Raw genomic sequence first — 57671 nt, 5'->3', positions numbered from 1 at the left:
CGGAAGTTAAAAAGGGCAATTTCGCCATACGAATGCCGGTTGATCAAACCGGAATCGCCGGAAAGATAGCAGATACTCTCAACGACATTATTGAAAAGAATGAGCAGATGACGACGGAGCTGGAACGCATCAGCACCGTTGTGGGTAAAGAGGGAAAAATCAACGAGCGGGCATCGCTGGGTCAAGCGCGGGGTTCCTGGAAAGCTTGTGAGAAATCCATCAACACTCTAATTGTTGACCTTGTTCAACCGATGGCGGAGATTACCCGAGTCATTCGAGCGGTGGCGAACGGGAATTTGACGCAATCTATTCCGACCGAGCTGGAGGGGCGATCGCTTCAGGGGGAATTCCTCCAAACCGCCCAGATCGTTAACACGATGGTGGATCAGCTCCAGTCCTTCGCCTCTGAGGTAACGCGGGTTGCGCGGGAAGTGGGAACGGAAGGAAAGCTGGGTGTGCAAGCGGAAGTCCGCGGGGTGGCGGGTACGTGGAAGGACTTGACGGACTCGGTAAACTCCATGGCGGGCAACTTGACAGCCCAGGTGCGGAACATTGCCGAGGTGACGACGGCGGTGGCGAACGGTGACCTCTCTAAGAAAATTACCGTAGATGTAAAAGGCGAGATCCTAGAGCTGAAGAACACGATCAACGTGATGGTGGACCAGCTCAACTCCTTCGCGTCTGAGGTAACCCGGGTTGCGCGGGAAGTAGGGACGGAAGGAAAACTGGGTGTGCAGGCCCAGGTGCCCGGAGTGGCTGGAACCTGGAAAGACTTGACGGATTCGGTAAACCTGATGGCGGGCAACCTGACCGCCCAGGTGCGGAACATTGCCGAAGTAACGACGGCGGTAGCGAACGGTGACCTCTCCAAGAAAATTACGGTAGACGTAAAAGGCGAAATTCTTGAGCTGAAGAACACGGTCAACATCATGGTGGACCAGCTCAACTCCTTCGCCTCGGAGGTAACGCGGGTTGCGCGGGAAGTAGGGGCAGACGGGAAGCTGGGCGGCCAAGCGGAAGTGCGGGGTGTTGCAGGTACGTGGAAAGACCTCACGGACTCGGTAAACTTCATGGCGGGTTCGTTGACAGCGCAAGTACGAAACATCGCCGAGGTGACGACGGCGGTGGCGAACGGCGACCTCTCCAAGAAGATTACGGTAGATGTAAAAGGTGAAATTCTGGAGCTGAAGAACACGATCAACACGATGGTGGACCAGCTCAACTCCTTTGCGTCTGAGGTAACGCGGGTTGCGCGGGAAGTAGGAACGGAAGGAAAACTGGGGGTACAAGCCGAAGTACCGGGAGTTGCCGGAACCTGGAAGGACTTGACGGATAACGTGAACCTGATGGCCGGTAACCTGACCGGACAGGTGCGAAACATTGCCGAAGTTGCGACGGCGATCGCCAACGGCGACCTCTCCAAGAAGATTACGGTAGACGTAAAAGGCGAGATTTTCGAACTGAAGAACACCATCAACATCATGGTGGACCAGCTCAACTCCTTCGCCTCGGAGGTAACGCGGGTGGCCCGAGAAGTAGGTGCCGAAGGAAAGCTGGGGGGTCAAGCGGAAGTACGCGGGGTGGCCGGTACGTGGAAAGACCTGACGGACTCGGTAAACTTCATGGCCGGTTCGCTGACAGCCCAGGTGCGGAACATCGCGGAAGTAACGACGGCGGTGGCGAACGGCGACCTCTCTAAGAAAATCACCGTAGATGTAAAAGGCGAGATTCTGGAGCTGAAGAACACGATCAACGTGATGGTGGACCAGCTCAACTCCTTCGCCTCTGAGGTAACGCGGGTTGCCCGAGAGGTGGGAACGGAAGGAAAGCTGGGGGTACAAGCGGAGGTACGCGGGGTTGCGGGTACGTGGAAAGACCTCACGGACTCGGTAAACTCCATGGCCGGAAACCTGACGGCCCAGGTGCGGAACATTGCCGAAGTAACGACGGCGGTGGCGAACGGCGACCTCTCCAAGAAAATTACGGTAGATGTAAAAGGCGAGATTCTGGAGCTGAAGAACACGATCAACACGATGGTGGATCAGCTCAGCTCCTTCGCCTCTGAGGTAACCCGAGTCGCTCGTGAGGTAGGAACGGAAGGAAAACTCGGTGTACAAGCGGAAGTACGCGGGGTGGCCGGAACCTGGAAAGACCTCACGGATAACGTGAACTCGATGGCGGGCAACCTGACGGCCCAGGTACGGAACATCGCAGAAGTTGCGACGGCGATCGCCAACGGCGACCTCTCCAAGAAGATTACCGTGCAGGTAAAAGGCGAAATCTTCGAGCTGAAGAACACCATCAACATCATGGTGGACCAGCTCAGCTCCTTTGCTTCTGAGGTAACGCGGGTTGCCCGAGAAGTAGGTGCGGAAGGAAAACTCGGTGTGCAAGCCGATGTACGCGGTGTAGCCGGAACCTGGAAAGACCTCACGGACTCGGTGAACTTCATGGCGGGTTCGCTAACAGCCCAGGTACGAAACATCGCAGCGGTGACGACGGCGGTGGCGAATGGCGACTTATCTAAGAAGATTACGGTCGACGTAAAAGGTGAAATTCTGGAGCTGAAAAACACGGTCAACACGATGGTGGACCAGCTCAACTCCTTTGCTTCTGAGGTGACAAGGGTTGCCCGAGAAGTAGGTGCCGAAGGAAAACTGGGTGTGCAAGCGGAAGTGCGAGGGGTGGCCGGAACGTGGAAAGACCTCACGGACTCGGTGAACTTCATGGCGGGTTCGCTAACAGCCCAGGTGCGGAACATCGCGGAAGTGACGACGGCGGTGGCGAACGGCGACTTGTCCAAGAAGATCACCGTGGATGTAAAAGGGGAGATTTTGGAGCTGAAGAACACCATCAATATCATGGTGGACCAGCTCAACTCCTTCGCCTCCGAGGTAACCCGGGTTGCCCGAGAAGTGGGAACGGAAGGAAAACTGGGGGTACAGGCGCAGGTACCCGGAGTAGCCGGAACCTGGAAAGACCTGACGGACTCGGTAAACTCCATGGCCGGCAACCTGACAGCCCAGGTACGGAACATCGCGGAGGTGGCAACGGCGATCGCCAACGGCGACCTCTCCAAGAAGATTACGGTAGATGTGCGCGGTGAGATTTACGAGCTGAAAAACACCATCAACATCATGGTGGACCAGCTCAGCTCCTTCGCCTCAGAGGTAACGCGGGTTGCGCGGGAAGTAGGTACCGAAGGGAAACTGGGTGGACAGGCGTTAGTGACCGGGGTTGCGGGTATCTGGAAAGACCTCACGGACAACGTGAACTCCATGGCCGGTAACCTCACCGCCCAGGTACGAGGCATCGCGAAAGTGGTAACGGCGGTGGCGAACGGTGACCTGAAGCGGAAGCTGATGCTCGACGCGAAGGGTGAAATCGAAACCCTGGCTGACACGATCAACGAGATGATCGATACGCTGGCGACCTTTGCCGACCAGGTAACCACCGTGGCCCGCGAGGTGGGAATCGAAGGAAAACTGGGAGGTCAGGCGAAGGTACCGGGTGCGTCGGGAACCTGGCGTGACTTGACGGACAACGTAAACGAACTGGCGGCGAATCTAACCACCCAGGTACGAGCGATCGCCGAGGTGGCAACCGCGGTAACCAAGGGTGACCTGACCCGATCCATTGCGGTGGAAGCCCAGGGCGAGGTGGCGATCCTGAAGGACAACGTGAACCTGATGATCGCCAACCTGCGCGAAACAACGCAGAAGAACACCGAGCAGGACTGGCTCAAAACCAACCTGGCGAAGTTCACCCGAATGCTGCAAGGCCAACGGGATTTGGAAACGGTGTCGAAGCTCATCCTGTCGGAACTGGCTCCACTGGTATCCGCTCAGCATGGCGTGTTCTACTTACTGGAAACCAGCGAAATCCATCCTCCCTTCCTGAAGCTGTTGAGCACCTATGCTTACCGCGAACGGAAGAATTTAGCCAACCGCTTCTATCTGGGCGAAGGTTTAGTCGGGCAGTGTGCCCTGGAAAAAGAGCGGATTCTGATTACCGAAGTTCCAGCCGACTACATCAGAATCAGCTCGGGTCTGGGCGAAGCACCGCCGATGAACGTGGTCGTACTGCCTGTACTGTTTGAAGGTCAGGTCACGGCGGTCATAGAGCTAGCTTCCTTCAACCGCTTCAACGAAATCCACCTGACGTTCTTCGACCAACTAACGGAAAGTATCGCCATCGTTCTAAACACGATCGCCGCCAGCATGAGAACGGAGGAGCTGCTGAAGCAATCCCAATCTCTGGCGGAAGAGCTACAAAGTCAGCAGTCAGAGTTAACCGAAACCAACAAGCGACTGGAGCAACAGGCCCAATCCCTGAAGGCGTCGGAAGAACTGCTGAAGAACCAGCAGGAGCAATTGCAACAAACCAACGAAGAGTTGCAAGAAAAAGCCGAACTGCTGGCCCTCCAGAACCGTGAGGTGGAACGGAAGAACAGTGAGATTGAGCAGGCGCGGCGATCGCTCGAAGAGAAAGCCGAACAGCTCGCTCTTACCTCCAAGTACAAGTCCGAGTTTCTGGCCAATATGTCCCACGAACTTCGGACACCGCTCAACAGCTTGCTCATCCTGGCCCGGCTGCTGTCCGATAACAGTGACGGCAACCTCACCATTAAGCAGGTGGAGTACAGCCAGACCATCTACTCCGCCGGTAACGACCTGTTAGGGCTAATCAACGACATCTTAGACCTGGCGAAGATCGAGTCCGGCACCATTTCGGTGGAAGCCGAGCAGATGCTGTTTACCGACCTGCACATTCACCTGGAGCGCACCTTCCGTCAGGTGGCGATCGATCGCAAGCTGGAGTTTCACTTACGCTTCGACGAGTACCTGCCCCGCACCATGCACACCGACGCGAAGCGGCTGCAACAGGTGTTGAAGAATTTGCTGGCGAATGCCTTCAAGTTTACGGAACGAGGCCATGTCGCCTTGGAGATCAGCGCCGTCAAGCAGGGCTGGAGCCCCGAGAACGACATTCTCAACCGGGCAGGCCAGGTGATTGCCTTTGCTGTTACCGATACGGGTATTGGCATCGCCACCGAAAAGCAGCAAATCATTTTCGAGGCCTTCCAGCAGGAGGATGGCACCACCAGCCGTCGCTATGGTGGCACCGGGTTGGGGCTCTCCATCAGCCGAGAAATTGCTCAGTTGCTTGGGGGTGAAATTCGCCTCCATAGCGAACTAGGTCAGGGCAGCACCTTCACCCTTTACCTACCGCTGGTCTACCCTGGAATGCCTGAGCAATCTCATGGAAGCGATAACGGCATGGCCAACGGAAACGGGTCGGGCCGACGGTTAGACGGTGACTCCCGACGGTTCTCATCCATGGGAACTCTGCCGATCGCCCCAGCGCCGACGGCTCCTCCGGAAATACTGCCCCCGTTGCCTACAAATCTCAGCGTCCCCAGTTCAGACCCGTTGATTGATGACGATCGCATTTCCATCGAACCCGAGGATAGCGTTCTGTTAATCATCGAAGACGACCTCAACTTTGCCCGTATCCTTTTGGATCTGTCGCGACAGCAAGGGTTTAAGGGGCTCGTTGCAACCCGAGGGGATGTGGGTCTGGAAATGGCACGGGAATTCCAACCCACGGCCATCATGCTCGACATTCGCCTGCCCATTCTGGATGGCTGGACGGTGTTGAACTACCTCAAGCACGATCCGGCTACCCGCCATATCCCTGTCCACATCATGACGGTGGAGGATGGCTGCGATCGCGGTCTGCGTCAGGGGGCGATCGCCTACCTGCAAAAGCCCATCAGCAGTGATTCTCTACACAATGCCCTGGCGAACCTGAAGGAATTTGTGGAGCGCCCTGTGAAGCAGTTGTTGATTGTCGAGGATGACGACATTCAACGTCAGAGCTTGGTGGATTTGATCGGCCATGGTGACGTTGTAACCACCGCCGTTAGTAATGGGGCCGAAACCCTGGAAGCCCTCCGCTCCCAAGCCTTCGACTGCCTCGTGCTGGATCTGATGCTGCCAGATATGAATGGCTTTGAGCTAATCGAGCAGATCAAGCGAGAACCCATTGCCGGACGGATGCCCATTATTATCTACACCGGCAAAGAGTTAAGCCCTCAGGAGGAAACCGAATTACGTAGACTTTCCGATACTTTAATACTGAAGGGAGTGCGATCGCCTGAACGTTTGCTAGATGAAACCGCACTCTTCCTCCATCGGGTACAGTCCAAACTGCCCGAACCACAACGGCAAATGCTGGAACAGTTGCGTCGTAATGACCCCGTATTGGCCGGTAAGAAAGTGCTGATCGTCGACGACGACGTGCGCAACATCTTCGCCCTCACCAGTATGTTGGAACGCCATCAAATGGAGGTAATCTACGCCGAAAACGGGCGAGATGGTATCGCCGCTCTCCAAAGCAACCCCGATGTGGACGTGGTGTTGATGGACATCATGATGCCGGAAATGGATGGCTACGAAACCATGCGATCCATTCGAGACATGAGCCAGTTTTCAGATCTCCCCATGATTGCCTTGACCGCTAAAGCAATGAAGGGCGATCGCGAAAAATGCATCGAGGCTGGAGCCACGGACTACATCCCCAAACCCGTGGAAATTGAGCAACTGCTCTCTCTCCTCCGCATCTGGCTCTGCCAATCCGTCAAATAACTCCCCGCAGGGGGCAGGGAGTTCCCTCACTCCCGCGCCCCCTTGCGCCCCGGCCCTGACCCATCCGCTGCCAACGACCACTTTATTCCCGCCTATTATGGTTTCTGACTCCAAGGTCAACATTCTCTTAGTGGACGATCACAACGAAAACCTGATCGCCCTGGAGGCCATCCTTTCGGGGATGGGGCAGAATCTGGTGAAAGCTCATTCCGGGGAAGAAGCCTTTCGGTGTCTACTCAAGCAAGACTTTGCGGTGATTCTGCTGGATGTGCAGATGCCGGGGATGGATGGGTTTGAAACAGCGTCGTTGATTCGCCAGCGGGAGCGATCGCAACACACCCCTATCATTTTCATCACTGCGTTTAATACCAACGATATGTGGCAGATGAAGGGCTACTCCCTGGGAGCGGTAGATTACCTTCTGAAGCCCATCGATCCGGTCATTCTGGTTTCCAAAGTGACTGTCTTTGTAGAACTGTTTAAGAAGACTCAGGAAGTAGAACGGCAGGCGGCTGAGCTATCTGCCCAAAAGATTGAAATTATCCGCGAGCAATTAGCGCGACAACAAGCCGAAGCCGCTAACCGCTTGAAAGATGAGTTTTTGGCGATCGTCTCTCACGAACTGCGCACCCCCCTCAATTCCATTCTGGGCTGGGCTAAGCTGTTAGAAACCAAACAGTTTGATCCAGAGACGACTCAGCGGGCTCTGGAAGTTATCAGCCGCAATGCCCAGTCTCAGGCTCAATTGGTGGAAGATATTCTGGATGTGGCTCGGCTGATGCGAGGCAAGCTATGTTTGTCCCGCAAACCCCTCGATCTGAATATCCTGGTTTCTGCGGAAATTGAGTCGATGCGGGTATTGGCCGAAGCTAAAGGCGTTCAGATTAAAAAACAATTTCCTTCCTCCCCTTGCAAGGTGTCGGGTGACATAGAGCGGCTTCAGCAAATTGTGCGCAATCTGGTGTCTAATGCCATTAAGTTCACACCCGAGGGCGGAATTATTGAGGTCGTGCTGTCTGTTCTCCCCAACCAAGCTGGGTCGAACACCCCCTTACTTCTGGGTCCACAGCCCGATCAAGAGGCGATCTCTGCCGTGGCTCAAATTACGGTCAAAGATAATGGTGTGGGCATTCAGCCAGAATTTCTACCCTACATCTTTGAGTACTTCCGGCAGGCTGATTCGTCTTCCACTCGTTCTCACGGTGGTCTGGGATTAGGGTTGGCGATTGTCCGTCAGTTAGTCGACTTGCACAATGGACGGATTGAGGTCGCCAGCGGTGGATCGGGCAAAGGCTCAACCTTTACGGTTTACTTACCGATGGCTGCCTCGGTTCAGGATGTGACTCCAGATTCGCCAGTTCCTACTTACCACTACAATTCGGTTGATGTACCGACCCTCGAACGCGTTTCTGTATTAGTGGTTGATGATAACGGTGACAACCGCGCATTTCTGATAGCGGTACTTGAACAAGCCAAAGCTCAAGTGACGGCCGTTGCTTCCGCTCAGGACGCCATCGACTACCTGCAAGACCATCGCCCCGATATCCTGTTGAGTGACATCGCCATGCCCGAAGAGGATGGCCTCAGCCTGATCCAGCGTATTCGCCAGTGGGAACAGGGTCAGGGGTACAACATCCCAGCGATCGCCCTCAGTGCCTATACCAAACAAGAAGACCAGCGCGAAGCGATCGCTGCCGGATTCCATCACTTTCTTCCCAAACCTGTCGAACCCAAAGATCTGATTCAGGCGATCGGTCAACTAACCACCCTTAAAACCCTGCCGCAACGATAGAAACTATTGAGGGTCTACGCTTCATTGTATGAGGGAGGCGCTGCACACCCCTCTTTTGGAGCATCTATAGCAATGTGCAAGTGCGTTAAGTACAGCAACGGTGGTGTGGGGCACGAAGTGCCCCACACCACCGTACTTAATCAACCCGCACATTGCTGTAGCTAATTGCGCCACTATCTCAACCCACTCATCGGGTTGAGCCAGCTTGTGTAGATGAGCTTCGAATCCAGCAGCCAAAGCCTTTTCCCGATCCTCTCCCAAATATGCTGTAATCGCGGCAGCAGGAATAGGTCTGCCTTGTTTCAACTCCATGGCTCGCACCTGGCGAATCAGCGTGTAGCCATCTCCTCCAGGCATATAGTTTCATGTCCTACGCGGGGAAAATCAAACCATATTTGAAGGTGGAGAGTGCCCAGTAACCCACTTTCGAACCAATCTAAAGTGTTCATTGTAGTGTCCGTAGAGCTAGCTTCCTTCGCTAGCTCCACGGGCACTACTTCACCAAGAAAAGCACCTGTTGAATGAGCAACGAAATTCAACAGGTGTTCTGTACGGTTCTGTTCGTATCACTAAAAATGTTGGCAGATTATATTTTTCGCATGAAGCATACTGAGAAAATGCGTTTCTCCATCACGAACTGGGCATCCTGTAAGACGATCATGTTTGTCCCTGAGCAGGTTGGATACAAGCCATCGTCGGTATTGTGAGGAAACATGTTCAGGCTGCATGTGCTGCTTTGGTACGAAAACGGGAGGTGTGAAATCATCCATGCTGTCGGTTTTGTCCCTAATGGTGATGCATGCCGCTATATCATGCATAACAGCGCGTAAGGGTGTCGTGATATGAGGGAGGGGAGCGGCATGGCTGGACAAAGCCAAGTTCTAGAGATGATCGCCCAGGGGGCGATTCTGCCCGCAGTCCTTGCATCGATTGCTCAGCTTGTTGAATCCCAGGGGCAGGATTTGTATTGTTCCTTTGCGTTGGTCGATGAAGATGGCCAGCGATTACACCTGGGCGCGGCCCCCAGTTTTCCAGAACGTTACTGGGAGGAAATTGGTAGTATATCGGTTGCTCCAGCGACGGGGCCATGCGGTGCTGCTGTCTACTGGAAAGCTTCCATCATCGCAGACGATATTCGTACCGACTTTCGCTGGCCTCACCTGCGTGAGGTTGCCTTGAACTATGGGTTACGAGCCTGCTGGTCTACCCCCATCCTGAGTATGGAAGGGCAGCCTTTGGCAACCTTTGCGATTTACCACCCCTACCCCCGTCGACCAACTCAACATCATGGATACCTCATTTCTCAGGCTACCCATTTGGCCCGTGTTGCCATTGAAAAGCATCGAGCTGAGGTAAAGGCTCAGAGAGCTGCCCAAGCCCTGGAAGACGCAAACAATGTGCTGGAACTGCGGGTGGCTGAGCGTACCCGAGAGTTGTCTGCTCTAGTGGGGCGCTTGCATCAGGAGATTAACGAGCGCAAACAAGCTGAAGCGGCCCTCCGTCAGAGCGAAGCTACAAATCGTGCGTTAATTGCGGCAATTCCCGATATGCTGATTCGTACTCGCAATGATGGGACGTATCTCAATATTCTGGGGCGCGATCGCTTCACCGTTCATAATAATGAACAGTTTTTAGAAAATACGAATGTCTATGATTCTTTGCCTCCCCAGCTAGCCCAGGCCCGGATGCAGCACATTCACAATGCGCTAGAAACGGGTGAAGTTCAACGCTATGAACAACGATTTAACACGAATGGCCAGGTGCAGGACGAAGAAGTGCGGGTGGTCGTAAGTGGTGAAGATGAGGTACTCATTATTGTTCGGGATATTACTAACCTGAAACAAGTGGAGAATGCCTTATACCAGAGTGAAGTACGAAATCGAGCTTTAATCAACGCACTTCCCGATCTGATGATTCGGATGAGCCGAGATGGGGTGTATTTAGATTTTATTCCGGCTAAAAGTTTCAGACACATTCTCGGTGGCTTGGATGTGATCGGCAAAAAAGTCTTTGATGTGCTGCCTCCTGCACTGGCGCAGCAGCGGATGGAATATGTTGAAAAAGCGCTTCAGACGGGAGAAACTCAGGTTTACGAACATCAGTTTTTAGTCGCCGGAGAACTGCAAGCAGAAGAAACGCGGATTGCCGTGTGCGGGGAGGATGAGGTTCTGGTGATTGTGCGAGACATTAGCGATCGCAAACGCGTAGAAGAGAAAGAACGCCAGAAGGCCTTAGCTCTAGAACAAGCCCTGCGAGAGCTTCAGCTGACCCAAACCCAGCTCATCCAAACTGAGAAGATGTCGAGCTTAGGGCAATTGGTGGCAGGGGTTGCCCATGAAATTAATAATCCGGTTAATTTCATCTACGGCAACATCGTTTACATGAATGACTATGTCGACAATTTATTAAAGTTAGTCAGTTATTATCAGCAATCCTACCCTCAGCCTGCGCCTCTCGTGGCGAATTATCTAAAGGATATTGATTTTGGGTTTCTTCAGGAAGACTTACCCAAAACCCTGACATCCATGAAAGTAGGAGCCGATCGCATTCGTCAGATTGTGCTGTCATTGCGTAACTTCTCCCGCCTGGAAGAATCTGCAATGAAGCCTGTCGATATCCATGAAGGGTTGGATAGCACATTGCTGATTTTGCAACATCGATTCCGTCCTCAATTTACCCTTACGGGTATTCAGCTCGTAAAAGAGTATGCTGAGCTACCCAAAGTAGAATGCCTGGCGGGGCAGATCAATCAGGTGTTTATGAATATTTTGGTGAATGCTTTGGATGCTCTGGATGAAGCCTACGAGCGATCGGTTGATCAGCCTGCCATCCACCCCGGTGAAGTGCGCATTCGCACAGAAGTCAGCCGAGATGGATGGGTTGCCATTCGCATTGCCGATAATGGACCGGGGATGAGTGAGGAAATACGATCGCACATCTTCGATCCCTTCTACACCACTAAACCCGTAGGTAAGGGTACTGGGTTAGGCCTCTCCATCAGCTACCAGATTATCGTTGAAAAACATAAGGGAACCCTTCACTGTGTTTCTATTCCTGAGCAGGGCACAGAATTTATCATTGAAATTCCAATCTGTGCGACAGCCTCTTGATCGAAGATGGGAACGGCTATTGAATATTAAAGGTTGCCCTGTACAGCACGAGCAATACTGCACGTATGAGAAAGAATCCGCCCTATTGCATTCACCGTTTCTAAATGAATGGCGCTGGCATCGAGGCTGATAGGAGTGCCAGAAGTCAGATTTTGTAGATGGCGTAGATGAATATCCCGTTTAATTTCGTTGAGGTGCTGTCGATGGGAAAGAACTTCATTGGCGATCGCTACATCCTGGGTAGCCAGCCCGGCTAAGACCTGTTGCAGTAACCCTACCACCTCACGATGGTAAGCCACTACATCGCTCCATTCGGGTTGAGCAAAGGCAATTTGCTTTCGTCGTTTGCGTCGAGCAAGCCGCATAAGTTGGCGATCGATAATATCGCCAATGGCTTCGAGTTCTGTACTGATATGCAGCAGGGATAATTCCCGTTGTGCTTGCTCATCGGTCAACGTCTCATCATTTAATTGAATGAGATAGTTTTTGATTGCAGTTTCTAAGTCGTCGAGTTGATCATCCAGTTTGCCAATGCGTTTGGGTAAATTCTCTGTGCTCTCATCAAAGGCCTGAATGCTGAGTTGCAACATTTCCGTCGCGAGGTCCGCCATCCGTAAGACTTCTCGCATCGCCTGTCCCAAGGCAACTGCAGGCAAGGTTAAGGCATTGGGGTCTAAGTAACGAGGCCCATGCTTTTTGCTTCCTCCGAGTTCTGGTAGTAGTTGAATTGACCAATCGGCCAACTTGTTGGCCAATGGAGCAAAGACAATCGCCAGGATAAGGTTAAAACCCAGATGGGCCAGGGATAGTTGAGCGGCTGGCTGTGGAATGAAATGGGTGAGCAGCGTAGCAATTGGGTGCAGAAGAGGGAGGGCGATCGCCACTCCTATCAATCGAGTTCCGGTATAAATGATCCCCAGTCGTCGTCCTGCAACGTTGCTTTGACTGAGCGCACTCAGTAATGGTGTAAGAGTCGTTCCGATGTTAGCTCCCAGGATAACCGCCAGCGCACCTGTCAGGGGCAGTGCACCTCCTGCCGTTAATACGATGACGATACTAATGGCTGCAATACTCGAAACAAATACCGCTGCCAGCAATATCCCCAGTAATAAGAGCACGATCGGCGATTGCGCCAGGGATTGCATGATGGCATTAGTGATGGCATTATCGGCGATCGGCGTACTGCTTTCGCCAATCATGGCTAGACCGACCAGCACCAGCCCAAAGCTAAACACCCCCCGCCCGACATCTTGCAATTTAGTGCGCCGAGACAATAGGGCCAGGGCAGCCGCCAATCCTAAAAACTCAAGGGCATAGTCTGTAATGTGAAAGGCCAGCAGTTGTACAACAAGCGTTGAACCAACCGCGGCTCCTAACAACATCACGACAGCCGCCGATAACGGAACCAGTTGGGCACTGACCAGCCCAATCATCACGGATGCGGTTGCCGTAGAACTTTGGGTGAGTAGGGTAGCGACAATACCCGATCCAAACGCCGCCAAGGGACGTCTTGCTAAGGCCATCATAGTCAACTGCAACCGTGCACCCAATGCCCGTTCCATGGCATCCGTCACAAGCTTTACTCCATAGAGGAGCAGCATGGACCCACCCACCAATAAAACCAGTAAATGGGTCGGATCGTGCGTTTTGAGCATTGGCATCCCTCCCGTTGCCAGACATCACAATTCCAGCAATTTCATAAAACTACCGCTTATTAAGGATAGGTTAAAAACAGGTTAAGTCAATATTATTGCTCGTTCAGCGACTGGTTTTGTCATCGCTGTTCCATGGCACAATCAGGAGTCTAAAGTTGTAGCGGGATCACTATGATTCATGATTTACCTGGGAGCCATCATGCCTGATGGTGTTCTGGTGGTTGGTATTATTTTCCTGGCGGCGATCGCCCAAAGTATTACCGGTTTTGGTTTTGCATTAATAGCAGTATCACTACTCACGACTGTACTGGGTTTGCAGACCACGGTTCCTCTGGTGTCAGTGATGTCGCTCTTCAGCAATGGGATTCTGTGGTACTTTTACCGCCATGAGTTTGATCGCCCGATGGTTTTGCGGCTTTCTCTGGCAGGTATGGTTGCTATGCCATTAGGGGTTTTGGCTCTCCGCCATGTTCCACAACATCTGGCGATTCAGGTGCTTGGAGTCGTCATTGTTGCCTATGTTCTGTACGACTTCTGCAATCTGGCACTGCCGCCACTGAAAGCGCAGGCGTGGGTTTATGGCATTGGCTTTTTAGCTGGCCTCTTGACAGGGGCCTACAATGTTGGTGGGCCACCTGTAGTGCTTTATGGGAATTGTCAGAAATGGACGCCTCAGATGTTTCGCAGCAACCTGCCTGCTTTCTTTCTGATTAATTCAGCGATGGCGATCGTGGTGCACCTGTTGCAGGGAAACTACACGGCTGAAGTCTGGCGCTATGCGCTCTATTCCACACCGCTTTTTATCTTGGGGCTGGGTATGGGAGCAGCGATCGCTCGCCAGCTAAACCCTGCTCTTTTCCGCAAGGTTGTGCTGGTGCTCCTCTTCTTGACTGGCTTAAATCTTCTTCGGTAATTTTGGTTACTTTAACGTAACGATCAAAATGTGTTCACGTCTTTTACCAAAACCCAGATGTTGTTTTTTGCTGTGAAGCAACGAAAAAACAACAATTCTGGGTTTTGGTTTTAGATAACCTGAGTTTGAGTTAAGGGCATTTTCGAATGCCACGCAGCGCACGCCAAAACGAGTACTTTAGCTTATCCGAAACTGAGTTTAGGTAACCTCAGTTCGGGTTAAGGGTTTTTTCGAGTGCCGCGCGAAGCGCGGCACTCGAAAAAACCCATTATTGCGTGCGCGCCGCGCACGCAATAATGGGCGGTTCGGCTTATCCCGAACTGACGTTAGGTAAGGCACAGAATGTAAACATGAGCTGGAATTAGAAAATCAAGGAATTCAGCTATCTAGCCTTTCTTCCGTAAGTCTTTATGAATAGGAAAAAATTTATACGTCAATACTTAGATAAAGTGCGGCAGATACGGATTTTATAAGTATAAAGTTTTGGTGAAGTCAGTACTATCTCGGGATACTTGGTGAATACTATTTGTTACGAATCAGGATTTATACCTAACTTTTCTTGATTTCGTTTTTTCCTGGTTAGAGAGTGCATCGCCTTCGTTTCCTTCTAAGACGACAGAACGATGAGTTGGAATCCATATAAATGGAAATCCTCTAGGAATTACCCATCTCTTCTCGCTATTGAGCTGTAAGTAGCAAAGCTACTAAGGTTTTGTTGAATTGCAGATCGCCTAACTTGTCCACGCTTGTCCAACGCATTTACTGCACCAAGTTTTCATATCTTCTGACTCCCTGACCCCCGAAAGATCGTCTCTACCGTCGCTTGGTAATAGCCCCCCTAAGAGCTAGAGCTGCATCTAACCAAGGTACTGATATGAATTTGACATTTCTTAAGCTCACCAACTTATCCCTACCCGAAGCGTCTACCCCTCGACGAGTAGATATTGCTGTTGGAGTTCTCATGGCGATCGCCCTAGGTGTTTTGGTCTACCAGGGTGCTAACCTGATCGATCCATATTTTTATGAGAAACGGGTCGATGCCTGGTTTCAAGGAGATTTGCCCTATCGGTTTGAGATGATCACCGATTACACAGGCCATTATGCCCACGACAAAAGCCACCCTGCCTTCTCGCCCCTAGGCTTTGTTCCAACAACACTGCTGCGTCTGCTAGGCCTGGATGCAATTCATGCTGCCAGAACCGTTATGTCGTCCCTCGCTGGGTTATGGGTCGTGACCATGTTCCTGGTACTCCGGGGGCTTGGAGCTCGATTATTGGATGCTGTCCTATTTACTTTGCTGGGCGCTAGCAGTGCATCCTTTATCTTCTGGTATACCGTTCCAGAAACGTATCCCTTTGGTTCCTTAGCTTACTTATTGACCCTGGGGTTGGTATTGCAATCAGAGCAGCACGTTCGTTCCTGGGTTTGGTTTGCTCTGAGTGGAGCTTTCAATGTCGGGATCACATTAACAAACTTTATGGTTGCTATCTTTGCAACCCTGGCTAATTTTTCCTGGCAGAGAGCCATCTTTATTTTAGGTGCTGGCCTGGTGCTGGCAGCTACGGTGGCGGTTATGGTAATTCTCCAACTGCATCCTTTCACTTATATTGGATTTGCGATCGCCCTTTACATTGCGTTTCGTCTCTGCCTACCCAGGATTGAACGGATTGCAGGCCAGTTAGAAGGATCTGCAACCTTTCAAAAATTATTCCGTTTGGCACTAGCCCTGGCCGCTATTCTAGGCATTGCAGCCATCACCGTTATCATGGTAATTCCTTCGATTCGGGGCTATTTAGTCGAAGAACTGGGCCAGGAGCTGCAATACATTTTTCCTGTGTTTGCGGGAGGGCCGTTTATTATTCTCCGGTCTATCTTTGCCCACACGATTGTGATGCCTGCTCCTCAACTCTTGATTAATTCCTGGCATCCAGAAACCGGGCTACTGCTGTTGCTGACGCAGATGTCTGCAGCGGGTTCAGGGAGTAGTTGGGGGGCGATCGCCGTAGGCCTGTGGATGGCATTGCTGGGTTTGGGATTTTGGGGGTTCTTTAGGAGCCGAGAGCATACCAAGTTTCGTCTTGTTCTGGGTTTATCTTTAGCGGGCCAGGTATTGTTGCATCTTATCTATGGAGAGGAAACATTTCTCTATTCCCTCCACTTTTTGCCGTTATTGATCTTGGTAGCGGCATGGAGTGTATTTACCCGGGCTCGTGTTGTAGCGCTTGTGCTCGCTGGTTTGTTGGTTGCCACACTCGCAGCGAATAACATTCAGCAATTCGAATCAGCTGCTGCAACACTCAATTCACTTCCTCAAATCAATCCGTACGTTTCTCCATCCCAGAATCCTCCTCAGGGAAGTTGAGAATAGCTTTCCTTGAATGAACGGTTTCTGAATATCCTAAAACTTGCAGGATAGCGTGCATGTCAAAACCAAACTCACCCTATTTCTGGATGCGTTCACTCAATTTCTGTGTCGTAGTCATTATCAATCTCTATCCGAGGGTTGATTAAAAACTACGTCTATTTGAGTAGAAATACGGTTGATGCAGTGCAAAAATTTAAAGCTTCAGTAAAGCTGATCCTATTCCAATAGCTGTCTGAATTCTCTTGTGCAACAATCCTCGCAGATTAAAGTTTCTCTGATCCTGGTGAGTTTCCGTTTTTGTAATGTACGTGCTGCATACACCTTTAGGAAATCATGGAGACATGGTATTTCGATGAATAACCTGCACTCATCCCCTTTCACCCTTATATGGTGAGTCTCCTAACCCGGAGGGATTCAGGCTTTTGATAACTTTTGCCTTCGAAATCTTTCCCATTGGCTATTCATACAGCTTTTCAGAAAGTAGCTGGAATCTCTGAAAGACTTGTGCCAGTCAATCCATACTTCTCCAATAGTTACTGGAAAAAATGCCACAAGGTTGTTCATAGAATTCTGGAGTACCTTGTTGACCCCGTTTTTGTGAGCCGTTCTTGCCATCTAGCGTTTGCTAATAGCAAGGACATCGTTGACTACTTTTTCCCAAGAGATCAGCGTTTGTCTTCTAGCTGTTGTTTTGATTTGTACTGGGTGTGGCTTTAAGTCTGAAATCTTCGCACCAGTAAACTACTTTTCTTTCAGTTTCTGTAGACGTCTACATAACCTATGAAGTCGTACAAACTGAGGTCTAACCTATGGAAGTTTTTCTCATTCCACCCCCATTTTACCTTCATTACATTCCGAGCTATTTCGTGAGTACCGTTGATACCCGTAGCCGTGAAACCCGTAGCAATCTTGAAGTAGGAGTTAACCCACCATGACGCAATGCAGCTGCCGATTCTGTGAACTTCCTTTGCAACACACGTTTGTTAACCTGGGCATTTCTCCTATTTCTAATGACATTTTGAGCGTAGAACAGTTAAATCGAGCCGAAAAGTTCTACCCTCTGCACACCTACATCTGTGAGAAATGCCTACTGGTTCAGTTGGATGTGTTTGAATCCCACGAGCATATTTTTGGGGATGGCGATTACTCCTACTTTTCTTCCTACTCTGACAGTTGGTTACGCCATGCCAAAGCCTACACGGATCTGATGGTTCAACGTTTTGGCTTTAACGAGAACAGTCAGGTCATTGAGATCGCCAGCAATGATGGCTATTTACTCCAGTATTTTGTAGAAAAGGGTATTCCAGTGCTAGGAATTGAACCTGCCTCGAATGTGGCTCAGGTTGCCCTTGAGAAAGGAGTTCCAAGCCTGGTCAGATTCTTCGGCGTTGAAACCGCTAAAGAGTTGGTATCAAAGGGAAAGCAAGCAGATTTGCTATTGGGCAACAATGTGCTGGCCCACGTACCCGACCTGAATGACTTTGTGGCAGGGATGAAGATCGTCTTGAAGCCAAACGGCACCTTGACGATGGAGTTTCCACATCTGTTACAACTCATTGAACAGAACCAATTTGACACCATTTATCACGAGCATTTCTCCTACTTCTCGTTCCTGGCCGTTGAACAGGTGTTTGCAAAGCATGGCTTAACCCTGTTCGATGTTGAAGAAATTCCCACTCACGGTGGATCGTTACGAATTTATGGGAAGCATAGTGATGCTCCTGGCTTAGAGGTAAGCGATCGCGTCACCCAACTTAAAGCGAAAGAAATTGAGGCAGGGCTAGACAAGGTAGAAACTTACCTGACCTTTGGCGAAAAGGTCAAGGCAACGAAGTGGAAGCTGCAAAAATTCCTGGTTGAAGCTAAGACGGCCGGTAAGACGATTGTGGGCTACGGTGCCCCAGCAAAGGGCAACACGCTGTTAAACTACTGCGGCGTTGGAGCAGACGCCATTGATTACACCGTCGACCGTAACCCCCACAAACAGGGAATGTTCCTTCCCGGCACCCATATTCCCATTTATGCCCCCGATAAGATTAACGAAACAAGACCTGACTACGTGTTGATTCTGCCCTGGAACCTCAAGAAGGAAATCATTACACAGATGTCCGGTATTCGGGACTGGGGTGGAAAATTCGTAGTGCCTATCCCTGAAGTACAGGTTTACGAATAAAAGTTGCTCTGAGCCAATAGATATTCGCGCTAGCGAATATCTATTGGCTCTATTACCTGTTGTTTAAAGCGCCTGGAATTTACTAACATGACCAGTGTTTTCTTTGATTCAACCCTGAATGATGATGCGAGACGATCGCACCTTTTCAAAGGGGAAATTTTTGTCTACGCCCCTTGTGCGAGTGCGATCGCTCTCTGTGAGTTTGCCCGCGAGTTACTCAAGGAAGCTTTCCATCCATACGACCCTCGTACGGCTCAGCATGAACTATCCGTCGAGGAATACGCTGCTATCTTGTCTAAGGTAAAGCCTCTCTTTATTAACCATCCCACTTCCAAGAAGTATGTCCAGGGCGTTCTGAAAGACCTGGGCTGTGATGTCACCAAAACCTATTTCGATGTGCCCCGAATGCGCAGTGCCACCAGCGATGGATACCTGACATCAGGGATTGCCTTTGCGTTTCACCCCCATCGTGATACCTGGTATTCTGCAACCCTTAACCAGTTGAACTGGTGGTTTCCCATTTATGACGTGGAGCCTGATAACGTCATGGCATTTCATCCCCGCTATTGGGATCAGGCCGTGAAGAACAGCTCTAGCTGCTACAACTACTACCAGTGGAATCAGAACAGTCGCCAGAGCGCGGTCAAGCACATCAAAAAAGATACACGGGTTCAGCCCTACCCCGAGGAACCCGTAGAAATTGATCCACAAATCCGCGTGGTCAGTAAGCCTGGTGGTGTCACCATTTTCTCGGCGGCACAACTGCACTCAACGGTACCGAATACCTCGGGTTATACCCGCTTTAGCATTGATTTTAGGACCGTACACCTTGACGATCTGATCGCCAAACAAGGTGCGCCCAATGTTGATTCCTCTTGCACAGGGCATCCATTGCGTGACTTCCTGCGAGCCGATGACCTGTCGAATGTTCCTGATGATGTGATTGCCCTCTATGATGATGGCACTGAGAAGGATGGGGTTTTGGTTTACCAACCCCCTGAATTAACAACAGCCTAAACACAGGTTGAAGGGGTTGGTTTTTGTGGGTTAATTCCATAAAAAATTAACCCCTTCTAACGTTCTTGAAATCTGTATAAAAGTTGATATGAACCATCCTTTGTCGACTACAAACGAAGTTATCGGATTATTACCCGCAGGGGGACAGGCGACGCGCATTAGCCCTCTGCCATGCAGTAAAGAGTTATATCCTATTGGCTTCCGTACTGTGGGAAACCCGCCCACCACGCGGCCCAAAGTAGTTTGCCACTATTTACTGGAAAAGATGCAATTGGCAGGCATCAGCAAAGGTTATGTGATCGTGCGTCCCGGTAAGTGGGATATTCCTGCCTATCTGGGAGATGGCAGTTTGGTGGGGATGAATCTGGGATACCTGACGCAGGGGTTGCCCTATGGTGCACCCTTTACGCTGGATCAGGCCTATCCCTTTGTGAAGCATGCGCGGGTGGCAATTGGTTTTCCCGATATTCTGTTTCAGCCCGATGACGCCTTCTCTCGCTTGCTGGCCCGTCAGTCTGCGACGGAGGCAGATGTCGTAGTTGGCGTTTTACCCTTTGAAAATCCTCGCAAAGGCGGCATGGTGGATTTTGACGAAGCAGGCCGGGTTCGCTCCATTATTGAAAAGCCTGAGCAAAGTGATTCCTGCTATAGCTGGTGCATTGCGGTCTGGACGCCTGCCTTCACGGAGTTTATGCATGAGTATCTGGAAACGCGACTGCTCCAACAACTGGGGGGCGATCGCACCCTCTTAGAACAGGTACGACAGGAAGGCCACCAGACAAAGGCATTACCCAAGTTTGAAATTCCCATGGGGGATGTGATTCATGCAGCGATCGCCCACGATCTCCGCGTTGAAGCTGAAATCCTGCCAGGTCCGGGTTATCTCGATATTGGCACGCCCAATGATTTAATGCGTGCGGTGCGGGATTATGCCCAGCCTGCCCCAGAGCAATCGGCTACTCCTGTCTTGCCACAAACCTCCTCCATACCCTCCAGTTCCAATTAGAATTGCACCATGACGCCAACCAATAGCCTTCCCAGTCTTGATGTTTCCGAGTTGGAGCGACAGCTTAGCTCCTCGGATGTAGGACAAGCCCTGCATCAATTAATGACTCGGCTTTATCCCATCTGCCGCAGCATTACGGGAAACGGGGTACGAGAAACCCTATCCATTCTTCAGGAATCTATTCCACTGACGGTACACGAAGTGCCCAGTGGAACAGAGGTGTTTGACTGGACAGTTCCGAAGGAATGGAACATTCGTGATGCCTATATCAAGAACTCCAAGGGAGAGAAGGTCGTTGATTTTAAGAATTGCAATTTGCACGTCTTAAACTACAGCGTACCCATTCATCAAACCGTCAGTCTGGATGAACTCAGGCCCCACTTATTTACGCTTCCGGATTACCCGGAGTGGATTCCTTATAGAACGTCTTATTACAAGGAAAATTGGGGTTTTTGTTTAAGTCATAATCAGTATTTGTCATTACAAGATGATAGCTATGAGGTCTATATTGATTCATCCTTGGAGGATGGTCATTTAACCTATGGGGAATACTACATCCCTGGGGAAAGCCGCGAAGAGGTGCTGATTTCCTGCCACACCTGCCACCCTTCCCTGGTGAATGATAATCTTTCGGGTATTTCCATTGCGGTATTTCTGGCACAACAGCTGAGCCAGCGACCGCCCCACTATTCCTACCGTTTTCTCTTTATCCCAGGAACCATTGGCTCCATCACCTGGTTAGCGCTCAATGAAGCTAAAGTTGCCAATATCAAACATGGGTTGGTGTTGACCTGTATTGGAGATTCAGGCAAGTTCACCTATAAAAAGAGCCGCCGTGGAGAGACGACGATTGATCAGATTGCAGCTTATGTGCTTGAGCAATCGGGGCATCCTTTCGAAATCACTGATTTCATTCCCTACGGTTATGATGAGCGGCAGTATTGTTCACCTGGGTTCAACTTAGCGGTCGGTTGCATGATGCGATCGCCTCACGCCACTTTCCCTGAATACCATACGTCCGCTGACAATCTACAGTTTGTCACCCCCGAGAATTTGGCCACCTCTTTTTCGGTTTGCGCTACGGTTTTGCAAGTGCTCGATCAGGACCGGATTTATCTGAACCAGAATCCCAAGTGTGAACCTCGGTTGGGTAAACGCGGTCTCTATCGTAATGTCGCAGGGCAGGCAGAAGCCCAACTGAATGAGATGGCGTTGTTGTGGGTACTGAACTTATCCGACGGAAGCTATAGCTTGTTGGATATTGCACAGCGATCGCAACTGCCCTTTGACACCATCAAGCAGGCGGCAGATGCTTTGCTCCAGGTGGGTCTGCTGGTTGAGGTGTAAGAACCCCTGGTAGAAGGTTGAGTTTTCACGCTCGCAGCGCCCAAAAATTCAACCTTTTCATCAAACAGATTCAACGGGTTTTAAGTGGTTAAAAAGGATGCCTCTATGACGAACACATTGGATTCCCTGTCACAACAACGCATTTTGGTGACAGGAGCCAGTGGTTTTTTGGGATCTCACCTGTGCGATCGCCTCAGTCAGTTAGGGGCTGAAGTTCATGCTCTATCCCGCACCCCGAAGCAGGATAGTGGCTCTCTGCGTTGGTGGCAGTCCAACCTGGAAAGCCTGGAGGAGGTCCAGCAACTCTTCCGGACCCTCAAACCCGATCTCGTATTTCACCTATCCGGATATGCAACGGGCGCGGCAGATCTGAAGCAGGTGCTTCCCACGTTCCACAGCCAGCTTGTCAGTAAAATCAATCTTTTAATGGCAGCTACGGAATTGGGGTGCCAGCGGCTCGTTTTTACAGCTTCCTTAGAGGAGCCACAATCCGAAGCAGGGGAGATCACACCCGCTTCTCCCTATGCCGCATCGAAATGGGCTGGGGGTGCTTACTCCCGGATGTTCCATAAGCTCTATCAGACCCCCGTTGTGCTGGCCCGTCCCTTTATGACTTACGGTCCCCGGCAAAACGCCAATAAGATTATCCCCTCAGTCACACTGTCCCTTCTACGAGGCGAAGCACCCCGGCTGGGTAGTGGCTTGCGCCTGGTGGATTGGATTTATGTTGATGACGTGATTGATGGTTTTTTGGCGATCGCCCACACCCCCGGCATCGAAGGCTTAACCTTTGATCTGGGCTCTGGGGATTTAGTCTCCATCCGTGCTGTTGTGGAACAGTTGGTGGCACACGTCGACCCTCGTATCCAGCCACAGTTTGGTGCATTGCCCGATCGCCCCGTCGAAACGGTGCGAACCGCAGATACTGCCTTTGCTTATGCAAAGCTAGATTGGAAACCTGCTACGTCTCTAACAGATGGTTTGGCACAAACGGTTGCCTGGTATCGCGATCATGCAGGATATTAGGGAGGTTTAGCGAGTGATAGTCATACAGCGACTTCTACAGAATTTAGAACAGGTTTCGTATTCCCCTGCTTCTGAGTAGCAATACTCTCTATTCGAACTATCTACTTTGGACGTTTAGCCTCGCTATTACGAAGGTTCTCACCCATAATGCCTTTCTATCTTTTATCAGGATTACTCGTTCTCATTACCGTTGCACTGAATACCCTGGCTCAAGCCTTGTTGAAACTGGGTTCAGGACAAAATCCTGTAAACCCCTACTTATTGGGTGGCATTCTAGCCTATGGGTTGAGTACAGTTTTTTATATCGCTGTTTTAGGCAAATTCAATTTGTCCGTTGCCTATCCCATCATTATCGGATTAACGGTTCTATCAACAACGGTAACTGGGGCTTTCCTGCTGGGCGAAAAGGTTGCAACCGTTCATTGGCTTGGCATTGGATTGATGCTGAGTGGCATATCTGCGATCGCCGCTGGAACAAAATAGGCTAGTACGCTGAGGCGTAAATATATAACCTATTTGTCTGTGGGGATGCTTCGCACCCCCACAGACAAATAGGTCACGGACTAGGCTGTAGCCTACTAGGGTCTGCTCTGAAGGTGAGTTTTTTGGGCGTGAAGCGCCCAAAAAACTCACAGGCAACTTTCAGATATATCCAAAGATGGGAGGTGTGTTGTGCACCTCTCATCTTTTAGCTTGATGCAAAAGTTTGTTGTTTAAAAAGTTTTCAAATGTTTTTTGAAACACTTGTAACAAAATTCAGGTTGTGAGATCGTAATAAGTAGATAAATACGGTAAGCCGACCGAGTTACCGGAAAATACAATTATCCACGAGAGCCTCTATGACATCCCTGCAACTGTTGGCCCAAGACCTGGGGGATATTCATTCACCTGTTAGTCAAAAAACTCGTCGTCCCTTAAAAACTCGCTGGCATTATGGGCGAGGTTATGTCGTCATTGCAGCGATCGCCCCTTTTGTTCTGATAAGTCTTTTGATGGTTCATCTACACTCACTGGGCCAGCAGTGGACTAGCTCCCTGGAGCGCTGGGTTAGTGCCAAGCGGTGAGCGCCTCATCGTCGTAAACACATGGAATAAAGACATGCTGAATGATATTCAGGGACTTCCAGTCTCAACGGATTCTCCTGAAGCGATCGCCGCTGTCAATGCATACATCGAGCAATCGCTTCAGTATGGCCGTGACGCAGAAACGGTTATCCTTAAAGGCATTGAGGCTGATCCGCAGTGTGCGATCGCGCATGCCTATGCAGCCGCTTACTACCTCAGCCAGGAGAATCATCTGGATCGGGTGCAGGCCATTCTCCATATCCGGCAGGCTCAGCGTCATTTACACAAACTTTCCCGACGGGAGCAATTGTTTATTGGAGCAATTACGGCCTGGTCGAACGGTAATATTGAGCAGGCGATCGCCTACCATGAAGCCCTGGCCCAGGCTTTCCCCCAAGATTTGTTGTCAGTGCAACAGGGGCAGTATCACTACTTTTATCAGGGAGATAGCGATCGCCTCCTGCGCATTGCTGAAGCAGCGTTACCCTTTTACGAAACCCAGCCGTTACTGCCCTATCTTTACGGAATGATCGCCTTTGGTTTAGAGCAATGCCACCAGATGGAACAGGCAGAAGCCATGGGGCGGTTTGCAACCCAACTACACGCTCAGAATCCCTGGGCCCACCACGCCGTCGCTCATGTACTCGAAGCCCAGGGTCGCCACTCCGAGGGTGCTGCCTGGATGGAGTCTGTGGCGGAGAGTTGGAAGCATTGCAACTCGATGCTGTACACCCATAATTGGTGGCATGTTGCCCTGTTTTATCTAGCTCAGGGTGATGCTCAAACTGTTCTAAAACTTTACGACCAGCATGTTTGGGGTGGTGCGCGTCAACATTCACCGAAAGATCAGGTAGGTGCTGTTTCCCTCCTGTTGCGGCTGGAATTGCTTGGAGCAGATGTGGGCGATCGCTGGGATGCCCTGGCACAGCATCTCCGCGCCCGTGTCTCGGAGCATGCATTGCCATTTCAAGATTTGCATTACGTTTATGGTCTGGCTCGGGGAAATGAACTTGCTCTGGCAGAAACAATGGTGCAAGATATGGCACGCTATGCTCAAACCCTTAATCCAGCGCATAAACATCTCTGGCTTACCCTGGCCCTTCCTGCCGCTCAAGGAATTCTGTTTTACGCTAAGCGTAATTGGGGACGAGCGATCGCCTATCTTCAACCCGTACTACCCCACCTCTATCAATTGGGTGGCAGTCATACCCAACGGCTTCTTTTCCAGCAGCTTTACCAACATGCTTTAATGCAGCAAAATAGCGGTAATCCAAGAATTCAAGTATCCAATCATTTAATTGCAGCGAAGCGATGAAGGCGATCGTTCTCATCGGCTGATCACTGCAATGGTTAGTCGCTCAACTCAATGAAACATAAAATCCAAAAGGCTACGCCGCTCATATCGTGGGTGGCGTAGCTCATCTGCTGATAGCGTGTATCTGTTGTGAATTAATTTGGTTTCACCTTTCAACAATATTCTGGACAGTTTTTGTGAAACCCTTGATTTTGCGTGCGTGAAGCGCACGCAAAATCAAGGGTTTCACAAAAACTGTCCGAACTAATGCTTTCAAGATACTGATGATTGAATCAGGTAACTTTCCATTTCATGTGCGGTTGTGTATATTTCCAAAATTGGCTTATAGAAATTCGAATCTACGGGCACAAAGCGTTGAATTTTAGCTTGCTCTATCTGTTCTCGGAGAATGACATCGGGTTCTAAAAGAACTGTTTGAATAGCTTGGATGACTTGCTCCCCAAGCCTTTGTGAAACGGCGATCGGTGGCATTGGTGAAGGGCCAAGGGAGGTAATCACACGCAATTGTTTTGCAAGTTCGGGTTTATCTTGAATGGCTTGTTCCAGAACGGTACTATCAATGGCTGCACAATCTGCTTTTCCTTCAACAATCCATTGAAGCGATCGCCCATGAGAACCGGACTGTATTACCTGCCGGAAAAAGCCCTGCACCTGCCCCTGTTTTAGTAACTCATAACGCATCAAGTTATAACCACTGTTCGATCCTAAATCGTTGTAGCAGAAAGTAGTTCCTGCCAGATCTTCCCATGTGTGCAATGCACAGTCGGCTCGCACAACCACATCGGAAAAATAAATTGGATTGTTCTCATACCGTTCTGCTTGCATCACAGGGGCAACCAGAGGTTTTAGTTGATGGGGGGCAGTTTGCCCAAAGCGCATCAGAGGCAGGCCACAAATGAAGAGAAGGTCGTAGCGATCGCTCTCCAAATCGGGATCATCTAACGGATCAAACTCCCCCTGGGCAATGTGTACATCCACCCTCAAGCTACGCTGCAAAGCATCGCTGACAGCCTTATAGAACCAGAATAGATTTGGAGCCAGGTAGGAAACGAGCCGCATTTGTTTACATTCATGCATCACAAACTTCTGTACCGCTAGGGTCTGCTTTAAAGGTCAGTTAGGCATGTGAAATCAAAGATTCGAGTATTACACACAAGAATGTGCAGGAGAGGGTCTTTAGAACCGCTCCTGCACAAGCATCCGATGAAATTCTTAAATCTCGTAGTGCCAGTGCTTCGACTCTTGCGCTAATACTAACTGACGGGATAAACGGTAAATCAAACCTTCCTCTTCAAAGCGCCCTAGTAGGCGGGTAACCGTAACCCGGGTCAAGCCGCAGAGGTCGGCTAAATCTTGATGGGTCAACCGCACATTGATCAAGCAACCCCGCTCGATTTGCTGACCAAAGCGACAGGCCAACCACTTCAAAACTCCTTGTAGCACTGCATCAGCCCGTCGATTGGCACGAATGAGTAGCAATGCTTCAGTTTGCTGCCAATAACTCAGCAGTACATCTGCTGGAGGTTGCCATTCTGTTGCAGTAATGGGTTCTACCTGAACGCTGGAGATTGTTTCGATAATCAACGGTTGCGCCATCGAGAGTGGCTCACCGACTACGTCACCCGCGCCCCAAATACCCAGGGTAACAACGCTGCCATCCTCTAAATAACAGATAGACCGAACGACACCTGACTTGATCAACCAGTACAGATCCTTCTTAAGGGGCAACGATGTTCGGCTAGAGAACATCTTGCTTGGCGCAGCGACGGGCAACGAAAGGATTGGGTTGGCTTGTGTTTCAGTCAATGCGCTCATTCTGGTTAGCCTATATCTGGTTGGGGTAAGCCTATTTCTGCCTATGATGGCATATAACAAAACAAAGTTCAATCAAGATTGTATTCAAATTGAATTGCAATGCAACTGAAATTAAGATGATCGTAAATAAGCGGCCTGGCGCACTTTGTGCGCAAAAACAATACGTTTAGCTAAATAGGCCTGGCGTAAAAGACTTGGATCTCTGGTTTTTCTAAAATGGTCGTAAAACTATTTCTTGCTTTTCTTAAATCAGTGTGATAATTTGCACAGGAATCCTCTAAATACTGAAAGTCAATCGACTTATAGGGGATTCAGGTTTTTCCAGGTTTCTTCTGATAGCTGTAAACTTTCTAGGATGCTCAGTAAAAACCTAAATGACATCTCTTGCTCCAGCCATACTTTTATGCGCAAGCGCGTATTAACGATGGCAATCTAGCTCGCCGCTTACGCTACTCACCATTCTCAAACTGGCTAGAAAGTTGTCTGGTTATAGAAATCTGGTGGAGTAGAACTGCCTGGAATGGTGAGGCTCATGGCGAAGCAGTGATATACGGGGTAAAGCAACTTTTTTCAGAAGTGGAAGTATTGGGTACTCGTTTCTTCGGCTGCAACCTATTGCCTTAATGAGCCAGACCCGCTAGTTAACCAAAACATTTGGTTAATCAGTTTAGCCAGAGTTTGGCTAGCTTTTTCCTTTGGAGGCTGTGTACTTATGAGCTTTTCATCCTTCGATACTAAGCAATTGACCGGTCGTATCGGAGCCGAAATTTTAGGGCTGAATCTGAGCGCTAACCTTAGTGATGAAGTCATTGCTGAAATTCGTGAGGCTCTGGTCCGTTACAAGGTGATTTTCTTTCGTAACCAAACCCTAGATGGGCCAGGGCAAATTGCCTTTGCTCGTCGATTTGGTGAATTGACGAAAGGCCATCCCACTCTGCCCACGGTTACGGATCAACCCGAGATCCTTGACCTTGACTATGGGCGTACCGCAACCCGCGCCAACAATTGGCATACAGACGTGACCTTTGTGGATCGGCCGCCCCTAGGTTCTATCTTGCGTACCCTTGAGCTTCCGTCTACCGGAGGCGATACCTTGTGGGCGAATACTGTTGCCGCTTATCAAGATTTGCCTGCTCCCCTACGGGCACTGGCCGATCAACTTTGGGCTGTTCATACCAATGACTACGACTATATAGAGACTGCCAGTACGCTCTCAGAAGCAGAAGCCAGCGAGTATCACAAAACATTTATTTCAACCCTTTATGAAACCCTTCATCCGGTCGTGCGGGTGCATCCAGAGTCGGGTGAGCGTGGCCTGTTTATTGGTGGGTTTGCCCAGAAAATTCAGGGTTTCTCAAGTAGTGAATCAGCAGACCTGCTTCGGATGTTTCAAAGCTATGTGACGCGCCCTGAAAATACAGTGCGCTGGCATTGGCAACTGGGGGATGTAGCTTTCTGGGATAACCGCTCGACGCAGCATTATGCTACCTATGATTATGACGGGCAATTGCGGCGGGTACAACGGGTGACCATTGCAGGCGACGTTCCGTTTGGCATTGATGGCAAGCGTAGCCATGCTATCAAAGGCAACTCTGCGGCTTATACTCCATCTGTTGCAACATAATTCACCTTGTCCTGGATATTGATGTTCCGTGGGCAAAGCGTACGGAACATCAACTTCTCTAAAAAGTTCTAAGGAGGTTTCCAACAATGAAATTACCCCCAGGATGTTGGTGCTTTGCCCGCGAAGCGGGCAAAGCACCAACATCCTGGGTAGATTCTTATGCAGAAACCTCCTAAAACACATGAGTGCTGTTTTGGGTGTGTAGGTGTTTGTTGTAAGAAGGGTGCTCAGTTCCCCTCTTACAACAAACATCTATCCTCAGTAGATCGCAAATTCTCTCAAAATCCAACAAAAAGGCACGCTTCACACGCCTCTTCTTTGGGTTTTGGGTGCTTTAAGCTGCAAAGCGCTCAAAGCACCCGTTTGTGATCTACTGCTCCTGGGATTTGGAAAAGAACCTCTATGTTAAACTCCGCCTCACTTCAAGAGAGGGAGATGTGAGTAAAGCTTATACCTCCCCCTCCGGATGTTTAGAGTTGTTGACCGAAAGAGCGATCGCTCCGACAACGAACTGAGACTTGCGGACAAAGTCTAGACTCCATCGTAAGATTTCTTGCTTTTGATGCAAATTTCAAATGATTTACAATGCAATTTTGCATAAAATTTAAAGCAATGCAAATCTATATCTGCTCTATTTTGATGCCTGGAATGATAAAATCCGGTAAATACGTCGAGTTGTCGTAGATTTAATGAATGAGTTGCCCAAAATTGGTAAATTAGGCTCAACTGAGCCTAATTCCCTTAGCGTCGGTTATCCTTCCCTGCTAAAACGCTTGCGGGGTAGCTTCTTCTTTGTGGTAGGGTATTTGCTTTCGCCCCTCTCCTGGTGGAATGACATTTTTTTCAATCTGCCGGTCGCTTATGGAGTGGGTTGCTTAGTGAGCATCTTTTTCCCTCATCTATTCTTGCCAGCGGCGATCGCAGGCTACTGGCTCTCCAATGTTTTAGGCATCCTATTAATGCAAATGGGCCTTATCGATGTGGTGCAAGGGGAGGCAAAAGAACGCAATTTTAAGAAGGAATTGCTGACGGGTGTAGCCTCTTCGACGGTCTACACCCTTTTTATTTTGGGCCTCATCCACTTCCACATTTTGGAAACCCCACAGTTCGCTTTTGAGAATGGCGGGTTGGATCTAAAGGCATGGCTACCGTTTTGGGGCGATCGATAACTTCTATCTCTACTTCTTGTTTGTGCCTCTAGCTTTCTCTTCGTAATGTGCCAATTCCTGTAAGCCGTTGAATATCGCGTTAGTAGGAGTTGGTCATCAACCGTTCACCCTTCCCACCCCATGAACTATCTGCTCCTTTCCTCACTCAGTTTTATCGTTGGTATCGTGGTTGGGCTGACCGGTATTGGCGGAGCCTCTCTCATTACACCCATGCTAATTCTGGTGTTTCAGGTACCGCCCTCTGTTGCCATTAGCTCTGACGTGGTAGCTGCAACCTTAATGAAGGTGGTTGGAGGCATCAAGCACTGGCGGCAGCAGACTCTGGATATCCCCTCGGTTAAATGGTTGGCTTTTGGGAGTGTACCTGGTTCTTTGATAGGGGTTGGGCTGTTGCATAGGTTACGGCAGTCAGGCTTTAATCTGGATGCGATTTTACTGCGCTTACTTGGCTTCGCCATTTTAATGATTACTCTGGTGGCCCTGGTGCAGTTAATTCTGAAGATGATAGCTCCGTCTCTACGGCTCCCCACTTTACCCAAGCTAGATTTGCAGACTGGTAAGGGTCGGGTGATCGCTATCTTCATTGGAGCCATCCTCGGCTGTATTGTGGGCATGACCAGTGTTTCATCGGGTTCCATGTTTGCCCTCGTGCTGATTGCCCTGTTCCAGTTGAATGCTCAGAAGTTGGTCGGTACCGATTTGACCCAGGCCGCTATCTTGCTGAGCGTGACCTCTCTGGGGCATCTGACTCTGGGTACTGTGGATTGGAACATTGTCATTCCGATTTGGGTTGGCTCTATCCCCGGTGTGCTTTTAGGAGCAAAGCTATGCCAAATCGCTCCTCAGAGGGTGTTACGATTTGCGATTTACGTCATTTTAGTAATGGTGAGTTGGAAACTGGCCCATACCGCATGACTCGTTTGACAAGTTTCTCCAAATTTCTCAAGCTCTGGTTTCAGGCGAACGGGCGATCGCTCCTCTACCTGATTTTGGGAGTCTACATTCCGCTGCAAATCTTCGCGGTACTGGCCCTTAAAATATGGGGTCTTGAAGGTGGATTATCCTGGGATGTGACATTGATTACGGCTATCCATCAATCCGCTGATGCAAGTCTAGATCGGGCGGCTTCATGGCTCACTCATTTGGGATCGGCAAAAATTGTTGCACCGTTTACCCTAACCCTGGTGCCTATCTTGGTGGTGCAGAAGCGGTGGCGATCGCTCATCTACCTCGTCATGACCTTGGGAGGCGGAGGTGCTTTGAATGTGGTTGCCAAAACGATATGGCGACGTGCCCGCCCGAGTCTCTGGGAAGGAAGCTATCCGATACCCTCTGATTTTTCTTTTCCTAGCGGCCATGCTATGACGAGCTTTCTTCTGGTCACAGCTCTGACAATTTTGACCTGGAAGACTCGTTGGAACCCGTTGGTCATCATTTTAGGGGTGGTTTACGTAGTGACGATTGCGTGGACTCGGGTTTACCTTGGGGTGCATTACCCCAGCGATATTGTGGCGGGTTGGATGCTGGCTCTGGCATGGGCGATCGGTATTAGTGTGCTGGTAAAACCGATGCTGTCTCCTTCTAAAGTCAAGGGGGAGGCACCCCATCATTAATTAGGGATGTTAATGGCTGTATTGGATGAAGCATGACATTTTTTGCCTAGCACGTAGATGCTTTTGATAATGTCAGCAATTCTCAGTATGGAATCAGGTCCAAAAGCCGCTTACCGAAGGCAAGCGGCTTTTGGGCTTCAAAGCCAAGATTGCGCACCCGTCGGGCGCGCAATCTTGGCTTTGAAGCTCATAATGAGAACTGCTGTGATTATGTAAAATATCCTGACACTGAAATTACTTTGTGCACACTTAAGAAATACGTCTAAACTAATAAAAAGAACAGAGCTAAATAAATACAACCGTCTCATCTCGTTGTAAAACGTTTTTCTGGCTCAAAGATTAGCCTTTCAACCGGGTTCTTGGAGATTTGATATTAGCTGTCAAAAGCGATAAGTAGATCAACTCAATTAAGCATAAAATCCTCAAAGGCTGTGCCACCTGTTTTGCAGGCGGCACAGCTTTTGGAGATTTTATGCTTAATTTCGCCCACTTACTGATTAGACCATTTACAGTAATAGAGCTGTGTTCTAGCTATAAGCTCTCTCAATGAGGAGTAGGGGTATGGGTCGCACGATCAACTCAAATAGTAACTACCGTAAATTGATGCGTTGGTTGTTTGAGGAAGATAGGCATACCAAGGAAGGCCCCTACCCCAAAGAGCATTCACATCCAACTCATATTTGGTGGCAGGTCATGTGCCTGACAGGGGTTGATTATTTTTCAACATTGGGCTATCAGCCTGGTATTGCAGCCCTGGCGGCAGGTTCTCTTTCCCCACTAGCGACTTTAATTCTGGTGCTCTTGACCCTATTTGGCGCACTCCCGATCTATCGGCAGATCGCGGCTCAAAGTCCTCGTGGGGAAGGTTCAATTGCCATGCTGGAGCATCTCCTTCCCTGGTGGCAAGGGAAGTTTTTTGTCCTGTGTTTATTGGGGTTTGTTGCGACAGATTTCATTATTACCATGACGCTTTCAGCCGCGGATGCTACCGCTCATATTCTTGAAAATCCTCTGGCACCAAGCTTTCTGGAGGGGCAGGCGATCGCCATCACCCTCGTTCTCATTACCTTACTGGGAGCTGTATTTCTCAAAGGATTTCAGGAGGCGATCGGCTTGGCCGTTTTCCTGGTCGGTGTGTACTTATTGCTCAATCTCATCACAATCGGGGTGGGTGTGTCCCACATCCTGTCACAACCTGCTGTCATTACAGACTGGCAGCATGCTCTGCTGACCAGCCATAGTAATCCGTTAACCATGATAGGGATAGCTGTTCTGCTATTTCCAAAACTGGCTCTTGGCTTGTCGGGTTTCGAAACGGGGGTTGTCGTGATGCCGTTGGTTAGAGGAAGCGGCAGTGATACGGAGGAATACCCAACAGGACGTATCCGCAATACTCGAAAGTTACTGACTACAGCGGCACTCATTATGAGTTTTTTCCTGCTGAGCAGTAGCCTGGTGACTACACTACTGATTCCACCCGCAGAATTTAAAACAGGTGGTGAGGCCAGTGGTCGTGCTCTAGCCTATATTGCCCACCATTACCTGGGAAGCGCTTTTGGTACAATCTATGACTTGAGCACGATCGCCATTCTATGGTTTGCAGGCGCTTCTGCGATGGCGGGATTGTTAAACATTGTGCCCCGCTACTTACCTCGATATGGCATGGCACCAAACTGGACACGAGCAACGCGACCGCTCGTTTTGGTCTACACTACTATTGCTTTTGTTGTCACCATCCTTTTCAAGGCAAACGTAGAAGCACAGGGAGGAGCTTACGCTACAGGAGTATTGGTACTCATGACTTCTGCGGCATTAGCGGTAACGTTATCATCTCGTCGCCAGAATGCACGACGAGCGGCCTTGACTTATAGTGCAATTACCTTAGTTTTTGTTTATACAACGATTACCAATATTATTGAGCGACCTGAAGGGATTAGAATTGCGGGCTTTTTCATTGGAACGATTGTTGTTACCTCTCTGGTTTCACGGGTATGGCGATCAACCGAGTTGCGGGTGGAACAGGTCGATATGGATGAAACGGCTCGCTGCTTTATTGCCGAAGCAAGCCAAAACACAATACGGTTGATTGCTAATCGCCTGAATGCTGGGGATGAGGATGAATATTCCTTTAAGGAGAAGGAAGTACGGGAAGACAATCATATTCCAGCCACAGAGCCTGTTCTATTTCTAGAAATTCAGATTGCTGACGCATCCGATTTTGCAGAGGTTATCCGGGTTAGGGGTGTTACGGTTGGAGAATATCGTATTTTGCGAGCTGAGAGTGCTTCGGTTCCCAATGCGATCGCCGCCATTCTCCTCTATGCTCGCGACCAAACTGGTCAATTGCCTCATGCCTATTTTGGTTGGGTAGAAGGCAATCCCATTCAATACTTGTTGCGCTTCATTTTGTTTGGAGAAGGAGATATTGCGGTTGTGACCCGCGAAGTGCTGCGAAAAGCTGAACCCGATCCTGAATTGCGACCTGCAATTCATGTTGGAGGCTAACAATTGTGCCATGTTAAACGCTATTCAAAACGTTGCCTAAATATATGCCCCTAATAAGCTATAGATGAGGCCACTCATCACTAGAGACGTGATCAGAAGATATTTGAAGTCGCGCTTTGAGATAAAAAATAGCAGTGACAAGACAACGCGAAGAACAGGGGTCGCGATTAGAATGAGTAACCCAAACTGAATCATCCCTCGTCCCCGACCGGATAAAACGGCGTCTACAATGCCGGAAGGGTTGCAAAATGCTGCAGGTTCACCATGAAAAATTTGATAATCAACGGGTTCCATTCCATGGCGGATTAAGTAGAGAATGCCACCCAGGAAGACAGTAATACTGGCGAGCCATACGCCATAGCGCAATAGGTTACTAATCCACAACCCCAATTTTTGGTCGCGCGATCGCCCTTCCACTGGTACGGCTGGGTAATCCTGACAGCTTACTGACAGGTCCGCAATCACGTCGGAGGAGGAAGGCTTGAGTGCTACGGAAATGCTCTGAACTTGATCTAGGGGGGGATTCATCGTCACACTCCTCCGAACGCGTTATAAACCATCTTGAAGGACATCACAACCAAAACAACACTAAAGACGACCCGCAATACACTTACCTTCGTCCCCATCAATACTTTCGCTCCCAACAGGGCTCCCGGAAATACCCCTAGCATGACGGGCATTGCAAGACCCGGATCAATATAGCCCCGAGACAGGTAAACTCCAGCAGATACGGCAGCGGTGACCCCAATGGTGAAGCTACTGGTGGTCGTCGATACCTTGAAGGGGAGCCGCATGACCTGATCCATGGCCAAAACTTTGAGCGCACCGGAGCCGATACCCAGCAGCCCCGATAGTACCCCTGCCACAGACATGAGACTGAAGCCCAGAGGAACAGAATACACTTGATAAGCCATTTGCCCATCTGGCGTTGGATAGGTACTACTAAGCTGCAACTCATCAGTGAGGGGATCCGCAGCCTGATCCGCGATCGCTTCCTCACGCGACTGTTGGGCCAGATAAGCAGAGTACAGCAGCACGATCGCTAACACCAGGGTCAAGAGCTTAACGGATATCATCGTGGCTAGCATGGCCCCAACGATCGCGCCGATGGTTGTTGCGACTTCCAGAAACATGCCCAACCGCAAGTTGGTATACCCTTGCCGAATGTAAGTTGCTGCAGCTCCACAGGAGGTGGCAATGACGGAAACCAAGGATGCACCTATGGCATAGCGAATATCTACCCCAAATACAGAGGTCAACAATGGCACGATTACCACGCCGCCCCCCAATCCGGTGAGGGCTCCCAGAAACCCTGCCAGGAACGACCCCACCCATACTAATAAAGAGAACTCTAGAACGTTCAGATGCCAACTCCTGGGTAATAAATCTAATTTTCTTGGAGGATTGCCGAAATGGGTATGTTTGACAACACTCTTTAACAGTCTGTAGACGGTTTTAGCCACCGGGTGTCTTGCAGACACCCGGTGGCTTCGTTTTTAATCTAACGGTGCTGCAGGAATCGTAGCCAAATCAGCCTGTGCCAGATCGGGAATTTCCCAATTCACATCACCAGCCTTGAAAACACCAGCCGGGGGAACATTCAGTTCAATGACGCCCGTATCAGGATTTTCGTTTAAAACCAGCTGAGTACCACTGAGGACTTTGACGGCGGCAGCACGGCCTGCATCTAAACCATCCACTTTGGCATCGTTAGGCACGTACAGGCCACTGCAAGCCCAATCATCATCCGTTTCTTCGCCTGCGGGCAGGAGATAGAGAACCTGCTCAAATTGGGAGGTGGATTTCTTGCCAGGAGTGCCGTAGACGGCAACGGGTTGGGTCGTATCATTCCGGCAAATGGTATCTTTGCCGGTTTCCATGATGTATTTCTGGTATTGCAAGGTAGTAATTTTTTGATCTGCATCTGCCAGGGTTATGCCTTTGGGAAGGGTATTCGTTTCCTTGGCCTGGAGCAGATTGGTGAGGGCGTTGGTGATCTCAACGTAGTCTGGATTTTCCGTCAGAGGAGGGCGATCGGCGAGGGCCGGACGCACTACCAGTAAGTTGACGAAACAGAGAAGGGCAATCAGTAAAACTTTGAGAACTTTCATCACAGTTTCCTTCACTACAACAGAACAGAATAACTATGCAAAACCGAATAGCCGATAGGTCTGGTTTTCAATCAAAATATACAAGCCCAGACCAATGAGTATGAAGGGAACGAGCCAATGGCTATAACGGGTAAGTACATGGGCGATCGCTGGAAAACGGGCTAGGCGATAAGCAATTCCACACCACACGGCAATTAATGCAAAAAACACGCTCAGGGTTATGCCTAGAGTCACCAGATTTGAACTGGCGAAGAGTGGAACATAAATGCCAATGTTGTCTCCTCCATTGGCTACGGTGACAGCGGCGACACCGTAGGTCTGGGGGTCAATGAGGTTGACTAATCTCCCTAGAAATGAGCGTTTGATAAGGGCCGGTTCTAGCTCACAGGCCACTCCCTGTACATCTGCCTCATCGTCCTCAGAGCTCAGCAACTGCTTGGTGCCAATGATGATGGGGAGAATTCCCAACAGTCCGATCCATTCCTGAGAAATTAACATCCCACCGAAGAATCCGGGGAGGCTTGCCAGGATGAGTGCCACAAATCCGAGATATTGGCCGATGACGATGTGATGGGGGCGAAAGGTTGTATTAGCCTGCGCGAAAAACAACATCAAAATTAGAATGTCATCGATATTTGTGGCAACAAATGCAGCGGCAGCGGTGATGATAGCTTGAGCAATCCAGCCCATGATTAAATCTAACGCGTCATAACATCTCCTTAATTTTCCTTGACTTTGGGTACTGAAAGCGCCAGAGTTCGTCCTGCACTGCGAAACAGGTGCAAAATGCAGAACCCGCTAATAACCAGGGTTAGTACTGCTAAGCCGCGATTTTCCAGGGTGTGGCTATCAAGCAGAATGAGGATGCCCAAGCCAATGAGGACGAAGGGGACGAGCTGATTACCGTAATAGGTGAGAGACTCGGCGATCGCAGGCACTTGGGTTAACCGATAGGCGGTGAAACACCATACACCTACCAGAGTGAAGAAGACTGCCAGAATTACCATGAGGCTAGCTCCCTGGCTACTGGCAAAGAGTGGAACATAAATGCCAATGTTGTCTCCACCATTAGCAAAGGTCACGGCTGCAACGCTGTAGGACTGGGGTGAGAGCAGGCTGCCCATCCACGAGTTTTGGGTGGTGGGAAAAATGTCTTCCTCGTCTTCCTCAACGTCAGCGCATATCAGACGGCTGGCCCCAATCGCGATAGGGACGATGCCTAACATGCCAATCCAGGGACGTGGCAGCAGCATGCTACCAAAAAAACCGGGAAGGCTGATGGCAACCAGAGCCGCGAAGCCGAGATACTGCCCAGCAACGATGTGTCGCCGCCGAAACAGACTGTTTACCTGGGAGAAAAACAGAAGCAGGATTAAGATGTCGTCTAGATTCGTAGCCGTAAAGGCTGTAAAACCTGTTGAGATGGCTTTTAGTAAGTCAGGCATCGTTTCACTTCTCAATCATCGTGCGGTGTTGGAAAAGAGGTGGATTCGCCCATAACGGAGGGTACGGTTACCGCCTCAAAGGCAAATCGCTCGTGGATCTCGTCAATGCGGCTTGCGATTATACCCACCAGCCGTGGGTAACGGATCCGTTGGATCATGAACCATCCACAGGTCACTGCGAGATAGCTCAGAAACAGGTAAGGGAATAAGTTGTAGGGGGCTTCTGGAACGGGGAATAGGCGGCTACCGGGAATGCCAATGCTTCCCAAAATGGGCAATCCCATGAAGGCAATCCCCAACACTGAAAATAGGACATCGCGCGATCGCAACACGTTCAACCGCAGTAGATAAACTGGAGCTGCAATCGAGATCAAGACATAAACGGTGAGGAAGCCGTAGCTGGCGATCGCTCCCAAATATCCCATAGTGGCAAACAAGGGCACATGAGCCATTGCCAACACCGCAGGTACCAAAAACATCAGCACGGAACAAACTGTAACGGCTACATGAGGTGTGCGATTAAAGGTATGGGATTCCCCTAACATGGAGGGAAACAACCCGTGGCGTGCCATCGTAAAACAGATCCGAGCTGCTGGATTAATGCTTCCCAGGACACAGGCAAAGAAGCTGAACAAGGCACTGATGGTGACTAAATCGCCCAGGAAACCCAGGCCGATGTGGTGTGCCAAGAAGCCTAAAGGTTCCTCAGTTGTAGCAATATCCACACCGGCCTTATGAAATCCGAGAACTTCGATATAGGCAGTCGACATGAAGAACAACCCGGCCATAATGGCACTGCCCATGACGGCTCGAGGAATGGTTCGCAATGGATCCTTTGCTTCATCTCCCAAGGAAGTTGGGCTTTCAAAGCCTGAAAAGGCAAAGAGCACGAGTACCAATCCCATAGCGATCCCACCGGGTGTTACGTCATGTAATGCCAACTGGGACCAATCCAGGGCAAACCCGGTGTGTGCCCAAATCAGAAAGCCCAGTCCTAGAATGAGTGCAATGGATAGGCCTTCCATCCATAGCATGGCTATGGCTGAAAGCTGCACATCTTTGTAGGCGGCGTACCAGGCAATAACAGCGCCAATGGTGAGCCAGGTAATGGGAGCTAAGTGGATTCCCAGGTAGCTCAGCAACACATCACTGAAATTGGCAAAGCCGCAGAGCACTGACATTCCCGTAAATAAATAGGCCAGGACCAAACTCCAGCCGCACATCACTCCGGCGGTTGGTCCCAACCCTTTGGCAATATAGGAGTAGAGAGAACCTGGCGAAGCCGAACGGCTAGCAAATTGATTGATATTAATGCTGACAAACAGCAATCCCACTAGCCCTATTAAAAAGCTAAGCCAGGTGCCATTGCCCGCCAGAGCCACAACCAGGCCGATGTTAGAGGCGGGAATTGTGGTGGGTGCAATCACTGCAAACGATTGCGCCAAAACTTCACCAAAGGGAAGGCATTCTGGTTTTAAGCCATGGGCACTGCGAGTTGCTGTTATCGGTAAATCACTAGACATCAGGCAAATCTCAGTTAATGGAACGTCGTGCGGAGCGCGAATGGCTTTACCGCCTTAAATAGGCCGCCCCAAAGCACGCGGGTTAGTTGCTCGGCAAGGATTTTGCAAAGAGCACAATTTCAATCTATGGAGACATACCGATAGAATCAAATACTCTTTCTTGTCGAGATGATAAATTGAATTTATTCAAGCCTTAGAAACCAAAATTTAATGAGCTTTTCAAGTCATGAGGAAATTATCAAAGGCGCACCAGCAAGGCTTCTGAGATTTCCGCATTCTCCCACCGGAAAACTGTATTATTAAATGTGTTTTTTTAATGACAAAGTTAAAGCGCTATTAAATTGTAGTTGTAGAGTCTGAAAAATGGCTTTTCTATGTCTTTCCAAGAAAACTACTTTGGTGTTAAGGAATAGGAGGATGAAACAGAATGTAAAACTATAATCTAAAGTTCTATTTCATACCCTTATTCATTCTGTATGACGTTAATTCTTAGCTTTCAGGAAGTAGAAAAATTACTTCCTGAGTTCTACAACCGCAGCAATTGCTGTTTGAATTTAGCTCCATAGGAATCGTTTATTCAATAATCTGTGCTTCTTTTTGTGGGAGTAGCAGTGAGACCACCACTCCTACAAAAAGAAGCACAGATTGTTTTATGGATACCCTATAGAAATTAACTTAAATGTTTAAAGGGTTTGCCAAAAAACTTGAAATTCATTACAACATTTTTTCGAGTTGATAGATACAAGAAATGGGTGTGTAGCAGAGCTCTATATTTATCTCTTGTGCCTAATTTTAATGTTGGTAGCTACAGAAAAGATTATTTTCTCGTAGGTGAAACACACGAGAAAATAATCTTTTCTGTAGAGCAAGTATAGTGTAATTCAAACAGCAATTCTCAGTATGGGCATCAAAGCCAAGAGTTCACGCCCGTAGGGCGTGAACTCTTGGCTTTGATGCCCGAAAACCGCGCGCCAAAGGCGCGCGGTTTTCGGGCCTAATTTCAAAATGAGAATTGCTGTAATTCAAATTTAAGTTTTGCAAGAGACTGAATGTCCGTCTATAATCTCCTCAATGAAGTTCCAGCGTTAATGGGATGAGCAAAATTATGTTCATCCGGTGAAAGAGGATCAAACCTTGGCCCTGAGTCGCTCCGGGTTGAACCACAAAGATGTGTACAGCTATGGCGGTTTTTTGCTGAGCTTGGTTTGGCAAAGATTTGGCATAGATGTTGTACGTATACAACACCTATAGCGGTCCTCATCACATTTATCCCAGTGGTTAAGGAGCCTTACTCGAAAGGCTTAAGCGTCGTGGAACCGTAACGAATGACCCTTGAACAACTCCGAATTTTTTTGGCGGTGGTTAAACATCGTCACTTTACCCGTGCGGCGGAAGAGCTTTATATTACACAGCCAGCGGTGAGTGCAGCTATCAATACTCTGGAGAAAGAGTATGGAGTCAAGCTCTTTCACCGTATTGGTCGGCATATTGAAATTACCGAAGCTGGGAAGTTTCTGGAACTGGAGGCCCAAAAGATCCTGGATCAAGTGATTTTGACGGAGCGGGGTCTACGGGAACTAAACAACCTGAAGCGAGGAGAAGTGCGCTTAGGCTCCAGCTTGACCATTGGCAATTACTGGCTACCCAATTGGATTAGCCAGTTTAAGCAAAAACATCCTGGTATTGCAGTGACATGTACTTTGGGGAATGCCGAGGAGATTGGTGAGGGTACTGTGTCAGGGAGGTTTGACCTGGGCCTGGTAACGGGTAGTGTCAAAGCGTCGCTACAAAGCACGCTCAAGCAGGATGAGGTAGGGAGCGATCGCATCCAGATTGTCGTAGGCCGTTCTCACCCCTGGTACAAACGCGGCACCATTGTTGTTGATGAGTTGCGCGAAACTTCCTGGGTGATGCGGGAGTCGGGTTCTGGTGTGCAGCAGGTATTTGAGGACATGCTCAGACACCTGGGCATTGAACCTTCTAAACTTCAGGTAGAACTCATCTTGAACAGCAGTGAGATGGTGAAATCTGTCGTAGAGGGAGGCCTGGGTGCTGCTGCTGTGTCTGAGTTGATGCTGCAAAAGGAACTGAAACTGGGTACGTTGCGAGCTATTAAGGTGTTGCATCTACCAGCCGAGCGCGGTAATCGCGTGCTGGATATTATCCAACCCGTACTGATGGTGTGGCATCGGGAACGGTTTCAGAGCCGGGCGGCGATCGCCTTCCAAGAACTTCTGCTACGGGACAACCATCAACGCCGGGGAGAACCGGACACATCTGCGGCTTGCTGAAGTAGCGCGTTGATGTCTAACACTTTGTTGGTGTCATTGCCCATCACCAGAGGGAGGCTGCCATTCCACTTGTCGATGGCCTGCTTTTGTAGTAATTCGGAAGTGAGGGTTTCTTTGAGCAAACGCTGGGCTTCGGCTTCGCCCCGCGCTAAATTGACCTTGGCTTCTGCTTCTTTGGATGCTTTCAGAGCGACAAATTCCGCGCGTTTTGCATCCTGCTCAGCAATTTGTTTGGCTTCAACGGCATCACTAAAGCGGTTCGTAAAATGAACATGGACAAGGGAAATATCATCTACGTCTATGTAATAGGGTTTTAAGCGGGTTGTGAGCAATTCATCCACTCCAGATTTCACTTCTCCGCGCCGGGTAATGATTTCTTCTGCGGTGTATTTTGCCATCACGGCTTTCAGCACTTCCTCAACAGCCGGATTGATGATGCGCAACACGATCGCCTGCTCATCCCCCACCTCTTGAAATACCCGGTTCGCCTGCGGCGGGTTGATATGCCAGTTCAGGGCAACATCGGTGTAGACCTCCTGCAAATCTTTAGAGGATGCTTCTGCAGAGATCTCCTGGCTTTGCACCCGCACGCTAAGCTTCTGCACCGTATCTACGAGTGGGATGATGACATGGATACCTTCATCAAGAACCGGCTCCTGCACCTTCCCGAATCGCATCCAAACGCCACGTTCTCCGGCACTGACGATGACAAAAAAGCTAGAGAGAAACAGCAGCGCTAGTAATGTAAAAAAAATATTTCTGGCAGCATTAAAATCACGTTTTGAACGAGAACTAATGTTGCGTTGGGTGATTTGATCTGGCGTTTCCAGAACCATACTTGCTAAGAACGCGGGTTTCCATATAACCCTGCATCATAACGCACAAGCACCTGTGTTCCCATGCATGGATGTTGTAATCCAGCAATTCTCAGTATGGAATTAGGCCCGAAAACCGCTTGCCTTCGGCAAGCGGTTTTCGGGTTTCAAAGCCAAGATTGCGCGCCCGACGGGCGCGCAATCTTGGCTTTGAAGCTCATAACGAGAACCGCTGGTTGTAATCGCAGCAGTTCTCCTTTTGGTAGGATCCGTTTAGGATCGAGCGCCATCATGAACTGTAGGGGCGGGTCTAGCAGACTATCCTTGCTTGTGTCATTAACTCTTTGGCAAAACCTGCCCTCACAGGCGATGGGCGATCGCACCCTCAGGCAAGAACGCGTTTGCATGATGGGGTAGGTTGTGTGGTTGAAATAACGACAAACCTGTCCCCTACGGAAGACCATCATGGAATAAATATAGGTTGCTAACTGAATTTGATATAACACTAGTAGGCTGCGGCCTAAGTTCACAACCTATGTTTTGTGTGGGGTGCTTCGCACCCCACACAAAACATAGGTGATGGATTTCCGCCTCAGCGTACTAGGATGAATGGAGTTGTGTCTTTGACCTTCCTGTATCCAAGTTCCTTCTGAAAACCAGCGTTATGGCAAAATCCCAGAAGTCTGAAAATGTGCCTAAGGCTATGGAAGAGAAGTTCAACAGCATTGTTGCACTGACCGATGAATTTGCTCGTCAACGCCTCAATGATGAGTATGCTCAGCTCTTTCGTAAGGCCACAGCAGCTCTGTGCCGTAAGCGGCCTTCCCCCCTCGAAAGTGGACAGGCCAAGACCTGGGCGGGAGGTATTGCCCATGCCATTGGCATGGTTAACTTCCTCTATGACAGCTCTCAAAACCCCCACATCACGTCAGCGGACCTCTACAAATGGTTTGGCATTGGGGCCAGTACAGGACAGGGAAAGTCGAAACTGGTGCGAGACACGTTGAAGATGCAGCAGTTTGACCCTGAATGGTGTTTGCCCAGTCGCATTGACGATAATCCTTTGGTTTGGATGCTGTCAGTGAATGGGTTGATTATGGATATTCGGCGTGCTCCGTTGGGGGCACAGGTTGAGGCCTATCGCAAGGGGCTGATTCCTTATATTCCAGGGCATAAGGAGGATAGTGAGGCGATCGCCGCTCAAGTGCTAGGCATCTCTTCCCAGGGTAGCCCTGCATCGCGTAAGACTACCAAGACCAAGGCTACCAAGAAGAAGCAAGCCACTTCTCCAGAAGCGCTTCAGGCTCTCTATGTTATAGATGTCATATTAATTGATGGCCCGGTTACGGATAAGTTTCTCAATAAGAACCCGCAGGTGATTCGCACGATTGAAATTCGGGGTGATCAGACATTGGCAGATCTCCATGCCATTATCTTTAAAGCATTCAACCGAGAAGAAGAACATCTGTATGAGTTTCAGCTCAGGGGAGAGCGACCCAATGACCCCAATGCTGAGCGGTATGGGCTTGTAATGGATGGCGACGATGACATGGGTATCCCCCCTGCGGAGGATGCTTCTAAAGCTCAAATTGGAGCATTAGGTTTGGAAATTGAAGAACCCTTTGGTTATTGGTTTGATTTTGGGGATGACTGGTGGCATCAACTGGAGATTACAGCGATCGCAGAACCTCAACCGAAGGTGAAATATCCGCGCATTACTCAGCGGATTGGAGCCAGCCCTCCACAGTATGCTGACTTTTAAGACTTCTAGTACGCTGAGGCGTAAATAGATAACCTATTTTTCTGTGGGGGTGCGAAGCACCCCCACAGAAAAATAGGTTACGGACTTAGGCCGTAGCCTACTAGAGCTATAACTAACGCTTGCGAAGGTTATGAGCGATCGCATCCCCTATCCATTGCACAACTTGCACCAGCACGATCAACAGCACCACGGTAATGATCATGACCCGTGTATCAAACCGTTGATAGCCGTAGCGAATCGCCAGATCTCCTAAGCCACCGCCACCCACAACTCCGGCCATTGCCGAGTAACCAATTAAGCTGATGACCATGATGGTGAGTCCCAATGCGAGGGAGGGTAACGCCTCAGGAATCAGCACTTTGTAGATGATTTGCCAGTGGTTGCAGCCCATCGACTCTGCTGCTTCCACGAGGCCACGATCAACCTCCAATAAGGATGTCTCCGCGACACGGGCATAGAACGGAATGGCAGAAAGGGTCAGGGGAACCAGGGCGGCTGTGCTGCCAATGGTGGTTCCTACGATGAGGCGGGTCAGGGGAATGATGGCGACTAGCAGGATGATGAAGGGGAGCGATCGCCCTGCATTCACGACCGAGCCCAACGCTTGATTGATCGTCGCGTTTGGCAAAAAACCGCGTGGCGCTGTCATCACCAACAGCAACCCCAGGGGCAAGCCAAAAATTGCCGCCAGCACGGCTGATATGCTCACCATGTAAAGAGTTTCAAGTGTTGCTGTCCACAAGCTGTTCAGAAGCTGAGCGTCCATCTTCTACCTCAACGGCGATATCTAAACGATGCAAATATTCCAGAGCTGAAGCAACATCGGCCCCCGAAAGTTCTAGTTGTAATTGCCCCACCGATTCGCCTCCAATGGTCTCGACGCTACCATTGAGAATGTTGACTTCTATGTCATATTGGCGAATCAATGTATTAATGATGGGTTGATTTGCAGTGGTGCCATTGAAGGCGATGGTCGCGAGCACGGTGCCGGGGTGAGGGTGATATTGCCGGCGTGGAAAAAAGTCTTGAGCGAGCCGTGAACTGGGTTGGGCTGCAAGATCTACAACGCGCCCCTGTTCAACCACTTTGCCGCGTTCTAGGATGGCAACGCGATCGCAAATATGTTTCACGACCCCCATATCGTGAGTAATCAGCAGAATCGTCAACCCCATCTGCTGGTTCAAGTTCTTCAGCAAATCTAAAATCGAACGCGTTGTTTGGGGATCAAGTGCGGAGGTCGCTTCATCGGATAGGAGCACTTTAGGATTCGCGGCTAGCGCACGCGCAATCCCCACCCGTTGCTTTTGTCCACCAGAAAGTTGTGCTGGGTAGTTATCCCCCTTTCCCTCTAAATCCACCAGGGAAAGTAGCTCCTCAACCCGTGCTTTCCGCTTGAGCCGACTGTATCCCATCACCTCCAGCGGCAAAGCAATGTTTTCAGCAGCAGTGCGACTACTCAGCAAATTGAAATGTTGAAAAATCATGCCAATGCGTCGCCGCGCTCGCCGTAAGTCAGGCCCCGAAAGCGCGGTAATATCCTGCCCATCGACCACAATGCTTCCCGAGGTGGGTTTTTCTAAGCGGTTGATGCAGCGAATCAGGGTACTTTTTCCCGCACCACTCTGACCGATCACGCCAAAAATCTCACCCTTAACGATGTCTTCACTGAAACTCTCCAGGGCGACAAAGGAACCATATTGTTTACGCAACTCGCGGATTGAAATCATCGCTTTTTCCACTGGAAAAGACTTGCAAGAGATTGATTTTTCAACGCTTCTTATTTGATGGATATGAGGCTTGTGGGATGGGCATCTTGCCCGTCTACAAACAGGGCAGGTAAGACGCCCAACCCATAAGATTAGAACCCCTGAAGCTAATCACCTATTCATAGAATTAACGGTGAAATGATGATAGTTGTTGATTTTTCGTGTGTGATGCACACGAAAAATCAACTCTTTCAATGCTTGCTTAAGCGGGAATAACAGCCCCTTGATATTTGTCCTGAATAAACTTTTTGGTCTCAGGCGATGTCAACAATGTTGCTAACTTCTGGATATTGGGATCTGTTTCTCGTCCCTTGATTACTGCCAGAATATTCGCATAGGGATTGCCTTCAGCCTTTTCTAACGCAAGGGCATCTTTTGTAGGATTTAAGCCTGTTTCAATGGCATAGTTGCCGTTGATGATGGCTAGTTCAACATCATCGAGGGCGCGGGGTAGCTGCGCGGCTTCTAACTCTACCAGTTTGATGTTTTTAGGGTTAGCTTCAACATCCTGGGAAGTCGCTTCGACGCCAACACCGCTCTTGAGTTGCACGAGTTGGTTGTCTTGAAGGAGTTTGAGCGATCGCCCCAAATTTGTCGCATCATTGGGAACCGCTAACTGTGCCCCGTCACTTACTTCACTCAGGGACTTAATTTTACGAGAGTATAGGCCCAATGGTTCAATGTGAACGGGCACAACAGCTACCAAATCTAATCCCCGTTCCTTCGCAAAGTCTTCCATATAAGGAACATGCTGGAAGAAGTTGGCATCCAATTGTTTGTCATTGAGTGCTAGATTGGGCTGCACATAGTCGGTAAACTCAACAATTTCCAGGTCTAGCCCTTCGTTAGCGGCCAGGTTGTCTTTCACAAAACGAAGGATTTCAGCATGGGGTACGGGCGTCGCTCCCACCGTCAGCTTTGCCGATGCTGAAGAGGCACCTGAAGAGGTTTCGGAGGAGGCAGATTCAGAAGTGTTGGTGCCGCATCCGGCAAACAGAGTCGTTGCAGCGAAGGAACCTGCTGCAACCAGGAAAAAGCGGCGGTTCAGATGAGTCGAAATAGGGCTGTGAGATGGTGGTTTCATAATCCTCAATCTTGTGTTTTTGGGGTTGGCCATTGCGGTGAGGCACGAACTCCTGACAAACCAATCCACTAAAGCGGTGCAGAAACCTGACCTGCCAGTATATGAGGCTGACTTTGATGGCGTATTGTCTGGGGGCGAGAAAGAGTTTTACTGGGAAATGGGGTAGGCGATCGCCGAATCTCCCCTAATCCTACCGGAAAACCATAGTTTATGACCTGATGTCGGTAATCCTGCGTTGCCGCTGTAACAATTCACATTGCTGTGTGTTAAGCAAGGGTGTGCAGCCCACCATACGAGGCAAATACAACCGTTGAAATCCCACTTTTGGGTGAGAAGGAGTAACCGATCGGGTTAATTTAGGCTGTGTTCGGGTAAAGATCGTTTTGGGCGCTGCGCAACACGCAACACTTCGAAAGTCCCATTTTGGCGTATGCTTTGCGCACGCCAAAATGGGCACTTCAGCTTATCCCGAGCCGAGGTTAATTAGACCTGACTGAATGTACATAAGAGCGTACATAAGAAAGCAGCTTTATGGAGGTAATACTGCAAGTCCATAAAGCTGCTTTAGGAACCAGCCTGGTTATTTATTGGGCGTGCAAAAGATGCCCCATCTTCTCAGCCTTGGTAGCTAAGTAAGGTGCATTAAAATCATTGGCGGGGATCACCAGGGGAACACGATCCACAATGTTCAAATCCCAACCATGCAAGCCAATAATTTTTTGAGGATTGTTCGTGAGTAAGCGAATATTTCGCACGTTCAGATCTTTGAGAATTTGTGCACCAACACCATAACTTCGCTGATCAGGTTTGAAGCCTAACTTTTCATTCGCAACGACAGTATCAAAACCCTGATCTTGAAGGGAGTAGGCTTTGAGCTTATTGATCAGCCCGATTCCGCGACCCTCCTGGCGGAGGTACACAACAATGCCTTCGCCTTCTGCCTCAATCATTTGCAATGCGGTTTGTAGTTGTGGGCGACAATCGCACCGGAGAGAACCAAAGGAATCCCCTGTTAGACACTCAGAGTGGATGCGCACCAGAACCGGCTTGTCTGCAAACTGTCTGGGATCACCTTTGACGATCGCCGTAGACTCTGTCCCATCCAGAGCGTTTCGATAACCATAGACCTGGAACTGACCGAATTGACTGGGAAGCGCGGCGATTGCCTCCCGCACGACAAATCGATCAGTCTTCAGCCGATAACGCACCAAATCTGCAATGCTGATTAGCTTTAACCCATGGGTTTTGGCATAACGAACCAACTCCGGTAGCCGCGCCATGGAGCCATTTGGATTCTGAATCTCGCAGATGACTCCGGCTGGATATAATCCCGCTAACCGTGCCAAATCTACAGCGGCTTCTGTATGTCCAACCCGCTTCAATACACCTCCTGCTTGGGCGCGCAAGGGAAAGATGTGTCCAGGGCGGCGCAGATCTTGGGGACGGGTTTGGGGGGCGATCGCTGCCTGAATCGTCTGTGCTCGATCCTGTGCAGAAATCCCTGTACCGCCCCCCGCAGCGTCAATGCTGACGGTGAAAGCTGTCTGATGGGTATCGGTGTTGTGATTGACCATCAGAGGAAGTTGCAGTTGATCCAGTCGATCACCCGTCATTGCCAGACAAATCAATCCCCTTGCATGGGTCGCCATAAAGTTGATCATGGCGGGAGTCGCAAATTCTGCGGCGCAAATCACGTCTCCTTCGTTTTCGCGGTCTTCATCGTCCACAACGACAACGGCTTGGCCTGCTCTGAGGGCGGCGATCGCTTCAGGGATGGGATCAAATACCGGGTTTGTGCCTGGGAGAAAGGAGGACTCAGCCACTGTTGTCGTTAAGTCCGTACTTGGGATGAATTGCTCAAACATAGGTTCAGGGGATTGCAGAAGGAATAAGGGGGTGAGAGAGATTACACGAGGCCGCTCAAAGTGGTGCTCAGGCGATGCAGGAATGGATTTCGTAAAGAACGGTTGAACCCCGAACACTGGTAATCACCCTTCCATGGGGATGCCGTTCATGAGTAGGTTGATGCTAGAGCCAAATGGCATTCACCTTTATGGAGGTATGCTAGGAGCGGCGTTCTTGCCAGAGGCCAATACCGTCATATAACCCTGGAGCCATCAAAAAGACTTGAACCCAGAGAATATTGAACCACCAGTACAATCCTTCAATAATGTTGGCTTCGCCAAATATCGAAAGTGTCAGCACGTAAAAGGCGATGCTAATAAACAAACTAGCCAATGACGTAATGATACCTTTTGCGGGTTGCACGAGTTGCGTAAACGGCCATAAATTAAATTGCCAGAGTAAGCCTAAACCGACCGTTGTCCAGATTGCCGCAAACGTAGGGCCAGTTGTCGTGGTGAATAGATCAATCCCTATTTTCTTCAGGACTAATGCCATGATTAACGTCAACAAAAGTACAGCACCTGTGTGAACAAAGCCTAACTGAGGTTGCTTGAAACTTAGGTTATTCAAAGGCCAGCGTTCAAAGAAGCTACCAAAAACAGTAGAGGTAGGATACCAATACCAGGGAATGTAGAACGGATCTAATCCCCACAGTTGTGGAAGAAATGTAAGGGCTGGTGCAATAAAAAATACAGCCAGAAAGATATTGAGAAAACCACTAACGGGATCCCAATGACGGGTGCGATCGCTCGTCACAATCGTATTATCAAAGAAGAACAAACTGGCAGCAGCGGTAACAATTGCGGTTTGTCCCCATTGCCCCACTTGAGTATCGGCCAGAATAGGAGTACCTGCAATGTATTTCCAGGCTTCGCCAGTCAAATAGGACAACACCAGCAATATGACTAAGTTGATGGTACCGCGACCGAGGCGAGTGGTGGAGAAGCGATCGCCCGGATACCCATTTAATGAAAACCCTAAATGCCACCACCATACAAAAAAGATGGTGATGTAGATTAATTTAGATGTAGTATCCAGTTGAAAAATTTGACCTAAAAGTAATTCAAACAACAAACTAATAACAGCAATGAGCCCAATGAATAGAATCCCTTTGTAAGGTTGGCTTTTCCAAAGGCTTTGCCGAAGGGTTGTGTTTCCAATACTCATGGCTTTCTCCAGGGAAAAGTTATTTGGTTCTAGCGATCGCGCTCAAACCCGCCCTCCCGCCCTTTTTCAGCAGGGGGAGATCACGCAGAAAAACTTTTCTGGTAACCAGTAAGCTGCTTTTCCGTTTCCCCCTCCCCCAGGAGAGGGGGCTAGGGGGTGTGGGTTTGCCTTTGGTGTCTGGAGGAGGCTGGTGTACACCGCAGTTCTCCAAAAGGGGGAAGGCTACTGGTTACTGGTCAGGCTTAATTCAGTTTGTTTGGTGCGAGAGTTACGGATGGCGATCGCCCGATCCAACAATGTCACTGCATAATCCGCAGAAATGACTGGAGCGAAGAAAGTATTAATCCGCCGTAATGCTGCTGGTTCATCTTCCTGAAACTGGCAAGCCGACGCATCTCCAATCACAATTGGATTTAGCCCGTGATCTCGTGCAGAACGGGCATTACCTTCAATGCACCAATCCAAATGAATACCGGTGATGATTAGTGTACGAATTCCCCAACGGTTGAGGTAAAGCGGAAGGGTTGTGCCGATAAAAGAGGACTGATGGGCAGTTTCAAAGAACTCTACATCTTCAGGTTGCTGGAGCGCTTTCAGCTCATCCACCAGAGCCCCATCCCACTGCTTTTTCTCCTCGCTCCAATCTTTGTAGGGCTCATACCAAGTGCGGTATTGTGCCTCATCCAGTGGGGTTTTCGGATAACTTTGCCGAAATATGTCATAACCAATCCAAAAAAACTTTGCCCCTGCACGACGAGCGGCAGTCGCAACTTTAATGGTATTTTCCAGGGTGGGGCGTTCCCACTGTTTTTCTCGAGCTTGCGCTCCCTGAGGGCTGTAAAGGCTGTTGTTCTGGCTAATGGAGAGAAATGCTGTGGGCTGTGCCAACAGTTCTGCCAGGTTAACGTTATGCCATTGGGGATGGAGTTCGGGAACGGGAGTTGCTGTTTTGATGACCGAGCTATTTTCTGTTAGTTGGGTTGCGTTACTCGTTACGGTAGATGAATGCTGGGGGAGTGTCATGCTTAAATACCCTCACCGAATGGATTGTGCTACTAATGCCTATAACCAGGGATGCCGAGGCGGATTGGTGCCGTTGAGGTAGTAGTTGCCGATGGCATAGTATTTCCAACGCACAGGGTCGTGTAGGGTGTGGGCACGGGCATTCCGCCAATGGCGATCGTAGTTGAACTGTTGTAGAGTCGATTTTGTACCAGCCAGTTCAAACAGCTTGTTGGTTGCCAGCAAGGATGCTTCGGTTGCTAGAGCTTTCGCTTCTGCCACCGCAATGGAGGATTCGACCACTTTGGCCTCTTCCAATCCAGACTCATAGGCAGCATCAATCGCCAATCCAGCACGGGTTAGCAAAGCTTCCGCTGCATGGACCTGGATAATAATGTTACCCAGGTTGTAGAGGGTGAGGTGATCTTCGTAGCCATGCTCCTGGTTGCTGTCGACCCAGGGGCGAGTGTGATTGCGGACGAAATAGAGCGTATCGCGCAGTGCTGCTTTCGCAATGCCCACATCAACTGCAGCCTGAATAATTTGAGCGACGGCACCCATTGGCGTCGCCCGCTCAAAGGCAAGGTAGTGGGGAATCACATGGTCTGCCTGCACCTTTACATTTTCGAGAATGGTAGTGCCGCTGGCGGTAGTGCGTTGCCCAAAGCTTGTCCAGTCGTCTAACAGCGTCAATCCTTCAGCACCTCGCTCGACGAAGGCAACGACGGTATTGCCGTCCTCATTGGCTGCAATGGTGGGAATCCAGTGGGCCAGCAGCGCACCAGCAGAGTAATACTTTCGGCCATTCAATACATAGCCGTCGCCTGATGGGGTCAGCTTGGTTTGCACATCGGTTACTGACTTGGTGCCAATTTCTGAAAAGGCATTACCAAACCGCTTGCCCTGAAGAACCAGGTCGAAGAAGAACTGCTTTTGTTCCTCAGTACCATCCAGACGAATAGCTTCCACCATGTAGAGGTGGTTTTGGGGAATTTGACCCAGGCTGGAATCAGCTTCAGCGATAATTTTGATCACCTCGGCCAGGGTGGCATTGGAAACTCCTGCTCCACCATATTCTTTGGGTACGATGATGCCCCAAAGACCGCTCTGAGAAAACTTCTTCACTTCTTCGACGGGAAGGCGGCGATCGCGATCGCGCACCGAATCCTCCTTCGCAAACTCAGCGGCGAGTTCTTTGGCAATGGCGATCGCTTCTTCATCGCTCTGGATTACATGCGCTTTTGGCTCGGCACTGACATCAATAGGCAAAGTTGTTGTCATAGGTGAATTGTCCTTATGTAGAGGATTCGATAGCAAAAGATGGATTAGTTGGGCTTACACAGTTACCAACTCAGGTGCAGGCTGACGGCGATTTTCGAGCTGATGCACCAGCGGAATAACATCGCGACCAAAGGCAGGCAGGTCCTCGGTGTAGTGCAGGAAGCCACCCAGGATCAGGTCTACGCCTGCTTCATGAAACTGCTGGATCTTCTCGGCTACCTGTTCCTTCGTACCGATAAGACCGGAGCGGAAACCGTCGTTGTATTGCACCAAGTCTTCAAAGCTAGAGTTGGCCCACATCCCGGTTTTGTCGCTGGTGGATGCGCCTGCTTCCTTTACGGCTTGTCCAAAGCCTTCAACCGCTTCACGATCGGCCTGAGCGATAATTTCTCGCAGGACATCGTGGGCTTCTTTCTCGGTATCGCGCACAATGATGAAGGCGTTCAATCCAAACTTTGGTGGCACTGCACGGCCTTCCAGTCGGGATAGAGCTTTGATGTCCTCAATCTGCTCCCGTGCGCCTTCCAGCGTGTTGCCATTCATGAAATACCAATCAGAAACGCGGGCAGCCATGCGGCGAGCAGCTTTGGAGTTACCTCCCTGGAAGATTTCGGGGTGGGGATTCTGGTTGACAGGGCGGGGCTTCACCCAACCACCATTAATGCGATAAAAATCGCCTTTGAAGTGGAACTCATCTTCTGTCCACAAGCCTTTCAGCACCCGAATAAATTCTTCGGAACGGCGATAACGCTCGTCATGCTCCAACCATGGCTCACCATAAATGGTAAATTCGCCCTTAAACCAGCCACTCACCACATTCAGGGCGAACCGACCCTTTGACAGGAAATCGATGGAAGCGCCAATTTTAGCGACAACACCGGGGTGCCACAGACCGGGGTGAACGGCGGCAATGAGCTTAAGTTTTTGGGTGACAGGAGCTAGAGCGGAAACGGTAGTGAGTGCTTCCAGTTGATACTCGGCTCCATAGCTGGCGATGAATCGTGCTTGGGCGAGAGCATACTCAAAGCCCACCTCTTCAGCGGTCTGTGCCAACCAGGCATTGTAGTCGTAAGTCCAATCTGTATTTTGTGGAATTTTGCTGACGACTAAGCCGCCACTGACATTGGGAACCCAATATGCAAACTTGACATCTACCATGGTTAAATCCTCCAGGATGCGGTTTCTCCAAAGGACACAGAATCACAGCCACATCAAAACTTGAGTGTGTTTAGCAGTTAAAAGCCTAAGCTCGCCTAAGGCTGAATATCCAAAGCCTTCAGGGCTGCTAGGCAAGCTGATGTGCTTAGAACCGGGCTAGTGAAATGTGTATTACCGAAAGGTCGATAAGCCAATCGGCTTATGTGGGAATGAATTTGTAGAGCTAAAGGTAACGGATTCAGAATTTAAATACAAGTGATCCGGAAAACATTTAGTGGATATTTTTTGAGTTATTTTCTAGCTATTCTTGAAGTTTCACTGAACACTGAGTCTGATAAAATCTAAGTTCATAATAGTTATTCATTTTGCGCTCATTTTGTGTCTATTTCATCAACATTTTGTCGAGGGTTCTAACTAGTTGATTATGTCGTAGAAGACTCAAGAAAAGTCTTCGAGGGATTGCTTATATTTGACTGTCTTGTACCGTAAACAGGTATGTGTATAGAGTTATTCTGGGTGGCATTTATGGAAGTGAAGTCAACAATAGAAGTTTCGCAAATTCCCATCATTGATATAGCTTCTCTGGTTTCAGGACAGGAATCCGGGGAAGTGGCTGAACAAATTCGGCAAGCGTGCTGTGATACAGGATTCTTTTATATTGTTGGGCATGGTATTGATACACAACTGCAACAGCGCCTAGAGGATTTGAGCCATCAATTTTTTGCTCAAGATTTGGATGCAAAAATGCAAATCCGTATGGCTCTTGGAGGGCGTGCATGGCGGGGCTTTTTTCCCGTAGGTGGTGAGCTGACCTCTGGGAAGCCTGACCTTAAAGAGGGGATTTACTTTGGCTCAGAATTGGATACCACACATCCGGCTGTCCAGCAGGATTTACCAATGCATGGGGCTAATTTGTTTCCAGGCATTCCAGGGTTTCGGGAAACGATTTTAGAATACCTGGATGTGATGACAGAATTGGGACATACATTGATGCGGGGAATTGCTCTGAGCCTGGGTTTAGAAGCATCTTATTTTCGCGATCGCTACACCACTGATCCCCTTATCCTTTTCCGCATCTTCAACTACCCTCCTGATGCAGCACAAGGCCAATCTTGGGGCGTTGGGGAGCATACGGACTATGGGTTGCTCACAATTCTCAAGCAGGATGATTCAGGTGGCTTACAGGTCAAATCTAAGCGAGGTTGGATTGATGCCCCTCCCATTTCCAATTCCTTTGTCTGCAACATCGGCGATATGTTGGAACGGTTGACAGGAGGAATCTATCGCTCGACGCCGCATCGAGTGAAAAATGTGTCAGGGCGCGATCGCCTATCTTTCCCCTTTTTCTTTGATCCCAGTTTTGATGCTGAACTCCATGCAATTGAGGTGGACGAGCACCTGATCAACGCGGATAAGGAAGAACGTTGGGATAAGACCAGTGTGCATGAGTTTCATGGCACCTATGGGGATTATGTGTTGAGTAAGGTATCAAAAGTCTTTCCAGAGTTACATCAGGAAGTGTTGTAGGGAGTCTACTTCGAAAGCCCTTGCTGTATTTAGGTAGTCATCTTGTAAGGTAAGCATCTTACCCGCCCTGATTTTAGGCGAGCAAGATGCTCACCCACAGAGGTTGTAGCTAATAAGTTTACTCATTAAAAAATGGTATCGGTTTTCGATAACGAATATCTATACAGTTAAGATTATCCCTGATAATATGCGGTTGAAATTAAAGCACATTCTTGGTTGAAGGATATTTATGGGCGAGATCAAGAAGGTCAGTGATCAGTTTTCCTCAGGCAGTCAGCCAAGTGTTGAGGCTTTGAAACAACTGGCGAATCAGGGATATAAGTCCGTGGTAAATTTGCGATCGCCGGGTGAAACCGGTAGTTTACCCGACGAGCAAGAACAGGCTGAAGCTAACAATTTGCAATATGCCAATATCCCCTTAAATCCAAACGAAGCGGATGAGAGCCTGACCGAAAAAGTACTGTCAGTGGTCGACGAATTACCAACTCCCATCTATTTCCATTGCGGAGCAGGAGCACGGGGCGGAGCTTTAGCGCTGATTGCCCTGGCAACTCAGCAACAATTAGGCCGTGAAGCCGTTATTGAAAAGGCAAAAGAATTGGAGATTAGTCTCGATCAGCCGCATCTCAAACAATTTTTGGAAAGCTTATCCTAACAGGTGATCGCTGCAACTCTGATAGGACATTGCATGCAATGTCCTATCAGAGTTGCAGCATATACGATTTTGATGAATGATACAGATAATTTCATGGTGCATGAAAGGCTAAATTCCAGCACCGTCCAGAAAGTCTTGAATGAGGTGATCAGAGTTGGCGATCGCCCCCTTCCCATCCAAAACTTGATCAGTCATCGCCGTAGATTGTTGTAGCTGGTTAATCTGCTTTTCGAGTTGCTTCACCCGCTCAAACAGTAACCCGATTACTTCTGCTTCTAAGTCACGCTTGTATGGGTAGTCGGAATCTTCGGTGTGCAGGCCGCTATGCCGCACGATGCGGCCGGGTACCCCTACGACTGTGCTGTAGTCGGGTGTGTCGCGCAACACCACTGAGCCAGCACCAATTCGAACATGGCTTCCGATATCGATATTCCCAAGAACTTTTGCACCCGCTCCTACAACAACATGATTGCCTAAAGTTGGATGGCGTTTGCCCCTCTCTTTACCCGTACCACCCAGAGTGGCTCCTTGATAGATCAAGCCGTAGTCACCAATGATGGCAGTTTCGCCAATAACAATGCCCATGCCATGGTCGATGACCATGCCTTTCCCAATAGTTGCGCCGGGATGGATTTCAACCCCTGTCAGCCATCGGCTTAACTGAGAAATAAGGCGAGGCACGAGCGGAATATGAGCTCTATGTAATTTATGAGCAATGCGATGAAAACAGAGGGCATGGAAGCCTGGATAACAAAGAAGGACTTCTAGCCAGTTTCGAGCCACAGGATCTCGTTGGAAAATAGCTCGAAAATCTGCTTGTAGAACGGTGAAAAAAGAATCTTTAGCTCGGTTCCGTGTAGATTTTGCACCGGGTATTTCCCTGGAAGGTTGAATTTGCGAATCAGTCTGAGATCTCTCCAGAGAGGATTGGGCCTTTTCCATAAAGCTTCCTTGTTTTCTACTTATAAGATTGACATGGAAACTTAAAAGTTGGGGAAAGAATGCCTTATGACAGTTAGTGATTAAACTAAATTGGTTATTCAAATCACAAATGTTTTCAGAGGCACAATTGTAATGTTTATTTTATTAACGGCGATCGCCAAAATGTTTCTCTAAAGAACATTCAGACGGATTGAAAATCCAAAGTCTCACAGCTTAAAACGCTGTGATTATAAGCTTTTGTATTTGCAGTCACAATGGTTACATAAAGTTGAAAGTGGGGAGCGATCGCCCTTTTAATGATGAGATAACTCGAATAGTTTTTCTTATTAATTCAATCTATATCTTAGTGCAAGCTTATATTTTATTGAGTCATGATCTAGCCTATTGGAGTTTTTTCACCAGAAAAATTGATGATTTGTATACGGTGTACCAAAACATTCCGGTTCACTAATTGGAGGGAGGGAAGCTCATTAGTTGTATTAATCTTTTGAATTGAAACAGAATTTAAATTAGCGAAGCCTTCTAAACATTTTTTAATAGAAAGAAATGGGTCAGCATTGTAAAAATAGCTTGTGGGGATCAGAAACAAGTTAGACATCACTAATCTCTGCTTTGTTTAATCGTTATTAAGCCTTTTCCCATTCCTTAAAACCTTATTTTCAGAAGTTGGATTAGTACTTCTGGCGATTTGATGTGGAAAGATTCATGGGATTAATAAACCCCTTGTTTCTTAATGGCAGAAAGGCGATCCCCTCCCCTGCAAAAGTATTGGTTTAAATGCACCATTACTAACCAAAAAAACGTTAGGAGATTACAATCATGGTTCAAGATGCGTTTACTAAGGTTATTGCTCAAGCCGATGTTCGTGGCGCATATTTGAGCAACGAGCAGTTAGACGGGCTGATTAACCTGGTACGGGATGGTAACAAGCGGATTGACGCGGTAAACCGTATTTCCAGCAACTCCGCAGCCATTGTTGCGAACGCTGCTCGCAGCCTGTTTGCTGAGCAACCCCAGTTGATTGCACCCGGTGGCAATGCTTACACCAACCGCCGTGCAGCCGCTTGCCTGCGTGACC

44 protein-coding genes and 1 pseudogene (2 of these 45 cut by a window edge) are annotated in these 57671 nt (G+C 49.3%); 25 read left to right on the top strand and 20 right to left on the bottom strand.

Annotation, left to right across the window (positions count from 1 at the left end; all coding sequences use genetic code 11):
• On the top strand, positions 1 to 6650 hold the 3' portion of the coding sequence (locus NDI52_RS15070; protein ID WP_348256463.1) for a HAMP domain-containing protein. The gene continues 70 nt to the left of window position 1, outside the view; the window shows 6650 of its 6720 coding nt (coding positions 71-6720); its start codon lies beyond the left edge, outside the window; the stop codon is at positions 6648 to 6650.
• A 97-nt stretch (positions 6651 to 6747) separates the two neighbouring features.
• Positions 6748 to 8442 (top strand): response regulator, encoded by a 1695-nt coding sequence (locus NDI52_RS15065; protein ID WP_190772328.1) that lies wholly within the window; start codon positions 6748 to 6750, stop codon positions 8440 to 8442.
• A 21-nt stretch (positions 8443 to 8463) separates the two neighbouring features.
• Here the strand turns inward: NDI52_RS15065 and NDI52_RS15060 are convergent, their stop codons facing one another.
• On the bottom strand, positions 8464 to 8799 hold the full coding sequence (locus tag NDI52_RS15060; RefSeq protein WP_348256461.1) for a hypothetical protein: 336 nt from the start codon (positions 8797 to 8799) through the stop codon (positions 8464 to 8466).
• A 503-nt stretch (positions 8800 to 9302) separates the two neighbouring features.
• On the opposite strand from NDI52_RS15060, the gene NDI52_RS15055 reads away from it, so the two are divergent.
• Entirely contained in the window at positions 9303 to 11552 is a 2250-nt protein-coding gene (locus NDI52_RS15055; protein ID WP_190773822.1) for an ATP-binding protein, read from the top strand.
• A gap of 26 nt (positions 11553 to 11578) precedes the next feature.
• On the opposite strand, the gene NDI52_RS15050 is transcribed toward NDI52_RS15055, so the two are convergent.
• Positions 11579 to 13207 (bottom strand): Na/Pi cotransporter family protein, encoded by a 1629-nt coding sequence (locus tag NDI52_RS15050; protein ID WP_190773823.1) that lies wholly within the window; start codon positions 13205 to 13207, stop codon positions 11579 to 11581.
• Positions 13208 to 13406: 199 nt separating this feature from the next.
• Here NDI52_RS15050 and NDI52_RS15045 point away from each other — a divergent pair, with 199 nt between their 5' ends.
• The 11 genes from NDI52_RS15045 to NDI52_RS14995 all read left to right on the top strand — a co-directional run bounded on the left by NDI52_RS15045 (position 13407) and on the right by NDI52_RS14995 (position 25433).
• Positions 13407 to 14120 carry a sulfite exporter TauE/SafE family protein gene (locus NDI52_RS15045; RefSeq protein ID WP_190773824.1) on the top strand — a complete coding sequence of 238 codons (714 nt, stop codon included), beginning with the start codon at positions 13407 to 13409 and terminating at the stop codon, positions 14118 to 14120.
• An 874-nt stretch (positions 14121 to 14994) separates the two neighbouring features.
• The gene (locus NDI52_RS15040) at positions 14995 to 16482 is read left to right on the top strand and encodes a hypothetical protein (protein ID WP_190773825.1); all 1488 of its coding nucleotides are present in this window, start codon (positions 14995 to 14997) and stop codon (positions 16480 to 16482) included.
• An 812-nt stretch (positions 16483 to 17294) separates the two neighbouring features.
• A complete protein-coding gene (locus NDI52_RS15035; RefSeq protein WP_277874862.1) occupies positions 17295 to 17420 on the top strand; it encodes a hypothetical protein in 126 nt (41 codons plus the stop codon).
• Complete coding sequence (locus tag NDI52_RS15030; RefSeq protein ID WP_348256460.1) at positions 17417 to 18658, top strand: class I SAM-dependent methyltransferase; 1242 nt, start codon at positions 17417 to 17419, stop codon at positions 18656 to 18658. The genes NDI52_RS15035 and NDI52_RS15030 overlap by 4 nt, the downstream gene beginning before the upstream one ends.
• Positions 18659 to 18745: 87 nt before the next feature.
• Positions 18746 to 19675 carry a hypothetical protein gene (locus NDI52_RS15025; protein ID WP_190773827.1) on the top strand — a complete coding sequence of 310 codons (930 nt, stop codon included), beginning with the start codon at positions 18746 to 18748 and terminating at the stop codon, positions 19673 to 19675.
• A gap of 100 nt (positions 19676 to 19775) precedes the next feature.
• Complete coding sequence (locus NDI52_RS15020) at positions 19776 to 20681, top strand: sugar phosphate nucleotidyltransferase (protein ID WP_242035633.1); 906 nt, start codon at positions 19776 to 19778, stop codon at positions 20679 to 20681.
• 9 nt (positions 20682 to 20690) lie between these two features.
• Positions 20691 to 22028 carry a DUF4910 domain-containing protein gene (locus NDI52_RS15015; protein ID WP_190773829.1) on the top strand — a complete coding sequence of 446 codons (1338 nt, stop codon included), beginning with the start codon at positions 20691 to 20693 and terminating at the stop codon, positions 22026 to 22028.
• Between the two features lie 105 nt (positions 22029 to 22133).
• Positions 22134 to 23054 (top strand): NAD-dependent epimerase/dehydratase family protein, encoded by a 921-nt coding sequence (locus NDI52_RS15010; RefSeq protein ID WP_190773830.1) that lies wholly within the window; start codon positions 22134 to 22136, stop codon positions 23052 to 23054.
• Between the two features lie 147 nt (positions 23055 to 23201).
• The gene (locus NDI52_RS15005) at positions 23202 to 23537 is read left to right on the top strand and encodes an SMR family transporter (protein ID WP_190773831.1); all 336 of its coding nucleotides are present in this window, start codon (positions 23202 to 23204) and stop codon (positions 23535 to 23537) included.
• Between the two features lie 356 nt (positions 23538 to 23893).
• Positions 23894 to 24118, top strand: coding sequence for a hypothetical protein (locus tag NDI52_RS15000; protein WP_190773832.1), 225 nt, complete (start codon positions 23894 to 23896; stop codon positions 24116 to 24118).
• 34 nt (positions 24119 to 24152) lie between these two features.
• On the top strand, positions 24153 to 25433 hold the full coding sequence (locus NDI52_RS14995; RefSeq protein WP_190773833.1) for a tetratricopeptide repeat protein: 1281 nt from the start codon (positions 24153 to 24155) through the stop codon (positions 25431 to 25433).
• Between the two features lie 252 nt (positions 25434 to 25685).
• On the opposite strand, the gene NDI52_RS14990 is transcribed toward NDI52_RS14995, so the two are convergent.
• On the bottom strand, positions 25686 to 26492 hold the full coding sequence (locus NDI52_RS14990; protein ID WP_199307638.1) for a PhnD/SsuA/transferrin family substrate-binding protein: 807 nt from the start codon (positions 26490 to 26492) through the stop codon (positions 25686 to 25688).
• A 153-nt stretch (positions 26493 to 26645) separates the two neighbouring features.
• Entirely contained in the window at positions 26646 to 27248 is a 603-nt protein-coding gene (locus NDI52_RS14985; protein ID WP_190775493.1) for a Crp/Fnr family transcriptional regulator, read from the bottom strand.
• A 712-nt stretch (positions 27249 to 27960) separates the two neighbouring features.
• Between NDI52_RS14985 and NDI52_RS14980 the strand changes: the two genes are divergently transcribed.
• From NDI52_RS14980 to NDI52_RS14960, 5 genes are all read left to right on the top strand, one after another.
• Positions 27961 to 28872 (top strand): TauD/TfdA family dioxygenase, encoded by a 912-nt coding sequence (locus NDI52_RS14980; protein WP_190775492.1) that lies wholly within the window; start codon positions 27961 to 27963, stop codon positions 28870 to 28872.
• 689 nt (positions 28873 to 29561) lie between these two features.
• Positions 29562 to 30041: a hypothetical protein gene (locus tag NDI52_RS14975; RefSeq protein ID WP_242035634.1), complete on the top strand. Its 480-nt coding sequence runs from the start codon at positions 29562 to 29564 to the stop codon at positions 30039 to 30041.
• Between the two features lie 120 nt (positions 30042 to 30161).
• A complete protein-coding gene (locus NDI52_RS14970; RefSeq protein WP_190775491.1) occupies positions 30162 to 30956 on the top strand; it encodes a sulfite exporter TauE/SafE family protein in 795 nt (264 codons plus the stop codon).
• A complete protein-coding gene (locus NDI52_RS14965) occupies positions 30953 to 31654 on the top strand; it encodes a phosphatase PAP2 family protein (RefSeq protein WP_190775490.1) in 702 nt (233 codons plus the stop codon). Before NDI52_RS14970 ends, NDI52_RS14965 begins: the two co-directional genes overlap by 4 nt.
• A 561-nt stretch (positions 31655 to 32215) precedes the next feature.
• Positions 32216 to 34159 (top strand): amino acid transporter, encoded by a 1944-nt coding sequence (locus NDI52_RS14960; protein ID WP_190775489.1) that lies wholly within the window; start codon positions 32216 to 32218, stop codon positions 34157 to 34159.
• A gap of 36 nt (positions 34160 to 34195) precedes the next feature.
• Here NDI52_RS14960 and NDI52_RS14955 read toward each other — a convergent pair whose 3' ends face one another.
• The 6 genes from NDI52_RS14955 to NDI52_RS14930 all read right to left on the bottom strand — a co-directional run bounded on the left by NDI52_RS14955 (position 34196) and on the right by NDI52_RS14930 (position 39238).
• Entirely contained in the window at positions 34196 to 34687 is a 492-nt protein-coding gene (locus tag NDI52_RS14955) for a DUF1634 domain-containing protein (RefSeq protein WP_190775488.1), read from the bottom strand.
• A 2-nt stretch (positions 34688 to 34689) separates the two neighbouring features.
• Entirely contained in the window at positions 34690 to 35523 is an 834-nt protein-coding gene (locus NDI52_RS14950; protein WP_190775497.1) for a sulfite exporter TauE/SafE family protein, read from the bottom strand.
• Positions 35524 to 35655: 132 nt separating this feature from the next.
• Entirely contained in the window at positions 35656 to 36270 is a 615-nt protein-coding gene (locus NDI52_RS14945) for a hypothetical protein (RefSeq protein ID WP_190775487.1), read from the bottom strand.
• A 33-nt stretch (positions 36271 to 36303) separates the two neighbouring features.
• Positions 36304 to 36960: a cadmium resistance transporter gene (locus NDI52_RS14940; RefSeq protein WP_190775486.1), complete on the bottom strand. Its 657-nt coding sequence runs from the start codon at positions 36958 to 36960 to the stop codon at positions 36304 to 36306.
• A gap of 29 nt (positions 36961 to 36989) precedes the next feature.
• On the bottom strand, positions 36990 to 37715 hold the full coding sequence (locus NDI52_RS14935; RefSeq protein ID WP_190775485.1) for a cadmium resistance transporter: 726 nt from the start codon (positions 37713 to 37715) through the stop codon (positions 36990 to 36992).
• 11 nt (positions 37716 to 37726) lie between these two features.
• The gene (locus NDI52_RS14930; protein WP_190775484.1) at positions 37727 to 39238 is read right to left on the bottom strand and encodes an APC family permease; all 1512 of its coding nucleotides are present in this window, start codon (positions 39236 to 39238) and stop codon (positions 37727 to 37729) included.
• 1325 nt (positions 39239 to 40563) lie between these two features.
• Between NDI52_RS14930 and NDI52_RS14925 the strand changes: the two genes are divergently transcribed.
• The gene (locus NDI52_RS14925; RefSeq protein ID WP_190775483.1) at positions 40564 to 41529 is read left to right on the top strand and encodes a LysR family transcriptional regulator; all 966 of its coding nucleotides are present in this window, start codon (positions 40564 to 40566) and stop codon (positions 41527 to 41529) included.
• Here the strand turns inward: NDI52_RS14925 and NDI52_RS14920 are convergent.
• Entirely contained in the window at positions 41490 to 42365 is an 876-nt protein-coding gene (locus NDI52_RS14920) for a prohibitin family protein (protein WP_190775482.1), read from the bottom strand. The two genes, NDI52_RS14925 and NDI52_RS14920, sit on opposite strands and share 40 nt — an antisense overlap.
• 643 nt (positions 42366 to 43008) lie before the next feature.
• Here NDI52_RS14920 and NDI52_RS14915 point away from each other — a divergent pair.
• Complete coding sequence (locus NDI52_RS14915; RefSeq protein WP_199307639.1) at positions 43009 to 44106, top strand: plasmid pRiA4b ORF-3 family protein; 1098 nt, start codon at positions 43009 to 43011, stop codon at positions 44104 to 44106.
• A gap of 112 nt (positions 44107 to 44218) precedes the next feature.
• Here NDI52_RS14915 and NDI52_RS14910 read toward each other — a convergent pair whose 3' ends face one another.
• The 3 genes from NDI52_RS14910 to NDI52_RS14900 form a co-directional block, all read right to left on the bottom strand.
• Positions 44219 to 44872: a methionine ABC transporter permease gene (locus tag NDI52_RS14910; RefSeq protein ID WP_190775481.1), complete on the bottom strand. Its 654-nt coding sequence runs from the start codon at positions 44870 to 44872 to the stop codon at positions 44219 to 44221.
• Positions 44829 to 45833, bottom strand: coding sequence for an ATP-binding cassette domain-containing protein (locus NDI52_RS14905; RefSeq protein WP_190775480.1), 1005 nt, complete (start codon positions 45831 to 45833; stop codon positions 44829 to 44831). Before NDI52_RS14905 ends, NDI52_RS14910 begins: the two co-directional genes overlap by 44 nt.
• 241 nt (positions 45834 to 46074) lie before the next feature.
• Positions 46075 to 46956: a MetQ/NlpA family ABC transporter substrate-binding protein gene (locus NDI52_RS14900; RefSeq protein ID WP_190775479.1), complete on the bottom strand. Its 882-nt coding sequence runs from the start codon at positions 46954 to 46956 to the stop codon at positions 46075 to 46077.
• A 13-nt stretch (positions 46957 to 46969) separates the two neighbouring features.
• On the opposite strand from NDI52_RS14900, the gene NDI52_RS14895 reads away from it, so the two are divergent.
• Complete coding sequence (locus NDI52_RS14895; RefSeq protein ID WP_190789241.1) at positions 46970 to 47122, top strand: hypothetical protein; 153 nt, start codon at positions 46970 to 46972, stop codon at positions 47120 to 47122.
• Between the two features lie 430 nt (positions 47123 to 47552).
• Here the strand turns inward: NDI52_RS14895 and ribBA are convergent.
• From ribBA to sfnG, 5 genes and pseudogenes are all read right to left on the bottom strand, one after another.
• A pseudogene (gene ribBA / locus NDI52_RS14890) lies at positions 47553 to 48779 on the bottom strand (bifunctional 3,4-dihydroxy-2-butanone-4-phosphate synthase/GTP cyclohydrolase II); the annotation flags it as partial.
• Between the two features lie 241 nt (positions 48780 to 49020).
• A complete protein-coding gene (locus tag NDI52_RS14885) occupies positions 49021 to 50028 on the bottom strand; it encodes a hypothetical protein (protein ID WP_190775477.1) in 1008 nt (335 codons plus the stop codon).
• Positions 50029 to 50250: 222 nt separating this feature from the next.
• Entirely contained in the window at positions 50251 to 51051 is an 801-nt protein-coding gene (locus NDI52_RS14880) for a cysteine hydrolase (RefSeq protein WP_190775476.1), read from the bottom strand.
• A 39-nt stretch (positions 51052 to 51090) separates the two neighbouring features.
• Positions 51091 to 52311, bottom strand: coding sequence for an SfnB family sulfur acquisition oxidoreductase (locus NDI52_RS14875; protein WP_190775475.1), 1221 nt, complete (start codon positions 52309 to 52311; stop codon positions 51091 to 51093).
• Positions 52312 to 52365: 54 nt separating this feature from the next.
• Entirely contained in the window at positions 52366 to 53469 is a 1104-nt protein-coding gene (gene sfnG / locus NDI52_RS14870; RefSeq protein ID WP_190775474.1) for a dimethylsulfone monooxygenase SfnG, read from the bottom strand.
• Positions 53470 to 53994: 525 nt separating this feature from the next.
• On the opposite strand from sfnG, the gene NDI52_RS14865 reads away from it, so the two are divergent.
• Both NDI52_RS14865 and NDI52_RS14860 read left to right on the top strand, forming a co-directional pair.
• Positions 53995 to 54996: an isopenicillin N synthase family oxygenase gene (locus tag NDI52_RS14865; protein ID WP_190775473.1), complete on the top strand. Its 1002-nt coding sequence runs from the start codon at positions 53995 to 53997 to the stop codon at positions 54994 to 54996.
• A gap of 229 nt (positions 54997 to 55225) precedes the next feature.
• Positions 55226 to 55651: a sulfur transferase domain-containing protein gene (locus tag NDI52_RS14860; RefSeq protein ID WP_190775472.1), complete on the top strand. Its 426-nt coding sequence runs from the start codon at positions 55226 to 55228 to the stop codon at positions 55649 to 55651.
• 108 nt (positions 55652 to 55759) lie between these two features.
• Here NDI52_RS14860 and cysE read toward each other — a convergent pair whose 3' ends face one another.
• The gene (gene cysE / locus NDI52_RS14855) at positions 55760 to 56593 is read right to left on the bottom strand and encodes a serine O-acetyltransferase (protein WP_190775471.1); all 834 of its coding nucleotides are present in this window, start codon (positions 56591 to 56593) and stop codon (positions 55760 to 55762) included.
• Positions 56594 to 57412: 819 nt separating this feature from the next.
• Here cysE and NDI52_RS14850 point away from each other — a divergent pair.
• Positions 57413 to 57671, top strand: the start of a protein-coding gene (locus tag NDI52_RS14850) for a phycocyanin subunit beta (protein WP_190775470.1). The gene runs 263 nt beyond the window's last position; 259 of the gene's 522 nt are visible here — the first part of the coding sequence; its start codon is at positions 57413 to 57415; its stop codon lies off the right edge, out of view.

The organism is Leptolyngbya sp. PL-A3 (assembly GCF_039962325.1).
GTDB lineage: Bacteria > Cyanobacteriota > Cyanobacteriia > Elainellales > Elainellaceae > Vacuolonema.
The sequence above is the reverse complement of the archived record's forward strand: the minus strand, read 5'-3'. Positions and strand labels throughout refer to the sequence as shown.

Excerpts from the sequence above, each read along its gene's own strand:
- NDI52_RS15065 (WP_190772328.1), top strand. The coding sequence starts at position 6,748 with ATGGTTTCTGACTCCAAGGTCAACATTCTCTTAGTGGACGATCACAAC.
- NDI52_RS15060 (WP_348256461.1), bottom strand. The coding sequence starts at position 8,799 with ATGCCTGGAGGAGATGGCTACACGCTGATTCGCCAGGTGCGAGCCATG.
- NDI52_RS15055 (WP_190773822.1), top strand. The coding sequence starts at position 9,303 with ATGGCTGGACAAAGCCAAGTTCTAGAGATGATCGCCCAGGGGGCGATT.
- NDI52_RS15050 (WP_190773823.1), bottom strand. The coding sequence starts at position 13,207 with ATGCTCAAAACGCACGATCCGACCCATTTACTGGTTTTATTGGTGGGT.
- NDI52_RS15045 (WP_190773824.1), top strand. The coding sequence starts at position 13,407 with ATGCCTGATGGTGTTCTGGTGGTTGGTATTATTTTCCTGGCGGCGATC.
- NDI52_RS15040 (WP_190773825.1), top strand. The coding sequence starts at position 14,995 with ATGAATTTGACATTTCTTAAGCTCACCAACTTATCCCTACCCGAAGCG.
- NDI52_RS15035 (WP_277874862.1), top strand. The coding sequence starts at position 17,295 with ATGGAAGTTTTTCTCATTCCACCCCCATTTTACCTTCATTACATTCCG.
- NDI52_RS15030 (WP_348256460.1), top strand. The coding sequence starts at position 17,417 with ATGACGCAATGCAGCTGCCGATTCTGTGAACTTCCTTTGCAACACACG.
- NDI52_RS15025 (WP_190773827.1), top strand. The coding sequence starts at position 18,746 with ATGACCAGTGTTTTCTTTGATTCAACCCTGAATGATGATGCGAGACGA.
- NDI52_RS15015 (WP_190773829.1), top strand. The coding sequence starts at position 20,691 with ATGACGCCAACCAATAGCCTTCCCAGTCTTGATGTTTCCGAGTTGGAG.
- NDI52_RS15010 (WP_190773830.1), top strand. The coding sequence starts at position 22,134 with ATGACGAACACATTGGATTCCCTGTCACAACAACGCATTTTGGTGACA.
- NDI52_RS15005 (WP_190773831.1), top strand. The coding sequence starts at position 23,202 with ATGCCTTTCTATCTTTTATCAGGATTACTCGTTCTCATTACCGTTGCA.
- NDI52_RS15000 (WP_190773832.1), top strand. The coding sequence starts at position 23,894 with ATGACATCCCTGCAACTGTTGGCCCAAGACCTGGGGGATATTCATTCA.
- NDI52_RS14995 (WP_190773833.1), top strand. The coding sequence starts at position 24,153 with ATGCTGAATGATATTCAGGGACTTCCAGTCTCAACGGATTCTCCTGAA.
- NDI52_RS14990 (WP_199307638.1), bottom strand. The coding sequence starts at position 26,492 with ATGCGGCTCGTTTCCTACCTGGCTCCAAATCTATTCTGGTTCTATAAG.
- NDI52_RS14985 (WP_190775493.1), bottom strand. The coding sequence starts at position 27,248 with ATGAGCGCATTGACTGAAACACAAGCCAACCCAATCCTTTCGTTGCCC.
- NDI52_RS14980 (WP_190775492.1), top strand. The coding sequence starts at position 27,961 with ATGAGCTTTTCATCCTTCGATACTAAGCAATTGACCGGTCGTATCGGA.
- NDI52_RS14975 (WP_242035634.1), top strand. The coding sequence starts at position 29,562 with ATGAATGAGTTGCCCAAAATTGGTAAATTAGGCTCAACTGAGCCTAAT.
- NDI52_RS14970 (WP_190775491.1), top strand. The coding sequence starts at position 30,162 with ATGAACTATCTGCTCCTTTCCTCACTCAGTTTTATCGTTGGTATCGTG.
- NDI52_RS14965 (WP_190775490.1), top strand. The coding sequence starts at position 30,953 with ATGACTCGTTTGACAAGTTTCTCCAAATTTCTCAAGCTCTGGTTTCAG.
- NDI52_RS14960 (WP_190775489.1), top strand. The coding sequence starts at position 32,216 with ATGGGTCGCACGATCAACTCAAATAGTAACTACCGTAAATTGATGCGT.
- NDI52_RS14955 (WP_190775488.1), bottom strand. The coding sequence starts at position 34,687 with ATGAATCCCCCCCTAGATCAAGTTCAGAGCATTTCCGTAGCACTCAAG.
- NDI52_RS14945 (WP_190775487.1), bottom strand. The coding sequence starts at position 36,270 with ATGAAAGTTCTCAAAGTTTTACTGATTGCCCTTCTCTGTTTCGTCAAC.
- NDI52_RS14940 (WP_190775486.1), bottom strand. The coding sequence starts at position 36,960 with ATGGGCTGGATTGCTCAAGCTATCATCACCGCTGCCGCTGCATTTGTT.
- NDI52_RS14935 (WP_190775485.1), bottom strand. The coding sequence starts at position 37,715 with ATGCCTGACTTACTAAAAGCCATCTCAACAGGTTTTACAGCCTTTACG.
- NDI52_RS14930 (WP_190775484.1), bottom strand. The coding sequence starts at position 39,238 with ATGTCTAGTGATTTACCGATAACAGCAACTCGCAGTGCCCATGGCTTA.
- NDI52_RS14925 (WP_190775483.1), top strand. The coding sequence starts at position 40,564 with ATGACCCTTGAACAACTCCGAATTTTTTTGGCGGTGGTTAAACATCGT.
- NDI52_RS14920 (WP_190775482.1), bottom strand. The coding sequence starts at position 42,365 with ATGGTTCTGGAAACGCCAGATCAAATCACCCAACGCAACATTAGTTCT.
- NDI52_RS14915 (WP_199307639.1), top strand. The coding sequence starts at position 43,009 with ATGGCAAAATCCCAGAAGTCTGAAAATGTGCCTAAGGCTATGGAAGAG.
- NDI52_RS14910 (WP_190775481.1), bottom strand. The coding sequence starts at position 44,872 with ATGGACGCTCAGCTTCTGAACAGCTTGTGGACAGCAACACTTGAAACT.
- NDI52_RS14905 (WP_190775480.1), bottom strand. The coding sequence starts at position 45,833 with ATGATTTCAATCCGCGAGTTGCGTAAACAATATGGTTCCTTTGTCGCC.
- NDI52_RS14900 (WP_190775479.1), bottom strand. The coding sequence starts at position 46,956 with ATGAAACCACCATCTCACAGCCCTATTTCGACTCATCTGAACCGCCGC.
- NDI52_RS14885 (WP_190775477.1), bottom strand. The coding sequence starts at position 50,028 with ATGAGTATTGGAAACACAACCCTTCGGCAAAGCCTTTGGAAAAGCCAA.
- NDI52_RS14880 (WP_190775476.1), bottom strand. The coding sequence starts at position 51,051 with ATGACACTCCCCCAGCATTCATCTACCGTAACGAGTAACGCAACCCAA.
- NDI52_RS14875 (WP_190775475.1), bottom strand. The coding sequence starts at position 52,311 with ATGACAACAACTTTGCCTATTGATGTCAGTGCCGAGCCAAAAGCGCAT.
- sfnG (WP_190775474.1), bottom strand. The coding sequence starts at position 53,469 with ATGGTAGATGTCAAGTTTGCATATTGGGTTCCCAATGTCAGTGGCGGC.
- NDI52_RS14865 (WP_190775473.1), top strand. The coding sequence starts at position 53,995 with ATGGAAGTGAAGTCAACAATAGAAGTTTCGCAAATTCCCATCATTGAT.
- NDI52_RS14860 (WP_190775472.1), top strand. The coding sequence starts at position 55,226 with ATGGGCGAGATCAAGAAGGTCAGTGATCAGTTTTCCTCAGGCAGTCAG.
- cysE (WP_190775471.1), bottom strand. The coding sequence starts at position 56,593 with ATGGAAAAGGCCCAATCCTCTCTGGAGAGATCTCAGACTGATTCGCAA.